The 57671-nt window shown below is 67.0% G+C and carries 49 protein-coding genes (1 of these 49 running past the window's edge); 15 read left to right on the top strand and 34 right to left on the bottom strand.

The genetic code is table 11. The features are described from left to right. Positions 1-454 precede the first annotated feature (454 nt). Positions 455-1414 carry a hypothetical protein gene (locus VIF40_RS00205; protein ID WP_331935496.1) on the bottom strand — a complete coding sequence of 320 codons (960 nt, stop codon included), beginning with the start codon at positions 1412-1414 and terminating at the stop codon, positions 455-457. A 1097-nt stretch (positions 1415-2511) separates the two neighbouring features. Here VIF40_RS00205 and VIF40_RS00210 point away from each other — a divergent pair. Both VIF40_RS00210 and VIF40_RS00215 read left to right on the top strand, forming a co-directional pair. Beyond that, positions 2512-4188: an electron transfer flavoprotein-ubiquinone oxidoreductase gene (locus VIF40_RS00210; RefSeq protein ID WP_331935497.1), complete on the top strand. Its 1677-nt coding sequence runs from the start codon at positions 2512-2514 to the stop codon at positions 4186-4188. 58 nt (positions 4189-4246) lie between these two features. Then, positions 4247-5041 carry a YdcF family protein gene (locus tag VIF40_RS00215; RefSeq protein ID WP_331935498.1) on the top strand — a complete coding sequence of 265 codons (795 nt, stop codon included), beginning with the start codon at positions 4247-4249 and terminating at the stop codon, positions 5039-5041. A gap of 67 nt (positions 5042-5108) precedes the next feature. On the opposite strand, the gene VIF40_RS00220 is transcribed toward VIF40_RS00215, so the two are convergent. Then, the gene (locus tag VIF40_RS00220; protein WP_331935499.1) at positions 5109-5969 is read right to left on the bottom strand and encodes a response regulator transcription factor; all 861 of its coding nucleotides are present in this window, start codon (positions 5967-5969) and stop codon (positions 5109-5111) included. Positions 5970-6705: 736 nt separating this feature from the next. On the opposite strand from VIF40_RS00220, the gene VIF40_RS00225 reads away from it, so the two are divergent. Next, entirely contained in the window at positions 6706-7107 is a 402-nt protein-coding gene (locus VIF40_RS00225) for a hypothetical protein (RefSeq protein ID WP_331935500.1), read from the top strand. A gap of 16 nt (positions 7108-7123) precedes the next feature. Here VIF40_RS00225 and VIF40_RS00230 read toward each other — a convergent pair whose 3' ends face one another. Both VIF40_RS00230 and VIF40_RS00235 read right to left on the bottom strand, forming a co-directional pair. Then, on the bottom strand, positions 7124-8011 hold the full coding sequence (locus VIF40_RS00230; protein WP_331935501.1) for a DUF3108 domain-containing protein: 888 nt from the start codon (positions 8009-8011) through the stop codon (positions 7124-7126). Between the two features lie 94 nt (positions 8012-8105). Next, the gene (locus VIF40_RS00235; protein WP_331935502.1) at positions 8106-8522 is read right to left on the bottom strand and encodes a hypothetical protein; all 417 of its coding nucleotides are present in this window, start codon (positions 8520-8522) and stop codon (positions 8106-8108) included. A gap of 128 nt (positions 8523-8650) precedes the next feature. Here VIF40_RS00235 and sseA point away from each other — a divergent pair, with 128 nt between their 5' ends. From sseA to glnA, 3 genes are all read left to right on the top strand, one after another. After that, entirely contained in the window at positions 8651-9517 is an 867-nt protein-coding gene (sseA, locus tag VIF40_RS00240; RefSeq protein ID WP_331935503.1) for a 3-mercaptopyruvate sulfurtransferase, read from the top strand. A gap of 163 nt (positions 9518-9680) precedes the next feature. Beyond that, the gene (locus tag VIF40_RS00245) at positions 9681-10019 is read left to right on the top strand and encodes a P-II family nitrogen regulator (protein WP_159732617.1); all 339 of its coding nucleotides are present in this window, start codon (positions 9681-9683) and stop codon (positions 10017-10019) included. A gap of 97 nt (positions 10020-10116) precedes the next feature. Further along, entirely contained in the window at positions 10117-11526 is a 1410-nt protein-coding gene (gene glnA, locus VIF40_RS00250; protein WP_331935504.1) for a type I glutamate--ammonia ligase, read from the top strand. Positions 11527-11767: 241 nt separating this feature from the next. Here the strand turns inward: glnA and prfB are convergent. The 9 genes from prfB to VIF40_RS00295 form a co-directional block, all read right to left on the bottom strand. Continuing rightward, positions 11768-12899 (bottom strand): peptide chain release factor 2 gene (gene prfB / locus VIF40_RS00255; RefSeq protein WP_331935505.1). Its coding sequence is split into 2 segments (ribosomal slippage): positions 11768-12829 and positions 12831-12899, totalling 1131 coding nucleotides; the frame shifts between segments, so codons are not numbered across the junction. 105 nt (positions 12900-13004) lie between these two features. After that, a complete protein-coding gene (locus VIF40_RS00260; protein ID WP_331935506.1) occupies positions 13005-13940 on the bottom strand; it encodes an outer membrane protein in 936 nt (311 codons plus the stop codon). A 135-nt stretch (positions 13941-14075) separates the two neighbouring features. Next, complete coding sequence (locus tag VIF40_RS00265; protein ID WP_331935507.1) at positions 14076-15704, bottom strand: rhomboid family intramembrane serine protease; 1629 nt, start codon at positions 15702-15704, stop codon at positions 14076-14078. A 90-nt stretch (positions 15705-15794) separates the two neighbouring features. Next, positions 15795-17351, bottom strand: a complete 1557-nt coding sequence (locus VIF40_RS00270) for a pyridoxal phosphate-dependent decarboxylase family protein (protein ID WP_331935508.1) — start codon at positions 17349-17351, stop codon at positions 15795-15797. Positions 17352-17509: 158 nt separating this feature from the next. Continuing rightward, positions 17510-18202, bottom strand: a complete 693-nt coding sequence (locus tag VIF40_RS00275; RefSeq protein WP_331935509.1) for a fumarylacetoacetate hydrolase family protein — start codon at positions 18200-18202, stop codon at positions 17510-17512. 10 nt (positions 18203-18212) lie between these two features. Next, positions 18213-19409, bottom strand: a complete 1197-nt coding sequence (locus tag VIF40_RS00280) for a DUF1624 domain-containing protein (protein WP_331935510.1) — start codon at positions 19407-19409, stop codon at positions 18213-18215. Positions 19410-19503: 94 nt separating this feature from the next. Further along, complete coding sequence (locus VIF40_RS00285) at positions 19504-20466, bottom strand: Hsp33 family molecular chaperone (RefSeq protein WP_331935511.1); 963 nt, start codon at positions 20464-20466, stop codon at positions 19504-19506. Beyond that, entirely contained in the window at positions 20463-21413 is a 951-nt protein-coding gene (gene argF, locus VIF40_RS00290) for an ornithine carbamoyltransferase (RefSeq protein WP_331935512.1), read from the bottom strand. The genes VIF40_RS00285 and argF overlap by 4 nt, the downstream gene beginning before the upstream one ends. Then, positions 21410-22597: an aspartate aminotransferase family protein gene (locus VIF40_RS00295; RefSeq protein WP_331935513.1), complete on the bottom strand. Its 1188-nt coding sequence runs from the start codon at positions 22595-22597 to the stop codon at positions 21410-21412. Before VIF40_RS00295 ends, argF begins: the two co-directional genes overlap by 4 nt. A gap of 580 nt (positions 22598-23177) precedes the next feature. Between VIF40_RS00295 and VIF40_RS00300 the strand changes: the two genes are divergently transcribed. Beyond that, positions 23178-23717 (top strand): GcrA family cell cycle regulator, encoded by a 540-nt coding sequence (locus VIF40_RS00300; RefSeq protein ID WP_331935514.1) that lies wholly within the window; start codon positions 23178-23180, stop codon positions 23715-23717. A 16-nt stretch (positions 23718-23733) separates the two neighbouring features. Here VIF40_RS00300 and VIF40_RS00305 read toward each other — a convergent pair whose 3' ends face one another. The 4 genes from VIF40_RS00305 to pdxH form a co-directional block, all read right to left on the bottom strand. Then, on the bottom strand, positions 23734-24267 hold the full coding sequence (locus VIF40_RS00305) for a hypothetical protein (protein ID WP_331935515.1): 534 nt from the start codon (positions 24265-24267) through the stop codon (positions 23734-23736). 27 nt (positions 24268-24294) lie between these two features. After that, positions 24295-24552, bottom strand: a complete 258-nt coding sequence (locus tag VIF40_RS00310) for a hypothetical protein (protein WP_331935516.1) — start codon at positions 24550-24552, stop codon at positions 24295-24297. Between the two features lie 81 nt (positions 24553-24633). Then, the gene (locus VIF40_RS00315) at positions 24634-25269 is read right to left on the bottom strand and encodes a TIGR02301 family protein (RefSeq protein ID WP_331935517.1); all 636 of its coding nucleotides are present in this window, start codon (positions 25267-25269) and stop codon (positions 24634-24636) included. Positions 25270-25293: 24 nt separating this feature from the next. Then, entirely contained in the window at positions 25294-25902 is a 609-nt protein-coding gene (pdxH, locus tag VIF40_RS00320) for a pyridoxamine 5'-phosphate oxidase (protein WP_331935518.1), read from the bottom strand. Positions 25903-25961: 59 nt separating this feature from the next. Between pdxH and VIF40_RS00325 the strand changes: the two genes are divergently transcribed. The 3 genes from VIF40_RS00325 to VIF40_RS00335 all read left to right on the top strand — a co-directional run bounded on the left by VIF40_RS00325 (position 25962) and on the right by VIF40_RS00335 (position 29585). Then, positions 25962-26456: an RT0821/Lpp0805 family surface protein gene (locus VIF40_RS00325; protein WP_331935519.1), complete on the top strand. Its 495-nt coding sequence runs from the start codon at positions 25962-25964 to the stop codon at positions 26454-26456. 180 nt (positions 26457-26636) lie between these two features. Continuing rightward, positions 26637-27611 carry a J domain-containing protein gene (locus VIF40_RS00330; protein WP_331935520.1) on the top strand — a complete coding sequence of 325 codons (975 nt, stop codon included), beginning with the start codon at positions 26637-26639 and terminating at the stop codon, positions 27609-27611. A gap of 123 nt (positions 27612-27734) precedes the next feature. After that, positions 27735-29585, top strand: a complete 1851-nt coding sequence (locus VIF40_RS00335; RefSeq protein WP_331935521.1) for a cation:proton antiporter — start codon at positions 27735-27737, stop codon at positions 29583-29585. A gap of 35 nt (positions 29586-29620) precedes the next feature. Here the strand turns inward: VIF40_RS00335 and VIF40_RS00340 are convergent, their stop codons facing one another. The 7 genes from VIF40_RS00340 to pdhA form a co-directional block, all read right to left on the bottom strand. Beyond that, on the bottom strand, positions 29621-31189 hold the full coding sequence (locus VIF40_RS00340) for an ATP-dependent DNA helicase RecQ (RefSeq protein ID WP_331935522.1): 1569 nt from the start codon (positions 31187-31189) through the stop codon (positions 29621-29623). A gap of 8 nt (positions 31190-31197) precedes the next feature. Then, a complete protein-coding gene (fixJ, locus tag VIF40_RS00345; RefSeq protein WP_331935523.1) occupies positions 31198-31821 on the bottom strand; it encodes a response regulator FixJ in 624 nt (207 codons plus the stop codon). Between the two features lie 219 nt (positions 31822-32040). Continuing rightward, positions 32041-32580: a hypothetical protein gene (locus VIF40_RS00350; protein WP_331935524.1), complete on the bottom strand. Its 540-nt coding sequence runs from the start codon at positions 32578-32580 to the stop codon at positions 32041-32043. Between the two features lie 530 nt (positions 32581-33110). Next, positions 33111-33455, bottom strand: coding sequence for an SPW repeat protein (locus VIF40_RS00355; RefSeq protein WP_331935525.1), 345 nt, complete (start codon positions 33453-33455; stop codon positions 33111-33113). A gap of 81 nt (positions 33456-33536) precedes the next feature. Beyond that, positions 33537-34664 (bottom strand): dihydrolipoamide acetyltransferase family protein, encoded by a 1128-nt coding sequence (locus VIF40_RS00360; protein WP_331935526.1) that lies wholly within the window; start codon positions 34662-34664, stop codon positions 33537-33539. Next, positions 34661-35641, bottom strand: a complete 981-nt coding sequence (locus tag VIF40_RS00365) for an alpha-ketoacid dehydrogenase subunit beta (RefSeq protein ID WP_331935527.1) — start codon at positions 35639-35641, stop codon at positions 34661-34663. Before VIF40_RS00365 ends, VIF40_RS00360 begins: the two co-directional genes overlap by 4 nt. Further along, positions 35634-36719: a pyruvate dehydrogenase (acetyl-transferring) E1 component subunit alpha gene (pdhA, locus tag VIF40_RS00370; RefSeq protein ID WP_331935528.1), complete on the bottom strand. Its 1086-nt coding sequence runs from the start codon at positions 36717-36719 to the stop codon at positions 35634-35636. Before pdhA ends, VIF40_RS00365 begins: the two co-directional genes overlap by 8 nt. Before the next feature lie 151 nt (positions 36720-36870). On the opposite strand from pdhA, the gene VIF40_RS00375 reads away from it, so the two are divergent. Further along, entirely contained in the window at positions 36871-37992 is a 1122-nt protein-coding gene (locus VIF40_RS00375; RefSeq protein ID WP_331935529.1) for a Glu/Leu/Phe/Val dehydrogenase, read from the top strand. On the opposite strand, the gene VIF40_RS00380 is transcribed toward VIF40_RS00375, so the two are convergent. The 8 genes from VIF40_RS00380 to putA form a co-directional block, all read right to left on the bottom strand. Further along, positions 37989-39188: an acetyl-CoA C-acyltransferase gene (locus tag VIF40_RS00380; protein ID WP_331935530.1), complete on the bottom strand. Its 1200-nt coding sequence runs from the start codon at positions 39186-39188 to the stop codon at positions 37989-37991. The two genes, VIF40_RS00375 and VIF40_RS00380, sit on opposite strands and share 4 nt — an antisense overlap. Continuing rightward, entirely contained in the window at positions 39185-40234 is a 1050-nt protein-coding gene (locus tag VIF40_RS00385; protein WP_331935531.1) for an enoyl-CoA hydratase/isomerase family protein, read from the bottom strand. The genes VIF40_RS00380 and VIF40_RS00385 overlap by 4 nt, the downstream gene beginning before the upstream one ends. Beyond that, complete coding sequence (locus VIF40_RS00390; protein ID WP_331935532.1) at positions 40231-41151, bottom strand: hydroxymethylglutaryl-CoA lyase; 921 nt, start codon at positions 41149-41151, stop codon at positions 40231-40233. Before VIF40_RS00390 ends, VIF40_RS00385 begins: the two co-directional genes overlap by 4 nt. After that, a complete protein-coding gene (locus VIF40_RS00395; RefSeq protein WP_331935533.1) occupies positions 41148-43136 on the bottom strand; it encodes an acetyl/propionyl/methylcrotonyl-CoA carboxylase subunit alpha in 1989 nt (662 codons plus the stop codon). Before VIF40_RS00395 ends, VIF40_RS00390 begins: the two co-directional genes overlap by 4 nt. Continuing rightward, on the bottom strand, positions 43126-43932 hold the full coding sequence (locus VIF40_RS00400; RefSeq protein WP_331935534.1) for an enoyl-CoA hydratase-related protein: 807 nt from the start codon (positions 43930-43932) through the stop codon (positions 43126-43128). The genes VIF40_RS00395 and VIF40_RS00400 overlap by 11 nt, the downstream gene beginning before the upstream one ends. Positions 43933-43939: 7 nt before the next feature. Beyond that, positions 43940-45547 carry a carboxyl transferase domain-containing protein gene (locus VIF40_RS00405; RefSeq protein ID WP_331935535.1) on the bottom strand — a complete coding sequence of 536 codons (1608 nt, stop codon included), beginning with the start codon at positions 45545-45547 and terminating at the stop codon, positions 43940-43942. Positions 45548-45586: 39 nt separating this feature from the next. After that, a complete protein-coding gene (locus VIF40_RS00410; RefSeq protein WP_331935536.1) occupies positions 45587-46756 on the bottom strand; it encodes an isovaleryl-CoA dehydrogenase in 1170 nt (389 codons plus the stop codon). Between the two features lie 102 nt (positions 46757-46858). Further along, entirely contained in the window at positions 46859-49933 is a 3075-nt protein-coding gene (putA, locus tag VIF40_RS00415; RefSeq protein ID WP_331935537.1) for a bifunctional proline dehydrogenase/L-glutamate gamma-semialdehyde dehydrogenase PutA, read from the bottom strand. 312 nt (positions 49934-50245) lie between these two features. Between putA and otsB the strand changes: the two genes are divergently transcribed. The 3 genes from otsB to otsA are packed head-to-tail and all read left to right on the top strand — an operon-like array spanning position 50246 to position 54191. Next, positions 50246-50995, top strand: coding sequence for a trehalose-phosphatase (otsB, locus tag VIF40_RS00420; RefSeq protein WP_331935538.1), 750 nt, complete (start codon positions 50246-50248; stop codon positions 50993-50995). Continuing rightward, complete coding sequence (locus VIF40_RS00425) at positions 50992-52806, top strand: glycoside hydrolase family 15 protein (RefSeq protein ID WP_331935539.1); 1815 nt, start codon at positions 50992-50994, stop codon at positions 52804-52806. The genes otsB and VIF40_RS00425 overlap by 4 nt, the downstream gene beginning before the upstream one ends. After that, positions 52803-54191 (top strand): alpha,alpha-trehalose-phosphate synthase (UDP-forming), encoded by a 1389-nt coding sequence (gene otsA / locus VIF40_RS00430; RefSeq protein WP_331935540.1) that lies wholly within the window; start codon positions 52803-52805, stop codon positions 54189-54191. The genes VIF40_RS00425 and otsA overlap by 4 nt, the downstream gene beginning before the upstream one ends. 200 nt (positions 54192-54391) lie before the next feature. On the opposite strand, the gene typA is transcribed toward otsA, so the two are convergent. Then, the gene (typA, locus tag VIF40_RS00435; protein ID WP_331935541.1) at positions 54392-56212 is read right to left on the bottom strand and encodes a translational GTPase TypA; all 1821 of its coding nucleotides are present in this window, start codon (positions 56210-56212) and stop codon (positions 54392-54394) included. Between the two features lie 208 nt (positions 56213-56420). Between typA and VIF40_RS00440 the strand changes: the two genes are divergently transcribed. Continuing rightward, complete coding sequence (locus VIF40_RS00440) at positions 56421-57191, top strand: Fic family protein (RefSeq protein WP_331935542.1); 771 nt, start codon at positions 56421-56423, stop codon at positions 57189-57191. Between the two features lie 8 nt (positions 57192-57199). Here VIF40_RS00440 and VIF40_RS00445 read toward each other — a convergent pair whose 3' ends face one another. After that, positions 57200-57671 carry the 3' end of a TAXI family TRAP transporter solute-binding subunit gene (locus tag VIF40_RS00445; RefSeq protein ID WP_331935543.1) on the bottom strand. It continues 899 nt past the right edge of the window, so the window shows 472 of its 1371 coding nt (coding positions 900-1371); the start codon falls outside the window, past its right edge; its stop codon occupies positions 57200-57202.

Genomic DNA, 57671 nt, shown 5'->3' on the forward strand with positions numbered 1-57671 from the left:
GCGGCTCGGGACGCTCCGGCCCCTTTCGGCCGCAGCGCGAAGAATTATGCGTGGTTTCGGAGCGTCCCGAAACGCGGCTTCGCCTTCTCGTCGACGTCCCGAGGCGCATTCGGACCCGCGAATCCTGGGTTTTCACATTCAGGACCCGATCGCTTCCAAAGGCCTGGGATCACGGAACGGCTCTCGCCCTCCCTATGGACGGGAGAGAAACGCCGGCCCGGCGACGCGCCGCCTGTCCAGAGACGGGGGTCGCCGTCCCGGATGGAGCCGGCCCCCGCCCGCGTTCCACGACCCGAGGAACGCGCCCTTTCGTCAGCGGGAGCGAGGGGGATATAGGAATATTTTCAGGGTGTGTCAAGGGCGGCCGTGGGGGGGGGGATTCGGCTTCTGGGCCGGAGCGAACGCGGCGTATATGCCAGGGCATTTTGGGATCGCGACGAGTTGGATCGGCGCACTAGTCCTCGCGTCGAGGCAGATCGCCGAGGTCCCCCGTGGTCTGGAGCTGGATTATGCCGAACGCTCCGTCTTCCCATTTCTTCCCAGCAATCGGGGTTGACGGGAGCAACCTGCTGGCTTCAAGGTTTAAGCCTGGAGTTGCCGCTATAAAGGCTACGTTACCGCTAGCCGAGACCGGCGCGCTAGGCAGAATCGAGAGCAGTTCCATGACCAGTAAAGACCAATGGCAGGTGCTATTCATGCTCGTTGGCCATTGCGTGACGGGGGCGCGACGACCGACTTGGCCAGCCATAAGCCGCACGAGATAACTCCCCAGTGTGTAGCCAGCCTTCGAGGTATAGACGTCATGTGCCTGGGCACTGCATAGACGCCAAGGGTTCATACCTGTCATAGGATCACCCCAGCGGCTGTACTCCACGTCGATCATGCCGTACTGACAGCCGTCATCGAGCATGGCGGGCGAAGCCGACGATTTGCCTGCTTTCCCTGTGACGGTCACATCACGCTCCCTTCGTATGGCTTGAGGCCCGGTGAGACCGGCATGTTTGTGGAGCAAATCAAGGTTGTCGAGTCCGCCTGGCCAGCTCTCGTAGGTGAAGCGCGGCCATCGTCGATAGAGATCAAGCTGAACGGGGTTTTTGGCACGCACGCCTGCACGGTGAAATACCTTCGCCTGCACGATGACCGCGCGGCGCTCAAGCGGGCCTCCATCAGGCTGATGATCGTGCACTAGCAGGAAGTCACCCAATTCGCAGCGAGCCGACGCGCCGAGGTAACTAACCCAAGGACGGCCGTGGCAAACAACACCCTGCAACAGTGCCGAGAGACCAATTTTCTTAAGCGCATCGCGCCAGACCGCATCGACCTGAGGTAGCGCCACCTGGATTAGATTTTTGATACAGGCAACCTCGCTTGGCGTTCCATGATGCAGGCCACCCTTATGCCAAGAATTCCACATAACTTGGTTTGCTGACGATCGTAGCCGGGGCAGCATGCTTGTTAGAACGGGCAAGGCTATAAACACCGTTGACGTGGAGGTGCGCCCGTTTATCGATTAAAGACGGTGCCGTCACCCCCTGGAGTCTCCGCCGAGCCGAGATACAGAAATTCTGAAGGTAGGCCCAGGTAAATGAACGCAACGCGTGTTGCACTTTCTAAGCTGAGAAAGGGGGCTACCGTCTTTGGCGACTTCCCGCTTTCCATTCAATGCCCCCTAATCGCGCATCGACGAAATGCGATCCGACGCGCGACCCGCCATCGGATTCACACGGTTTCCAGGCGACCGCTCCCTCCCGGCAAATACAATCCCCTCATCCTTCGAGGCTTTTTGCGGAACGCAAAAAGCCTCGAAGGATGTTCCAGGGCGCGCTTCGACGCTTCGAGACGCCCGCTTCGCGGGCTCCTCAGCGTGAGGGGCTGTTGTGGCATGCGCGCGAGGCGATCGACCGGAAGCCGCATCACAGATCGCGAGGCCCTGCCGCCGTCATGGCCGGGCTTGTCCCGGCCATCCACGCCGCGCCGCTGAGGAAACGAAGGAAAGCGTCCGCTATCGACGGACTCCTCCCACGGCGGGCGCCGCGGGAGCTTCGAGGTCGCGCCAAACGTCCATGACGCTTCAGCGTCCTGGCGTGGATGGCCGGGACGAGCCCGGCCATGACGGCGGGGGGCGTGGAGAAGGATAAGGACGCTCGCGCATTCCTTCTCCCGCTTGCGGGAGAAGGTGGCCTCGCGAAGCGAGGTCGGATGAGGGTCCGCGCGGATGAGCCGTTTCGAATTCAATTCATGAGCGGCGCGCAGCTCGGCGAGCGGCAGGGGCCCTCATCCGACCCTCGCTGACGCGAGGGCCACCTTCTCCCACAAGTGGGAGAAGGAAGTGCGCCGAAGATTCGGCACGGGCCTCTTTGGGCGAAAAACTTGGCCCGAATCCGTGGCGCGGGGGTTTCCTCTTTCGAAAAAACGTGAAATCGCTCTCATTCCAAATTCGCCGACGCGAGGGCTTTCCCCTCGCGCCTCGAACTGCGCCCGAAAGGGACCGCGCCCGGAATGGGAAAGACGATGGCTGAGACAGAAGAATTGCCCCCGCGCGAAGCGATGGATTACGACGTGGTGATCGTCGGAGCCGGCCCGGCCGGCCTTTCCGCGGCGATCCGCCTCAAGCAGATTTCGCCCGATCTCTCGGTCGTCGTCATCGAGAAGGGCTCGGAGCCCGGCGCGCATATTCTCTCCGGCGCGGTCATCGATCCGATCGGCCTCGACCGCCTGCTGCCCGATTGGCGCGACGATCCGGACCAGCCGCTCAAAACGCAGGTCCATGACGATCAATTCTATCTGCTGACGCAAAAGAGCGGCTTCCGCATTCCCAATGCGCTAATGCCCAAGCTCATGAACAATCATGGCAATTTCGTCGGCTCGCTGGGCAATGTGGTGCGTTGGCTGGCGGCGAAGGCGGAAGGGCTCGGCGTCGAGATCTATCCGGGCTTCGCCGGCGCCGAATTGCTGTTTGGCGAGAATGGCGAGATCCTCGGCGTCGCGACGGGCGATATGGGCGTCGGCCGCGACGGCCAGCCCAAGGACAGCTTTACCCGCGGCATGGAGCTGCGCGGCAAATATACGCTGATCGCCGAGGGCGCGCGCGGCTCGCTGGCCAAGCAGATCATCGCCAAATTCGGCCTCTCGCAAGGGCGCGAGCCGCAGAAATTCGGCATCGGCTTCAAGGAGCTGTGGCGCATCGACAAGGCGAAGCACAAAGCCGGGCTCGTGCAGCACAGCTTCGGCTGGCCGCTGGCGTCCGACACCGGCGGCGGCTCCTTCCTCTATCATTTCGACGAAGACTATGTGTCGATCGGCTTCGTCGTGCATCTCAACTATTCCAATCCGACGCTGTCGCCCTTCGACGAGTTCCAGCGCTTCAAGACGCATCCGCAGATCGCGCCGACGCTGGAAGGCGGCACGCGCATCTCCTATGGCGCGCGCGCGCTGACCGAGGGCGGCTGGCAGAGCGTGCCCAAGCTCACCTTCCCCGGCGGCGCGCTGCTCGGCTGCGCGGCCGGCTTCATGAACGTCCCGCGCATAAAAGGCTCGCATAACGCCGTGCTCTCCGGGATGCTCGCCGCCGAGCATGTGGCGAAGGCCCTGGAAGAGGGCCGCGCCCATGACGAGGTCGCGAGCTATGACGCGGCGTGGCGCGCGTCCGACATCGGCCGCGATCTGAAGCCCGTGCGCAATGTGAAGCCGCTGTGGTCGAAATTCGGCACCTATATCGGCGCGCCGCTCTATGGCTTCGACATGTGGACGAATGAGCTGCTCGGCTTTTCGCTCTTCGGCACGCTGAAGCATGGCAAGCCGGATCACGCCTGCCTGAAGCCGCTGAAGGATGTTCAGCGGCTCTCCTATCCCAAGCTCGCGAGCAAGCTCGTCTTCGACAAGCTCTCCTCGGTGTTCGTCTCCAACACCAATCACGAGGAGGACCAGCCGGTCCATCTGAAGCTCGCCGATCCTTCGATCCCGATCGAGAAGAATCTGCCGCTCTATGGCGAGCCGGCGCGGCTCTACTGCCCGGCCGGCGTCTATGAGGTCGTCTATGCGGAGGAGGCGACGAAGAGCGATCCGCGCTTCGTGATCAACGCGCAGAATTGCGTGCACTGCAAGACTTGCGACATCAAGGACCCGGCGCAGAATATCAATTGGGTTCCGCCGGAGGGCGGCGGCGGCCCGAATTATCCGAATATGTGAGCGTCGGTCTGGCGGTCGGCGCCGCCGGCCGCCGCCGACCCGGCCATTGCGAGCGCCAATGTTCTTTCTCGTTTCCAAAATCGTCGAATTCTTCATCAATCCGGCGCATATCGCGCTCCTGCTCGCGGCGACCGGCGTCGCAATGCTGTTCACGCGCTTTGCGAAGACGGGCCGCACGCTGGCGACGGCGGGAACGCTCGCCCTTCTCGTAATGTCGTTCTCGCCGCTCGCGATCTATCTGGCTCTGCCGTTGGAAAATCGCTTCGCGCGGCCGGCGGCCGACATGCCAGCGCCCGATGGAATCATCGTGCTCGGCGGCGCCTTCGACGAGTCGATCAGCATGGCGCGGGGCGGCGTCGCCTTCAACGATTCGGCCGAGCGATTGACGGCCGCGGTCGAATTGTCGCGCCGCTATCCGCAGGCGCGCATTCTGTTCTCGGGAGGCTCGGCGTCGCTGCGCGGCGCATCCTATTCCGAGGCGCAGGTCGCCGGACGATTTCTCGAGCAGATGGGCGTCGATCCGCAACGGATCATCCTCGAGGACAAATCGCGCAACACATATGAGAACGCCGTCTTCTCCCGCAAGCTGGCGGCGCCGCAGCCGGGCGAGCGCTGGCTGCTGGTCACATCGGCGATGCATATGCCGCGCTCGGTCGGCATTTTTCGGCGCGTGGACTTTCCGGCGATCCCCTATCCCGTCGCCTATCACACCAGGGGATCGTGGATGGATATCAGCCTTCACAAAAACGCGGCGGACATGCTGCGCGTGATCGATCTCGCGGCGCATGAATGGGTCGGCCTCCTCGCCTATCGGCTGACCGACAAGACCGACGCGCTGTTTCCGGCGCCCTGAGCACAGCCCGCGCGTCCCGCGCCGACGGCCAGCCAGGGCCGAAGGGCGGCGGCGCTCCGTCGGCGCGCTAGTCGCGCGAGGCTTTGCGCGCGCGCGCGGCGCCGGCCGACTCGGCGCGTCCGCCCGGCGTCGCCCCGGTCCAGGAGCCGTGCTTCATCTCCAGGAACAGCGCGATCGCCTGGGCGCGATTGCGCACCTCGAGCTTCTCGAACAAATTGCGCAAGTGGAATTTGATCGTGTTGATCGAGACGCCGAAATCCTTGGCGAGCTGATTATTGGTGTGGCCGGAGCCCAGCGCCGACAGCAGGCTGCGCTCGCGCAGCGTGAGATTCTCCAGCGGATCGGCGCGCATCTTGCGGATGTCGACGAAGGGAAACACCATGTCGCCGGCGGCCACCGAGGCGAGCACGTCGAGCAGACGCTCCGGCGGCGCGCGCTTGCTGACGAAGCCGGCGCCGCCCAATTGCAAGGTCTCCGCCGGCGCCGCGGGATCGTTGGTGCCGCTGTAGACGACGATCTTGGGCGCGGAGGGCTGGCGCGACAATGCGCGCAGCACCTCGCGCGCGTGCAGCGTCGGCAATTGCCAGCCGATGATGGCGATCTGAAACCGCTGCAGCTTGGCGGCGTCGAGAAACTCCTCGCCGTCGGTGACCTTCAGCACGAGATTGAATCGGCGGTCGTCGGCGAGCAGCGCGTCGAGCCCGGCGAGAATGAGCGGGCTCTTGTCGGCGATGGCGACGTCGATCGGGAATGTCGCGCCCGCCTCGCTGCGGTCGTCGCCGGAGCGCTCGGCCTTCTGCCGCAGAGCGGTCGGCGCGCCATCGGCCGCCGCCTGCGCCGACGGACGTTCGGGCGCGCGGATCGGACCAGGACGTCCGACGGCTCGCGGTCGCTCATCTCCGAGCTTCGTCGAAGACGTCGAGCCCATGGGCCACTCCAAGTGAGAACGCTGCCGTCGCAGCTGGGATGCGCTCGGGCGGCGGCGCCCCCCGAGTGGGTAGGCCCGACTATATAACCTGCGGCTTCCATTGGAAAGCCTCGGCGCGGTTTTCGCAACGCTCGAGGCGGATTCTTTCACGCCCGGCGGCGGAATGTCTCAGGCCAAAAAGAAGCGACGCATCGACCCCCGGCCGATGCGTCGCATCATATCCGTAGACCGGTTCTTGAGCGTCAGTCGCTCAGCACCCAGCGAGCGGCGAAATAAGCGGCGGCGCCGAGCGCGATGATCGCGATCATGCCGACCGGAGTCGCTGCATAGCTCGTAAGCTCGAGAATTGCTCCCATAACGCTTCCTCCTCTTTTGATATCGACCTTCGTTCAGGCCGCCAGCGCGCCACGATATCACCCATGACAGGCGAAGTCTCGCCTCTACGTGCGATACGTTTTTGGTGGATATCGTCGTCCGCTCGAATTCCGAGCGCGTCTCGAATGGCTGGCCGCGATTTGAGATGCGCCGTCGGTCGTTCACGGTCGGCGCAGTCCTGCTCGACCGGCCGAACGAAGCTACGATCCACGCTCGCAGCATGATGGACGCAATTATTGTAGCCTTTGATGCTTGTCAAGATGCCGCGTCGCCCTCGGCGCGGCGATCGGGGCTTGCGGAGACGCGCGCGGCGCGGTTAATGGAGCTGCGGCTCGAGAAGAACAACAGAAAACCGACGCCAATGGCCCGTCCCTCGCTCACCTTCGTCATCATCGCCGGTCTCGCGACGCTCATCGGCGCCGTCTGGTTCTTCGGCTATCGCCGGACGCCTGCCTGCTCGGGCGATGGGCGCTATATGGCGACGGTCCAGCAATGCCGCGCCTATGGCCTCGACGCCGGCCTCTGCGCCAGCGCGGTGGAGAAAGCGCGCGCGCTCGTCGCCCGCGTCGCGCCGCAGTCGGAGACCTCCTTCGATTGCGAGGTGCGCTTTTCCGAATGTTTCGCCGGAGCGGAGGGGCGCTTCACCCCCGCGCCCTCCTTCTGCCTCGCGCCGGGATCGGCGGAGCCCAGCGAGGTGCGCTATCTCGAATACGAGTCCGACCGGCTGAACCGCAAGAAGACGCGCGAGATCCGCGTCGACTGAACGCGCAGCGCGCGCCTTATTGATCCGCGGCCGCGCGATCCGCAGCGGCGCGATCCGCGACCGATTGATCCGCGGCTTGACGACGGCCGCCGAGGCGGAACTCGGCGGGCTCGACGACCAGCATGCCGACATTGGTGCGCAGGGCCATTCGATAGGGCACGACCGCATGGGCCACGGGCAGCGGCGCGAGCCAGACGGTGATGTCGCTGTTCTCCGCCATGAAGCGCGTCGAGACGCTGTCCGGCCGATGGCCGGCGATCGGACGATAGCGCGCCGCGCAGACCGAGACCGGCCCGGAATAGCCGCGCGTCTCGACATTGCGCATCTCGACATAGGTGAGCGTGACATCGAAGCGCGTCACGCCGTCGAAGACCGGAATGGTCCGATTGCAAGCGGAGGGCCCGACGAGCGGCTCGCTCGCGGGAACGCTCATGATCAGCGCGCTCACCGGATCGGTGATATGGGATTTGTTGCTGTCGGTCACCGGAATGCGGACGGGCAAGTCCCAGGGCGTCGGATCGACATGCACGGCGCGCACGGAATTGCCGGCGAGCGCCATGCGGACCGTGCGCGTCTCATAGGTGTTGGAGGTGGTGTTGGCGTAGCTCGCCGGCGCGAGCCCCTCATGCGCGACGACGCCGGCCGCGGTGGCGGCGCCGCGCGTGTCGTTGACCAGCGAGGCGAGGCCGGTGGTGCGCATCGAGATGTCGATGCGATAATTGCGTCCGTCGATGACGCCATCGGCCGTGGCGTGGCCGATCGACAGGCCGAGCAGGCTCAGCGAGAAATGCGCCTTGAGCGTCTCCGCCCGGCACGGCGAGGCGGCGGCGAGCAACGCCAGCGCGACGAGCTCCGGCGCCCGGCCGCGTCCGGCCCCGCCCGGAACGAATGAGAAAAACGCCATTCGAAGACCTGCGATCGATCGAATCAGTCCTGGCCACGATGGGCCAGGCGCGGGCGCTTGTCGATGCTCGCATCGCGCCGGAGGACAGGCCCTTTCAGGCCGATTCCTGCCAGCTGCCGTCAGCGTATATGCGCCATGCGCGCAGACCCGCTTTGGCGACCACGGTGCGGCCGGCCTTCGCCTCGCTCAGGAGATGCTTGAATACGAGAGGATTGCGCCAGGAAAACGGCTTTTCGGGGTCGCAGACCGCATGATATTCGTCGCTGTCGGGATCGTCCATCAGCAGCGTGCCGACCTTGTCCGGCCGCAGCTGGACGCCGAGCGAGCGCTCCTCCTTCCAGCGGCAGTGATAGTCGCGGCACACGTCGGGCCGCGTGGCGTAGACGCCGCAGCCGCTCGTCTTCGTGCAGTGCTCGCACCAGACGCCGGCCTTTTTTGTGAACTCCTCGATCTCCAGCACCTTGCAGCAGAAGGCGCAGGGACCGCAGGCCTTGCCGGGAATGTCGAGCATTTTCGTCTTTTCGGCGATTTTGGGAGCGAATCGATTCTGCTACATTGCTACAACGATCGCGACGCCGGCGCCATCGGCCCCGCAGGGGGCGCCGGGAGGGTCGCCGGAGGATCGCCAGGAGGATCTCGATGACGACAGCCGCTCCGCACAATGATCCCGAGACGCTGTTCGTCTCGACGCAATGGCTCGCCGACCATCTCCACGCGCCGGACGTCATCGTCTTCGACGCCTCCTGGCACATGCCGGCCGCCGGCCGCGACGCCCACGCCGAATATATCGACGGCCATGTTCCGGGCGCGGTCTTCTTCGACATCGACGCCGTCGCCGATCACGCGACCGATCTGCCGCATATGCTGCCGGACCCGGTCGCCTTCTCCTCGGCGGCGCGCCGGCTCGGCCTCGGGGACGGCATGCGCGCGGTCGTCTATGACAGCGTCGGGCTCTTCTCCGCGCCGCGCCTGTGGTGGACGCTGCGCGTCTTCGGCGTCACCGAGGTCTCCATTCTCGACGGCGGCCTACCTGCCTGGAAGGCGGAGGGCCGCCCGCTCGAGCAGGGCGAGACCCTGCGCGCGGCGCGCCATTTCACCGCGCGCATGAACCACGCGCTGGTCGCCGACGCCGCCGATGTGGCGCGGGCGCTCGCCGACGGCTCGGCGCAAGTCGTCGACATGCGCTCGGCCGAGCGCTTCGCCGGCGCCGTTCCCGAGCCGCGCCCGGGTCTGCGCTCCGGCCATATGCCCGGCGCGCTCAACCTGCCCTTCGGCAATCTCGTCGCCGATGGCCGCATGAAAGCGCCGGAGGCGCTGCAGCAGGCTTTCGCGACGGCGCGACTCGATCCGGAGCGGCCGGTCATCGCGAGCTGCGGCTCCGGCCTCACCGCCTCCATCCTGAGCCTCGCGTTGGCGGCGACGGGGCGCCGGCCGGCCACGGTCTATGACGGCTCCTGGTCGGAATGGGGCGCGCGCAACGACCTTCCGGCAATATCCGATTCATAAGCAAACTGGCGGTTTGCAGGGCGCCGCCGCCTTTCTATTGGGCAGCGTCGTCGATTTTCGGCATGGCGCATTTTTGTGACAAATGATAGAAGCGCGGCGGTTCTTCGGCGAGGCGGATGCGTTCGAGTTCGAGGAACCTCGGGTCGGGATGCGGGGAAGCTGAATGAAGAAAATCGAGGCGATCATCAAACCCTTCAAGCTCGATGAAGTAAAAGAAGCGCTTCAAGGCGCCGGCCTGCAGGGCATTACTGTCACCGAGGCGAAGGGTTTTGGTCGCCAGAAGGGGCATACCGAGCTGTATCGCGGCGCAGAATATGTGGTCGATTTTCTTCCCAAGGTGAAAATCGAGATCGTGCTCGCCGACGAAGCGGTGGATCGCGCGGTCGAGGCCATCCGCAAAGCCGCGCAGACCGGGCGCATCGGCGACGGCAAAATCTTCGTCTCCAACGTCGAAGGCGCGATCCGGATTCGCACCGGCGAGACCGGCGCGGACGCGATCTAGCCGGCGCCGAATTCGCTACGCCCCGCAGCCCCGCGGCTGACATTCGCGTCCCTTTATCCGGGCACGACCGTCCACATCGAACTGAAGGCTCCACGACATGACAACGGCCAAGGACGTTCTCAAGCAGATCGCCGACAATGACGTAAAATATGTGGATTTCCGCTTTACGGATCCGCGCGGCAAGTGGCAGCACGTCACCTTCGACGTGTCGATCGTCGACGAAGAGGCGCTCGACGAAGGCATTATGTTCGACGGCTCCTCCATCGCCGGCTGGAAGGCGATCAACGAGTCCGACATGACGCTGCTGCCCGATCTCTCGACGGTCACGCACGACCCCTTCTTCGCCGCTTCCACCCTGTCGATCGTCTGCGACGTCGTCGAGCCTACGACGGGCCAGCCCTATAACCGCGACCCGCGCGGCATCGCCAAAAAGGCCCAGGCCTATCTGCAGGCGACCGGCGTCGGCGACACCTCCTTCTTCGGCCCGGAAGCCGAATTCTTCGTCTTCGACGACGTGCGCTTCTCGACCGATCCCTACAACACCGGCTTCACCGTCGACTCCGTCGAGCTGCCCACCAACTCCGACACGGCGTACGAGGGCGGCAATCTCGGCCACCGCGTGCGCACCAAGGGCGGCTATTTCCCGGTTCCGCCGATCGACTCCGCTCAGGACATGCGCGGCGAGATGCTGGCGGCCATGGCGGCCATGGGCGTCAAGGTCGAGAAGCACCATCACGAGGTGGCCTCCGCCCAGCACGAGCTCGGCCTGAAGTTCGAGACGCTCGTCACCGTCGCCGACCATCTGCAGATCTACAAATACGCCATTCATCAGGTGGCGCATTCCTACGGCAAGACGGCGACCTTCATGCCGAAGCCGGTGTTCGGCGACAATGGCTCGGGCATGCATGTCCACCAGTCGATCTGGAAGGAAGGCAAGCCGGTGTTCGCCGGCGACAAATACGCCGGCCTGAGCCAGGAGTGCCTGTGGTATATCGGCGGCATCATCAAGCACGCCAAGGCGCTGAACGCTTTCACCAACCCGTCGACGAACTCCTATAAGCGCCTGGTTCCGGGCTTCGAGGCTCCGGTGCTGCTCGCCTATTCGTCGCGCAATCGCTCGGCCTCCTGCCGCATCCCCTTCGCGACCAGCCCGAAGGCCAAGCGCGTCGAGGTTCGCTTCCCCGATCCGACGGCGAATCCCTATCTCGCCTTCGCGGCCATGCTGATGGCCGGCCTCGACGGCATCGCCAACAAGATCGATCCGGGCGCGCCGTCCGACAAGGACCTCTACGATCTGCCGCCGGAGGAGTTGAAGGCGATCCCGACGGTGTGCGGCTCGCTGCGCGAGGCGCTCGACAGCCTGAAGGGCGACTACGCCTTCCTGACGGCCGGCGGCGTCTTCAACGAGGACTTCATCCTCTCCTACATCGACCTCAAGTATCAGGACGTCTATCGCTTCGAGATGGCGCCCCATCCGGTCGAGTATGACATGTATTATTCCTACTGATCGCGTCGCGATCTCGTAGAAACGAAAGGGCGGCCCGCGAGGCCGCCCTTTTTGTTTCGTCCAGCGCTCGATCGGATGCAAAGGCCGCAACCCTCGACCTCATCCCGAGGAGGCGGCGAAGCCGCCGTCTCGAAGGACGAGGGCGAGATTCAGAAGGCGGCGCGTGACGGCTCCCTCGTCCTTCGAGACGCGGCCTGCGGCCGCTCCTTGTACGAGGGACGCTTCGTCCGATCATCTTTAGCTATTCGACGTCCTCGACCTTCTCCGGGCCGCCGCCGAGCACGCGCTGGGCGAGCGAGGCCTGCATGAAATCGTCGAGCTCGCCGTCCAGCACCTCGCCCGGCGTGCCGGAGGTGTGCCCGGTGCGCAAATCCTTCACCAGCTGATAGGGCTGCAGCACATAGCTGCGAATCTGATGGCCCCAGCCGATATCGGTCTTCGACGCCTCGATGGCGTTGGCCTCCGCCTCGCGCCTCTCGAGCTCTCGCTCATAGATGCGCGCGCGCAGCATGTTCCAGGCAGTCGCTCGGTTCTTGTGCTGCGAGCGTTCCGCCTGACAGGCGACGACGATGCCGGTCGGAATATGGGTGATGCGAATGGCCGAGTCGGTCGTGTTGACGTGCTGGCCGCCCGCGCCCGACGAACGATAGGTGTCGATGCGGCAATCAGATTCGTTGATCTGAACGTCGATCTTGTCGTCGACGACCGGATAGACCCAGACCGAGGCGAAGCTCGTATGCCGCCGCGCATTGGAGTCGAAGGGCGAGATGCGCACCAGACGATGCACGCCGGATTCGGTCTTGGCCCAGCCATGGGCGTTCATGCCCTTGATCAGCAGCGTGGCCGATTTGATGCCCGCCTCGTCGCCGGCGGTCTCCTCGATCACCTCGACCTTGAACTTTTTCCGCTCGCCCCAGCGGGCGTACATGCGGAACAGCATGCGCGCCCAGTCGCAGCTCTCGGTGCCGCCGGCGCCCGAATGCACCTCGATGAAAGTGTCATTGCCGTCGGCCTCGCCAGAGAACAGCGCCTCGATCTGGCGCTCGCGCGATTCCTTCAGCAGCGCCACGAGCTGCGCTATGCCTTCCTTCTCGGTGTCGGCGTCATTCTCGGCCTCGCCGAGCTCGACGAGGGTGATGGCGTCGTCGAGATCGCGCTCGAAACGCGCGATGGAGCCGAGCTGATCCTCGAGCTGGGTGCGCTCGCGCATGATCTTCTGCGCGGCTTCGGCGTCGTTCCAGAGTTCTGGATCTTCGACTTTGGCGTTCAGCTCGGCGAGACGGCGCGTTGAAGTCTCGACGTCAAAGATGCCTCCTCAGCAGTCCCATGGACTGCTCGATCTGTTCTTTCAGCGCAAGCGGCTCGGCGCGCATGATTCTCTTCCCCTTGGGCTCAGGGCCGGCGGCCCGAGGCCGGAGGTATTAGAGCAAGACGCCCGAAAGATGAAGCCCCTCGGCCGCGCAGGCTCCGAAGCGTCGCTATTTCGCGATCGCCACCGGCGAATCGACCCAATCGAAATGATAATTCACGCCGAAGCGCGCTATGGCGCCGTCATATTTCACGCGCGTCGTCCCGACATTGAGAATGGCGATCGAGCCCGGCGCCGCGGGGTTGATCACCGCGCTCGGCGCGGTGGCGAGCGTCGCCTCGCCGAGATCGTAATAGAGCCCCTCGACCTTCAGGCTCCAGCGCGGCGCGAACATCCATTCGAAGCCGCCGCCGGCGATCCAGCCGACGCGCGTGTCGCTGTAATTGCCCCAGCTCGGCGTCACCGGATTGTCGGGATGGTCGATCGGGTCCTGCGGATGCCAATGGGCGCCATAGGTGAAGACATCGGCGACGCCGCCGCCATAGGCGAGGCCGCCGGTCCCGAAGACGAGCAGCGTGGGGGCGACGACATAGCCGAGCCGACCGCGCAAGGAGCCGAGCCAGGAGAGGCCGGCGCGCGTGCTCACGACGCCGGTCTGCAGATGCAGCAGGCCATGCGCGTCGGTCTGGCCGGCGAACCCCTGGGAGGAGCCGAAGCCGCGAATGATCGCGCCGTCGATGTCGGTCTCGACGCCGAGCAGCACATCGGGCGACCAGAGATAATTATAGCCGAGCTGCGCGCCGCCGAGAAAGCCGCTCTGCTCTATGCGGGCGAGGCCGGTGATATAGGGCGAGGAGAATCCGAAAGGCATGCCGAGCGCGCCGGAGGCCCAATCGAAGATCGAGGTTCCGACGGTCGGAACGTCATTCGATCCGCCGAAGCCCCAACCGGCGTTGAGGCCCACATAGACGCCGCCCCACAGCGGCGGCGGCGGAACAGGAACGACGACCACCGGCGCGACGACTTTCGCGAGGGCGACCTCCTCCACATGCGCCGCGCCGACGCCGGACAAAACGCAGACGATCGCCGCCGCGAGCCTCTTCATCGAAAATCCCCATGGAGGCGCGAGCCGATTCGCGCATCACGGGACTGTGCTGACCGGATGAGGCACTAACAATTTGCGGCGTTCACGGAGGCTATGCCTCTCGCGCAGCGAGGGCCGCGTCCTCGCGGCGGCGCACTACGGACAGAGCCCGGTCGAATTGCGATATTTCACGAGAAAATCCGGCAGCGCCGAAGCGCATATCGGCGCGACGACGTTTCGCGCCTCCTCCGGCCGTTCCTTGCGGATGAGCATGGCGAGCAGCAGACGGATACGCGGCTCCATATGGTTCATCCCGGGAATATTCAACGCCTGCGCATCGGCGAGCGCGTCGCGCAGCTCTTTTTCCGCCTCGGCGCGCGATCCATGGTCCGCCAACCAAGCGCCATGTGCGAGGCGCGCGCGCGGATCGCGCGGGTAGCGCGCGAGTATCGCGGCAGAGTCCGCCCTGGCCTTATCCCAATCGAGAGGAAAGTCGGGCGCGAGAAGGCGGGCCTGCGCGAGCCGCGGCGGAATGAGCGTCGCGGAGCCGAACGCGACGACGAAGAAGGCTGCGGCGAGCGCCGCCGGAAATTTGCCGAATCTGGGCCGAGGTCGGTCGATCGGCCAGAGCGGCAGCAGCGCGAGCCCGCAGAGCAGACCGCCGGCGGCGCCGCCGAAATGCGCGGCGTAATCGATATGCGCGCCGTGACTGATCGAAACCAGCGGCAGCAGGGAGGGCAGCAGAATCTGAAACGAGCCGGTCAGGAGGTTGTTGCGCTCCGGCCCCGGCGGAAAGCGATAGCTCGCGACCGCGGTCGCCGCGAACAGAGCCACGACGCCGCCCGAGGTGCCGACGCCGACGATATCCGGCGGATTGAAGAAGACGGAGGCCGTCGAGCCGGCGAGCGCGCCGACACAGAAAACGCCGGCGAACCAGGCCGCCCCGACGAGGCGCTCCAATTGCGAGCCGGCGGCGATCAGCGCGACGACATTGAGCAGCAGATGAAATAACCCGCCATGCAGCAGCGGCGCGGTGAACAATCGCCACCATTCGCCGTCGCGAACAGCGGCCAGCGACGAGCCGCCCATGACGACCAAGGTTCCGACCGCGGGCGTGATGGCGTCCGTCGCCGGAAACGGAGCGAAGCCGAGCTCGCAGGCGAAGATCGCGGCGAGGACGATCGAGAGAGCCATCGCGAAATAGGGCGCGACGCGCTCCACTTTCGGCTCGACGGGCGCGCTCTCGCGCGCGAGAGCCGCCGCTTCCGGCGTCTGCTGCTCCTTGGCCTCCTCCACTCGCGTCGCGACGAACGTCGCCAATTTGTCCGGCTCGACGTCCAACATGGAGAGCGGAAAAACGATCTCTCGACTGCGCCAACCGAAAAGTCCCCCGAGCCACGCTAAAAATCCGGCGCGCTCCAGCCGATCCGCGGCGACCGGATAGAGAGTGAGATGCAAGAGTTTCTGATTGTTGGCGACGCTCATATAGACATTTTGCACGTCGCCCCAAGAAACCGGGCCGCTCACGATCGAGGGGCTCGAGAAATCGCGATCCGTGAGAATGAAGGCGGGCTTTCGCGCCTGAATCAGCTGCCAGAGCGCGACGAGCGTGCAGAGACCGAAAAAGGCGAGAACCAGCACGCCCGCCGCGAGGCCGTGACGCTCGTCCGGGTGAAGCGTCATGAAGACGCCGCCTGCCGTGAAGAGCAGACTGCCGACGAAGATCAGCAAAAGTTTTTTGGTCGCACGCCGAATCTCGACATGCGTGGAATGTTCGGCTGTCATGGAAATACACCCGCCGCTATATAGAGATGACGTCGGCATAAGCTTAGCCGAAACAACTCGGCCCGCCTAGACGGCGAACTCGCAATTTCGTCAATCCTGCGACAGAGGCTCACCGTCCTCGCGCGGCTCCGGCAGCGGCTCCAGCGGCGGCTCGCCGCGGGCGCGTTGCGCGGCGCGCTCCAGCATTTGCATGAAGGCGTCTATGTCCTCCTCGCGCGTGCGGTGATTGAAGATCGCCGCGCGGATCGTCGGATGACCGTCGAGCAGCGTCAGCGACGGCGCCGCCTCGCCGCTCTCATGCAGCTCCATCACGATCTCGCGATTGAGCCGCCCCGCCTCGTCGTCGTCCTTCACGCCGAAGCAGACGACATTGAGCGCCACCGGCGCGCGCATCTCGAATGTGCGGGACGCCTCGATATTGCGGCGCAGCCGCTGCGCCAGAGCGCAGCTCTTCTCGATGCAGGCGCCGAGACTCTCTGTGCCGAACACTTCTATGGTGAACCAGGTCTTCAGCGCGCGAAAGCCGCGCGAGAGATCGGCGCCGAGATCGCAGGGCCAGATCTCGCCGGCCGCGAGCCCGCGCGGCGCGCGCGTCAGATAGGCGGCGTTGGCGGCGAAGGCGCGGCGATGCGCCTCCGGATCGCGCACCAGGAAGAAGCCGGCGTCATAGGGCACATGCAGCCATTTGTGGAAGTCGAAGGCGATGGAGTCGGCGCGCTCGAGGCCCTTCACCAGCGGCTTCAGCGCCGGCGAGAGAACGGCCAGCGCGCCGAAGGCGCCGTCTATGTGGAACCACAGATCTTCCTGCTTCGCTATATCGGCGAGCGCGTCGAGATCGTCGATCGCGCCGGTGTCGACCGAGCCCGCCGTGCCGACGACGAGGAACGGATGCAGCCCCGCGGCGCGATCCTCGGCGATGGCGCGGCGCAGCTCGTCGACGCGCAGCGAGCGGGCGCCGTCCGACTCGATGAGCCGCAAATGGCGCGAGCCGAGGCCGCCGAGCTCCATCGCCTGCCGCACGCAATTATGCGCCTCGCGCGAGGCATAGGCGACCAATCGCGCGTCCACCGCCTCGAGCCCGTTCTTGCGCACATTCTTCGCGCCCAGCGCATGCTCGCGCGCGACCTGCAGCGACAGGAAATTGGCGATCGACGTGCCGGTGACGAAGACGCCCGAAGCGTCCAGAGGAAAGCCGAAGGCCTGCGCCATCCAGGCGGCGATCTGCCGCTCGACGTCGAGCGCTATGTGATTGCGGCCGCCGCAATTGGAGTTGAGTCCGGCGGCGAGCATTTCCGCGATCATGCCGACAGGCGTGCCGGCGCCCTGCGCCCAGCCCATGAACAGCGGATGGATATTGCCATTGGCGAAGGGCTGGATGTAGCGCTCGAAATCCGCGAGCGCGGCCGAAAGCCCCCGCCCTTCGGCCGGCAGGGGGCGCCGGAAGCGCTCACGCGCCTCCGCCGAGGGCTCGCGCCAGACCGGCCGCTCGCGCAGCGTCGCGAGATGGTCGATCATGGCGTCGAGCGCGCGATGGCTCTCGGCGCGAAACGCCTCCCAATCCGTCGGATCGAGATCGACGGGCGAGGCGTCGGCGGGCGCCGCGACGGCCGCGCCGATCGGCTTCGGCGGCCGCTGTGAATGGTTCATTCCCGCTTCATCCCCGGGAGCTTCGTAAGTGGAACAGGACTAATCAGCTTTCGCGCTGCGAAGCAATATCGCCGCCGGGAGCGGAGCGATTCGCTCGGCGCCGGCCGCTTCCGTCTCCCCGCCAGCGGGGAGAGAGAAGGCCCGTGCGCGGAAAAAGATCACGCCACCGTCAGCGCGACCGTCCCGACGCCGTCGATCGCGCCCGTCACATGGTCGCCCGAGACGATCGGCCCGACGCCGGCCGGCGTGCCGGTGAAGATGAGATCGCCCGCCTCCAGCCGAACATATCCCGACAGGATCGCGACGATCTCGGCGACGCTCCAGATCATCTCGGCGAGATCGGCGTCCTGCCGCGTCACGCCATTGACGGCGAGGCTGATGCGGCCCTCGGCCGGATGGCCGATGCGCTCGGCGGGCGCCAGCGCCCCGAGCGGCGCCGAATTGTCGAAACCCTTCGAGAGGTCCCAGGGCCGGCCGGCCTTGCGCGCCTCGCTCTGCAGGTCACGGCGGGTGAGGTCGATCCCCGCCGCATAGCCGAGCACATGGGCGAGCGCATCCGCGCGGGCGATATCGGCGCCGCCGCGACCGATCGCCGCGACCAGCTCGATCTCATGGTGGAGATCCGCGGTGCGCGGCGGATAGGGGATGGTCGCGCCGCTGGCGACGACGGCGTCGGCGGGCTTGGAAAAAAAGCAGGGCTGCTCGCGCGAGGGGTCCTTGCCCATTTCCCGCGCATGGGCGGCGTAATTCTGCCCGACGCAGAAAATGCGCCGCACCGGAAAGCGCCGCGACTCTCCCGCTATGGAAAGCGCCGCCGGCGCCGGCGGCGGAAACAGGAAGTCTTCGCTCATCGCGTTCCCCTCACAAATAGCTCAGCCACCAATCGCGCCGACGCCGCTTGACGCCGGCGAACCAGAGGCAGGCGGGATAGATCGCCGCCATGATCAGCGCCCACATGACATAGGCGCCGGCGAGGCCGAGGCCATAATTGTCCGGCGGCGGCCCGCTGCTCTCGACTCCCTTCAGATCGACGCCCTCGGCCAGGGCGACGACGAGGGCCGCGACGAGAATGACGTAGAGATGCAGCACATAGGCGAAGAGCGGCACGCGGCCGAAGGTCGCCAGCACGCGCCCGAACGCGCCGCCCGCCCGCTCCAGCGCCGGCAGCAGCAGAAGCCCGACGCCGAGCGTCACCAGCGCATAATGCAGCGAGGGCGGATATTTGCTGACGTTCAAAAAGGACAGCGCCGTCTTGACGCTGTCGGGATAGGTCAGCCAGAGCCGCGCGTCGCCGTAGACGCCGGCGATGCGCAGCGCGGCGAAGCTCGCGAGAAAGCCGAGGCCGAGCGCGACGAGCGCGCGGGCCCGCCGCTCCGGCGCCCAGAGGAAAACGGGCGCGAGCCCATAGCCGAGCGCGATGACGCCGATCCAGGGCAGCACCGGATAAAAGACCTGTCCGCGCAGGCCGAAGGGCAGCGGACCTTTCTCGTGCAGCACGTTCCACAAGGGCGCGAAGCCGCCCAATTGCGCCGCGTGAACGCCATCGAAGAGATTGTGCAGCGCCAGTATCGCGACGCCGATCGCCAGCACGGCGCGCGCCGGCAGACGGATGAGCGCCGAAAGCGCGATCATGCCGCAGCCGATCGCCCATAGCGTGCCGAGCTCGATCGCGCCCGAGCCGACCGTCCACACCGGGCTGATGATGAAAATATCGAGCAGGATCAGCCACAGACCGCGCGTCCACAGAAAGCGCGCGCGCTCGCCCCTGTCCTCGAGCGTGAGGCCGTGCAGATAGGCCGAGACGCCGGCGAGAAAGGTGAAGGTCGGCGCGCAGAAATGAGTGACGAAGCGCGTGAGGAACAGCGCCGGATAGGTATGGTCGAGATTGGTCGGATCGAAGCGCAGCGCATCGGCGTCGAAGAAATCGCGGACATGGTCCAGCGCCATGACGATGATGACCAGCCCACGCAGACGATCGATCGAGAGAAGGCGCGCGCCGGCAGGGAGCGAGACGGCTTCGCGCTCGACATTCGCGACGATTTCCATCGTATCGGTCATGATGCTTCTCCGATCGCCGACGGGGAAAAGAGAGCGCCCGTCGCCGCGCTAGAGCGCTATCCGATCGATCGATTCCATTCGATCGGATAGCGCTCTAATCGAAATCCGCCGGATCGAACTCACGCAGCGTCCGGCAGAATTCGCAGGTCACGCCGATGCGGCCATTGTCGCCGATCATGTCGTGGCGGTCCTGCGGCGTGAAGCTGCGCAACAGATTGTCGATGCGCTCCGTCGAGCAGCGGCAGGATTCGACGATTTCACGCGTCGGATAGACGGTGACGCCGCGCTCGTGAAATAGCGAATAGAGCAGACGCTCGCCCGAGAACGCAGGATCGACGAGCTCGTGATCCTGCGTCGTGGCCGCCAGCGACAGACCCTCGACCCAAGCGTCGTCCTCGTCGTCTTCCGGCAGGGCGAGGTCGTCGGGCGCGTCGCCGGGGCGAAGATCGCGGCGCGCAGGCGTCTCCGGCAGATATTGCAGCAGCAGCCCGCCGGCCCGCCAGCTGCGTCCGGCGGGCGTCACCACCTCGCCGACGGCGAGCCGCACATAGCTCGGAATTTGCTCTGACTGGCGGAAATAGCGATGCGCCGCCTCGGCGAAGCCGTCGCCCTCCAGCGGCACGACGCCCTGATAGCGCGCGGCGTCGCTGTCCCGCTCCATGGTCAGCGCGAGATGGCCGCCGCCGAGCAGCGCGCTGGGACTCATGCCGGCGACGATGCGGCTCTCGTCATAGCGCGCGAAGCCGCGCAGCTTTCCGGGCGCGTCGAAATCGACGACGATCATATCGACCGGCCCGTCGCCGCGCGTCTGCAATTGGAAGCGCCCATGCGACTCGATGAGCGAGCCGAGCAACGCCGTCAGCGCCGCCGCCTCGCCCAGCAGCCGCGCGACCGACGGCGGATAATCATAATGGGTGAGGATGGAGGTCACCGACGGCCCGAGCCGCACCAGACGTCCGCGCAGATCGAGCGGCTCGACGGCGAAGGGAAGCAGGCTGTCGTCCTCGGCGAGGGGCGACGCCGGTCGGACGCTGGCCTCGTCCGCCCGTCTGCTCATGGCCCGCCCACTCCGAACACCCAGGCGAGCACGCCCTTTTGCGCATGAAGGCGGTTCTCGGCCTCGTCGAACACCACCGAGCGCGGTCCGTCGATGACCTCGTCGGTGACTTCCTCGCCGCGATGCGCCGGCAGGCAATGCATGAAGATCGCGTCCTTGCCCGCAGCGTCCATCAGTCGGGCGTCGACCTGGAAGGGCGAGAGCAGCGCATGGCGGCGCGCCTCCTCCTGCTCGTCGCCCATCGACACCCAGCAGTCGGAGATGACCGCGTCGGCGCCGGCGACGGCCGCGTAAGGATCGGCGGTGAGATTGAGCCGCACGCCATTGGCGCGCGCCCAGCCGACCAGTTCGTCGCCGGGCGCGAGCTCCGGCGGCGTCGCCACATTGATGGTGAAGTCGAAGGGCTTGGCCGCATGGACCCAGCTCGCCAGCACATTATTGGCGTCGCCGGTCCAGGCGACGGTGCGTCCCTTTATGGGGCCGAGATGCTCCTCGAAGGTCAGCACGTCCGCCATCACCTGGCAGGGATGCGAGAGCTTGGTGAGCCCGTTGACGACCGGCACGCTGGAATAGCGGGCGAGCTCGGTGAGATCGTCATGCGAGAGAATGCGGATGACGATGCCGTCGACGAAGCGCGACAGCACGCGGGCCGTGTCGGCGATGGTCTCGCCGCGGCCGAGCTGCATCTCCTGGCCCGTCAGCATGATGGTCTCGCCGCCGAGCTCGCGCATGGCGAGATCGAAGGAGACGCGCGTCCGCGTCGAGGGCTTGTCGAAGATCATCGCCAGCGATTTGCCGGCGAGCGGCCGGAAAGCGGTCGGCGCGCCGCGCACGCGCTTGCCCTTGATCGCGGCGGCGATATCGAGAATGCGCCGCAGCTCGGCCGGCGCGATCTCGGAAATATCGAGGAAATGACGGACGCCCGCCAGCGGCGCATGGGCGGTCATCGCGCCGCTCCCGCGCTCTCGAGCGTCACACAGGCGGCGTCGAGCCGTCGCGCCGCCTCGGCGAGCTCGCTCTCGCCCACGATGAGCGGCGGCAGCAGACGCACGACATTGTCGCTCGCCGGAATGGTGAGCAGCTTGGCCGCGCGCGCCGCGGCGGCGAATTCGGCGTTGGAGACGCGCGTCTTCAAGCCGAACATCAGCCCCTCGCCGCGCACGCTCTCGATGATCGACGAATGGCGATCCTCGAGCTCGGCGAGCTTTTGCCGAAACAAGACGCCGAGGCCGGCGACACGCTCGATGAAGCCCGGCTCCAGCACCACATCGAGCACGGCGTTGCCGACCGCTGTGGCGAGCGGATTGCCGCCATAGGTGGAGCCATGCGCGCCCACTGTCATGCCCTTGCCGGCCTCCGCCGTGGCGAGGCAGGCGCCCAGCGGAAAGCCGCCGCCTATGCCCTTGGCGAGCGCGGCAATGTCCGGCGTCACGCCCGAATGCTCGACTGCGAGGAAGCGGCCGGTGCGGCCGATCCCCGTCTGCACCTCGTCGACGATCAGCAGCAGGCCATGCTCGTCGCAGAGCGCGCGCAGGGCAGCCAGGAACCGCGGCGGGGCCGCGCGCACGCCGCCTTCGCCTTGAATCGGCTCCAGCAGCACGCCGGCCGTCTGCGGGCCGAGGAGCGCGCGGACGGCGTCGAGATCGCCGAACGGCGCCTGATCGAAACCGTCGGTCGGCGGGCCGAAGCCGTCGAGATATTTGGGATTGCCGCCGGCGGCGATCGTCGCCAGCGTGCGGCCGTGGAAGGCGCCCTCGAATGTGATGAGGCGATAACGCTCCGGCCGCCCTTCCACCGCATGGAATTTGCGCGCCGTCTTAATGGCGCATTCGACCGCCTCGGCGCCCGAATTGGTGAAGAAGACCATATCCGCGAAAGTCGCCTGAACGAGGCGGCGAGCGAGGCGCTCGGCCTCCGGAATCTGGAACAGATTGGAGACGTGCCAGGGCTTCGCCGCCGCGGCGGCCAGCGTTCCGACCAGATGCGGATGGCCATGGCCGAGCGAATTGACCGCGACGCCGGCGCCGAAGTCGAGATAGCGCTCGCCGTCGCCGGCGGTGAGCCAGGCGCCCTCGCCCCGCTCGAAAGCCAGATCGGCCCGCGCATAAGTCGGAAACAGCGCCGAAACCACTTGGCGTCCCCCTCGGAGAGACCCCGCTCGCAGGCGCCGCAGACAGCGCCGGACCCATGCAGAGAGGGTCTTGTGCAGCGAGGGTCTGAAAATCAAAGTGCCGCCCTTGCTGGGGGCGGCATCTCTCTTACGGAAACATTCTAGGTCCTCCCCTTGCGCCGGTCAAATCCGTTTCCCGCGGCCGACGGCGCCGAGACTGCGGCGAAACGACGGCGCCGGAAAGGCCGCGATCGACCCGCCGTCGAGAGGACCCGTGCGAGCCGGACCTTCGTGAAGACGTTCGCGCGCGGCCAAATGCGGCGCCATGCGCAAAAATCCATGCGGAGAAACGCCCATAGTGAGTCTTTCGCGCAACACATTCGGAGAATGAAAGAGCATTACCTTGTGGGGAACGCTGTTTCGCTTGCCAGGGACTCTTGCGCGTGATTCAACTGGTAGGGTAGCGTTCGCGTCATCGCCCACGACATCTCGTGTGGCGCCTTCAATCGAGTGTGTGCGTCTTGTCGACTCCGGCTCCGCCGGTTGCGCGAGCGTTCGCCGATTCTCTCGGATGAAGCCGGCTTAATCGAGGAGGACCTTAATGTCCTGGACCGACGAGCGCGTCGAGATGCTGCGCAAGCTCTGGAACGACGGCCTCAGCGCCAGTCAGGTGGCGGCCGAGATCGGCGCCGGCATCACGCGCAACGCCGTCATTGGTAAAATCCATCGCCTGGGCCTCGCCCAGCGCGCCAAGACGCCCATGGCTGCGCGTCCACGCGTCGCCAAGCCGCAACGTCCGCAGGCGCCGCCGCAACGCGCCCATCACGGACATGCGCCGAGCGTCATCGGCAATGTGGCGCTGGCTCTCGCGCCGCGCGCGCTGGTCATGCCCGATGCGCGACCGCAAGAAGAGGTCGTCATTCCAATGTCGGAGCGTGTCACGATAATGGAGCTCCGAGAGGCGATGTGCCGATGGCCGATCGGCGATCCGACGACGGCGGAATTCCGCTTCTGCGGCGCGCGATCGCCGGGCGGCGGCGGCAGCCCCTACTGCAACTATCACTCGCAGATCGCCTATCAGCCAGTGCAGGATCGTCGCCGCGCGCGCGATCAGCTGCGCTCCGCCGCGCGTCTCGCCTGAGACGCGCGCGCCACCATCAATCCGCGTTCCAGAAATAATGCCAGACGCCGTCCGCGCCGACGCCGATCCGCATGACCTTCGGACGACCGGCCGCATTGGACGACGCCAGATCGGAAAAGCGCACGCAGGCCCATAGCGCGCGCGCTTCTTCCTCATTCGCCGGCGGCGTCGGACGACGCGCATAGGCCGGCCATTCATAGCTCGTGAACGGCCCTCGCGCGATGCGCAGGAAAGGCTGCGTCAAAACGGCGCGCGCAATCGAGAGACTCTCGCGGCCGGCGCGGTCGAAGGAGAGCGACGTCAAAGTCTCGATCGGATCGGCGCCCGCGGGCCGCCGCGCGCCGCGCTCGAACAGCGGGCGCAATTCGTTCCAATCGATCGGAATGCGCAGCGCTTCTATGTCGCCGGTCGCGCAGGCGGCGAGAATCTTGTCGCGCAGCGCGCGCACGGGCGCGGGCAGCGTCGCGAGATCGCGCATCGGCTCGGAGATGGTCTCGACCGCAGGCTTGTCGACCGCAGGCTTGATCGGCTGCTTCACGCCGCGCGGCATGTCACGGACGCGCCGCGCGGAGCGCGCTCAATGGCGCAGGCCGCTCGAGAATTCGCCGTCGCGCAGACGCCGCGGCAGACGCTCGACGAAAGCCGCGACTTCTTCCTCGCCATAGGTGGCGACCAGCTCGTGCAGCGCTGCGGAGAGCGCCACATGGGCGAAGGAATCGCCTTCGATTCCAGCGAGCGCGGCTTCTGCGAAAGCCTCGGCGAGATAAGCGAGCGCGACCCGCCGCTGCTCGGAGCCGGCGGCGTCGTCCAATGTGGAAGGTGGGAAACCCGTCATGTGAACCACTCTAATCAACGGCGACGAAACGCGCGAGACGGGTCCTTGCCGGAGGGTTAACGCCCGTCCGCGCTTCCGACGTCAGGAGTTCCCGTAACGATACGCTATGTCATGCGCGATGCGGCCGCCCTCGTCGAGATAGCGCGTGATCGCCGCGCGGGCGTTGGGCGTGCAGGAGCGATAGGTGGTCTCATAGCCGCGAAAGCCGCGATTGAACGCGCCTGTCAGCTTGAGCCGACGCTGTCCGCTCTTGGCCTCCGCCTCGAGCAATGCGGTCATTTTGACGCGCCAATCCTCGCCATCCTCCGGGCCGCAGAGATCGCGCAGATAGGAGAGCGCGCCGAGGATTTCCGATAGGCGCAGCAATTGCGGCTCATAGGGCGGCGGCGGCCCTTCGGCGGCGGGCGGCGGCGTCGCGGGCTGCGGCGGCTGCTGCTTGCCGGCCGGCGGCGTCTTCGCGGCGTTTTTCTTTTTGGGCCGGGCCTGCGGCGCCGGCCGCTCGATCACATGCGGCGCCGAATGCTGCTGGCCCCAGCCGAACAGGTTCTGAAAAAAATCCTGCGCGCGCGCCGGCGCCGCGCCGAAAATCGCGCAAGAGAGCGCGAGACGAAATGCGAGCCTGAAGGCTCGCGGTCCAGAACGCGCCTTGGACCGCGAGCCTTCCGGCTCGCTCGCCAAAACGCTCGCAAAGACACTTCCGCCATCCGAACGTCTCATCGCTTCCGCCGCTTTCTCTTACCGTCAGGGATAGAGCCGCGCTTTCGCCCAGCCGGCGCCGTCGCGCGAAAATCGCACGCGATCATGCAGGCGGAACGGCCGATCCGCCCAGAACTCGATGGCCGTCGGAACAATACGGTAGCCGCGCCAATGCGCCGGCCGCGGCACCTCGCCGAGCCCGAAGCGCGCGGCCTGAACAGCGACCGCCTTCTCGAGCGCGAAACGGCTCTCGAGCGGCTGCGACTGGCGGCTCGCCCAGGCGCCGATGCGGCTGTCGCGCGGCCGACTGGCGAAATAGGCGTCGGCCTCGGCCTCCGAAACGAGCTCGACGGGGCCGCGCAGCCGCACCTGACGGCGCAGAGATTTCCAGTGGAAAAGCGCCGCCGCCTTCATCGTGGCCGCGAGCTCGCGGCCTTTGGCGCTCTCGGCGTTGGTATAGAAGGTGAAGCCGGATTCGCCCCAATCCTTCATCAGCACCATGCGGGAATCCGGCATGCCGGATTCGTCCACCGTGGACAGCGCCATCGCTTCGGGACCGTCGGGCTCGTGGGATTTCGCCTCTTCGAACCAGTCGCCGAACAATGCGTAGGGCTCGCCGGCCTCGCAGAAGTCACTCTGTTTTAACCCCTTCACGAGAAAATCCTCAGCTGCCGCCGAAACGAGGGCGGTGGTCATGGTGGTAAGGCAGCGCTTTGCACGATCTGCGAGACACACATAACGCCGCCGCGGCCGCTTCTCAAATCGGTCTCGCCGCCGCGCGCCTGCTCGCGGCCGCGCTCACGGCGGCGTCGCTGGCCGGCTGCTCCTTCGCCATTCCCGGCGGCGAGCCGGCGCCCGCCTGGAAAAATGTCAGTGACGATGTGACCGGCTCCATTCCGCACAGATCGACGCCGACGCTCTCGAATGCGCTGGACCAGGAGGACTGGCGGCGCGCCAGCGCGGCGCTGGGCGTCGCGCTCGATCCTCAGGGCGCCGGCGCGAGCGTCAATTGGGATAATCCCGAGAGCCATGCCCGCGGCTCCTTCACGCCGGTCGGCCAGCCCTATCCGTCCGAGGGCAAGGTGTGCCGCGCCTTTTTGGCGGAAGTCGGGACGAAGGACAGCCACGAGCAGCTTCAGGGCACGGCCTGCCGCGACAAATCCGCCGATTGGGCGCTGATCGACATCCGCCCCTGGCGCAAGGCTTAGAGCGCTTTCCGATCCGACGGGAGAAAGCCTGAGCGCCGGATCCTGCTGGATCGGATGGCGCTCCAGAAATCCGAACTTCGACGCGTCCTTGCGCGATGGCGCCTCTTCTCCCAAATAGACAGGTCAGACATGAGCGTCCGCGCCACACGAGGCGGACGCGCCGATGGGCTTTTGAGAAAAATGCGCGATCCATATGACGTCCTGGGCGTCGCCAAGACGGCGAGCGCCCCCGAGATCAAGAAGGCGTTCCGCCAACTCGCGAAAAAATATCATCCCGACCAGAACAAGAACGACCCCAAAGCCAAGGAGAAATTCTCCGAGGCCAACTCCGCCTATGAGATTCTCGGCGACGAGAAGAAGAAGGGGCAATTCGACCGCGGCGAGATCGACGCCGAGGGCAAGCCTCGCTATTCCGGCTTCGAGGGTTTCGGCGCCGGGCCCGGCGGCTACCCGCGCGGACAGCGCGGCGGGCCGGGCGGCCCGGGCGGGGCCGAGCATTTCGAGTTTCATTTCGGCGGCGACGCCCCCGGCGGCGGCGGCCGGGCGGGCTTCGACCCCTCGGACCTCTTCTCCGATCTCTTCGGCGCCGGAGCGGGAGCGCGCCGCGGCGCTCGCGCGCCCCGACGCGGCGAGGATGTCGCCCTGCAGGTGACGATCTCGCTGGCCGAGGCGGTGAAGGGCGGCGCCTCCCGCGTCTTCCTGCCCACCGGCCGCACGCTCGAGGTGAATATTCCGGTCGGCATAGAGGATGGCAAGCAGATCCGCCTGCGCGGCCAGGGCCACGCCGCCCCGCCCGGCGGCGAGCCCGGCGACGCCATCGTCACGATCAAGATCGCGCCGGACCCGCTCTTTTCCATCTCCGGCCGCGATCTGAAGCTCGACCTGCCGATCGCCTTCTATGAGGCGGTTCTGGGCGCCAAGGTGGCGTCGCCGACGCTGGGCGGCCAGGTGGAGCTCACCATTCCGGCGGGCTCCAATAGCGGTCGCGTGCTGCGGCTGCGCGGCAAGGGCCTGCCCGCCGTCGACGGCAAGCCGGCCGGCGACCTCTATGTGACGCTGCGGGTCGCGCTGCCCGAGGGCGCGGACGCCGAGCTCGAGGCCTTCGCGCAGAAATGGCGCACGGCCAAGCCCTACGATCCGCGCAAGGGGATGTGACCAACGCGCGTCTCCGTCTCCCCTCGCGAGGGGAGACGGGAGAATCGATAGAAACAGGCTTCGTAACCGGCGCGCCGCTCCCTTATGCTGAAACCCGAATCGGATCAGCGGGAAAGGATAGCGATGTCGGGGACTGCGGCGTTTCAGTGGGGCGAATATCGCGAGGCTCTGCTGTTTCTGGGGACGGCGGGAGTCGTCGCTCCCTTGTTTCATCGGCTGCGCGTCAGCCCCATTCTCGGCTTTCTGCTGGCGGGCGCGGCGCTCGGTCCCTTCGGCCTCGGCAAGCTCGCGGAGCGCCATGAATTCCTCTCCGCCATCGCGCTGAGCGATCTCGAGGGCGTCGCCAAAATCGCCGAATTCGGCCTCGTCTTCCTGCTGTTCATGATCGGCCTCGAGCTGTCGTGGGAGCGCCTGGCGCGCATGCGGCTGCTGGTTTTCGGGCTGGGCCTGTCGCAGGTCCTTCTCTGCGGCGGGGCGCTGGCGGCGGCCGGCGTGTTCTGGGCCGGGCTCGGCCCGGCGCCGGCGACGCTGCTCGGCGCCGCGCTGGCGATGTCCTCCACGGCGATCGTCATCCCCTTGCTCGCCGAGCGCCGGCGTCTCACCCGCGCCGCCGGACGCGCCGCCTTCTCGGTGCTGCTGCTGCAAGATCTGATGGTCGCGCCGCTGTTGTTCCTCATCTCCTTCCTCTCCGATCCGCAGGCGCAGAGCGAGGGGCTGAAGGCGCTGCTCGCCTTTCTGCCGGCGCTGGCGGCGATGGCCGCGCTCATCGTCGGCGGCCGGCTGCTGCTGCGGCCGCTGTTCCATCTGGTCGCCGCGGCGCAATCGATCGAGCTGTTCACGGCGGCGAGCCTTCTCGTCATCATCGGCGCCGGCGTCGCCAGCGCGGCGGCGGGATTTTCGATGGGGCTCGGCGCCTTCATCGCCGGGCTGCTGCTCGCCGAAACCGAGTTCCGCCGCGAGATCGAGGTGACGATCGAGCCCTTCAAGGGCCTGCTGCTCGGCCTGTTCTTCGTCTCGGTCGGCGCCGGGCTCGATTTCGACCGCGTGATCGAGGATTTGCCGCAGGTGCTGGTCATCGCCGTCGGCGTCATCGCGAGCAAGACGCTCATCGTCTTCCTGCTCGGCCGCGCCTTTCGGCTGCGCGGACGCATAGCGGCGGAAGTGGCGCTGCTGCTCGCGCCGGGCGGCGAATTCGCCTTTATTCTCGTCGGCGCGGCCATCGCCTCCGGCGTGCTGCCCAAGAATCTCGGCGCCGACGCCATGCTCGCCGTCACGCTCGGCCTATTCGTCCTGCCTGCGCTGGCGCGGCTCGGCGAATGGGTCAATCCGGGCCGCCGCCTGCAGGACGACGAGGCCGAATTCGGCCATCTCGCGCCGGAAGGCGAGATCGCCGCCGGCAAAGTGGTCATCGTCGGCTATGGGCGCGTCGGCGCGCTGATCGGCGATATGCTGAGCCGCCACGACATTCCCTTCGTCGCCGTCGACAATGATGTGAAGCTCGTCGCCGCGACGCGCGACAAGGGCGTCGATATCTGCTGGGGCAATTGCATGCGGCGCGAATTCCTCATGCGCCTCGGCGTCGCCCAGGCGCGCGCGCTGGTGGTGACGGTGGAAAATCCGCAGGCGGCGCAGGAGGTCGTGCGGCTCGCGCATCAGGAGCGCGCCGATCTGACCATTGTGGCGCGCGCCCGCGACTCCTGGCACGCGACGCATCTCTACGAGCTCGGCGCGAGCGACGCGATACCGGAGACGATCGAGGCGAGCCTGCAGCTCGCCGAGACCGTGCTCGTCGATGTCGGCGTGCCGATGGGCTATGTGATCGCCTCGATCCACGAGAAGCGCGACGAATATCGCAAGCTGCTGCAACCGACCGGCGAGGCGGCGCGCGAAAGGGCCGACCGCGCCTCGACGCGGCTGCTCGAGCTGAAGAGGCGCCGCGCCCGTCCGGCGCAGGAGGCGGAGGAAGAAGGGTAGCGGACCGGTCCCCGGACAGGCCCCTCCCCTGAGTCTCACGCCTCGGCGACCGCGCGCAAAAACGCCTCCGCCGCGATCACGCTCTCGCCGTCGAGCGCTCGCGTGATCGCGAGGCGCCGCAGCGCGGCGTCGCTCGCCACCGCGCGGGGGGCGAGACAGCGGCGTTTCGCGATGTCCAGCCGCAACAGCAGCAATCGGCGATAGAGCCGCTCCTCGGCGACGCTGAGCCGCTCCTCCTGCGGCCGTGCGGAAACGTCCGGCGCCATGGCCGGGCGCGGCGCGGCCTGCGGCTCGCCGACGTCCTCGTCCACGCCCTCGGCGCTCGCGCCGGCAAAGCGCGCGAGAACCGCGACGCGCCAGCCGAGCGCCAAGAGGCCGGCGCGGCGCGGCAGAGCCAGCAGGCCGCCGCGGCAATTGTCGCAGGCCCCGCAGCGGTCGCTGGCCTCGCCGAAGGCGCGCAGCAGCGCTTGAAAACGGCAGGAGGGCGTGAGGCAGAGCCGCGCCATGGCGCGTCGGCGCTCCGTCTCGCCGGCGGCGACGGGATCGTCCGGCGTCGGCGCGACGCCGAAGCGGCCGGCGAGCTCGCGCGGATCGAACAGAGCGAGAGCCTCGGCCGGCAGCCCGTCGCGGCCGGCGCGGCCGATCTCCTGATAATAGGCCTCGATCGAATCCGGCGGATCGGCGTGGACGACGAAGCGCACGTCTTTCTTGTCGACGCCCATGCCGAACGCGATGGTCGCCACCATCACGACGCCGGCGCGGGCGAAAAAAGCGTCCTGATGGGCGCCGCGCGTCGCCGCGTCGAGGCCGGCGTGATAGGCGAGCGCGTCGAAGCCGAGCCGGCGCAAAGTCGCCGCCATATCGTCGGCCTTGCGGCGAGACCTCACATAGACGACGCCGCTCTGTCCGGTCCGCCGGCGCAGGAAGCGCGTCAGCCGCCCCAGCGCATCGCCGCGGGGAACGAAAGACAGGCGCAGATTGGGCCGCGCGAAAGAGGAGACGAAAACCGCCGGCTCGCGCGTGAACAGGCTGGCGATGATGTCGGCGCGCGTGCGCGGTCCGGCCGTCGCCGTCACCGCGAGCACCGGCGCGCCGAGCCGCGCGGCGATCTCCCCCAGCCGGGCGTAGTCGGGGCGAAACGCGTGACCCCAATGCGAGACGCAATGCGCCTCGTCCACCGCGAGCAGCGCGACCCCGGCGGCGCGCAGAAGCTCGACCGTCCCGTCGCCGGCGAGACGCTCCGGCGCGAGATAGACGAGCCGCGCCCGCCGGCCCGCGATGGCGGCGACGGCTTCGGCGTATTCGTCCTCGCTCTGGCCCGAATGGAGCGCGACCGCGGCGACGCCCGAACGCTCCAGGCTGCGCAATTGATCGCGCATCAGCGAGATGAGCGGCGAGACGACGACGACCGGCGCCACACCCATCGCCGCCGGCAATTGATAGAGCAGCGACTTGCCCGCGCCGGTGGGCATGACGGCGAGCGCGTCGCGCCCGTCGAGCAGAGCGGCGACGACCGCCTCCTGTCCCGGCAGGAAGGCGTCATGCCCGAAACGCGCGCGCAGCACGCGCCTGGCCTCGTCCATATCGGCGGAGCGGCGGTGCAAGGCGCCTCTCAGAACGAGGCGGCGCGCGGGACGAGCACCGATATGCGCACCAGCTCCGAAAGGCTCTTGGCGCGCATCTTCACCATCAGCCGGGCGCGATGGGCCTCCACCGTGCGCACGCTGATGCCCAGCTCGTGAGCGATGATCTTATTGGGCCGACCCTCGAGCACGCCGACCAGCACCTCGCGCTCCCGCGAGGTGAGGCTGGCCAGGCGATCGCGCGCCGCCGACGCCTCGGAACGGCCGCCCGCGCCCTCGACGCGAAGGTCCAGAGCCTGACGCACGGAGCCGAGCAGCGCGTCGCCGTCGAAGGGCTTTTCCAGGAGATCGACGGCGCCGGCCTTCATCGCCTGCACCGCGAGCGCCACATCGGCATGGGCGGTGATGACGATGACCGGCATGTCGATCCGCCGCGCCTTGATCTCGGCGAGCAGCTCGAGGCCGGTGACGCCCGGCATGCGCACATCGGTGACGACGCAGCCGATCTCGCTCGGCTCGACGCTGGACAGGAAATCGCGCGCCGACGCATGGGCGCGCACGTCGAAATCTTCGGTCTGCAACAGAAGCCTGAGGGAATCGCGGACGGCGGCGTCATCGTCGATGACATGAACGATGGCCGGCGCGCTCGTCATGGGCGCGCTCCGCCGTTCCGAGGCCCGGAGAGACCGTCGCCCGAAAAATCGAAATCGAAAAAGCCGTTCGGTCGCATCGAGAAACGGGTCCGACCACCCGGAGGTTCTGCGCCTCGACAGGCGCTGTCGGGCCGGGATGATCCTATGCGGCGCGCCGAATGGCAATAGCCCCGGACCAGCGGGGCCCGGGGCGTTGCTCGTCTGGAGACTGGCGAGGGTTCAGCGCTCGCCCCGCAGATAGGTCGCGCGCGAGCCGAAGCGGGCGATGATCGGATCGCCGCCACAAAGGGATTCCGGCGTCTCGCCCCTCGTCGCGCGACGCTCGGAACGGCGGCCCTCGCTCTCGCGCGCAGAGGACGACTTGCCCTCACGGGCGAAGGACAGCACCACGCCCGGCTCGCGCAGAGCCCCGCCCGTGTCGGCGCGGCTCCGGCGAGCCTCGAAATAATGGCCGAGCAGCGCGGCCTCGAAGCCCATCTCGGTCTCGGCGGCCGGCTGCGGCGCGAGCGCGGCCTCGGGACGGGTGGTGAGCAGCAAGCGGAGCACGATCAGCAGATCGGCGGCGCGCGCCGTAACGCCGAGATCGAGAAAGGCGCGCAGATCGGCGACGATCATGGCGCGCACCGCGCCGAGGCCGCGATGGCCGTTGAGCAGATAGCTCTCGAGGAGCGCGTCATGCTCGAAAGAGGGGACAGTCCCCAGAACCAGCTCGTTGGAAGCCAGGCCCGCCTGGGCGGCGCATTGCGACACGGTAATCATGAGGGGCTCCTTACGCGTTACGCAAACTCGTTATCGTTCGATCGAGGAGGCGATCAGCCGACGGCGAGCGCCGCCGCGCTGTCGGGAATGGACTAAGGGATCGGCAAAGCGGTTCGGGGACCGGCAAAAACCTGAAGCTGAAAGAAACGCTTCAAATTGATCGATTGAGCACGGAGATAAAATTGATCGATCGAGGTCATATGCACCCAATCTCCCTGGTTGGCCGGATCGCGGAAGGCCGCGCTGGTCCGTCAATACTTGTCACCGGCCGAATCCAAAATTAGGACATGTACTTATGCGCCGCGCGACGGCGTCTCGCTTATGACGATAATCATTATATTTCAACTTATTATCGGTGAGCCCGGGCGACGGCCACGCGAGGCGATTCCGCAGTCTTTCGCGAAACAATAGAAAACTCTACTGATTAATTGGCAGTAGTTGCTATAAATATATTCAAATTCTATCTATTTTCCGTCGCGACACGGCGACGGCGACGCCGCCCGAGACGTGACGGTTTGCCAGCGGCCGGCTCAGCGGCGGGCGGCGGCTCCGCCCCAGATCACCCAGGCGGCATAGGCCACGAGCGCGCCGCCGACCAGCAGATGAACGAGAAGCGCCCGCGAATCCGGCCAGAAGCCGAGAAGCCAGGGTGAGACCAGCAGCCAGATTCCGATGATGAAATATTCCGGCGTCTCGCTGTCGTCGAGCTCGGCGAAAGCGGCCGCCGAGAGCAGGACGAGAATGACCGCCGTGAAGCTCGTCGCCAGCGTCGCCATCCAGCTCGTGTAATGGACGATCCAGGGCGCGAGCAGCAGGATCGCCGCGATGGCGAGGCAGCTCCAATCGGGAATGTGAGAGATGCGCCGCGTCGACATGATGCGCCCCTTCCCGCTCGCCCCCCGGCCTTTGGAACGATGAGCGGCGGATATGGCGTCGGCGGCTCCGCCTTCAAGCGCTCAATCGGGGCGGCCGAGGTCGTCGATGACGGCGCGAAGGAAGCGCGCCGCCTCGCCGCCGGTGACGACGCGATGATCGAAGGTGAGGCTCAGCGGCGCCATGCGCCGCGCGACCGGCCGGCCCTCGTCATCGGCGACGATGGCGCGGCGAATGCGGCCAGCGCCCAGAATGGCGACCGTCGGCGGCAGCACGATGGGCGCGGCGTAGCGCCCCGCGATCATGCCGAAATTGGAGAGGGTGATGGTCGCGCCGCGCAATTCCTCCGGCGGAATGCGGCGCGACTCGATATCGCCGCGCATCTTGTCCAGCCCGGCGCGCAGATCGGCCGGATCGCGCTCGGCGACATTGCGCAGCACGGGCACGAACAGCCCGCCCTCGGCCGAGTCGACGGCGATCCCGAGATCGATCTTGGCGAGCACGCGCCGCGCCAGCGCGTGGGATTCGAACCAGGCGTTGAGCCCCGGCTCGACGCGGCAGCCGGCGACGAGCGCGCGGACGAGGCGCAGCGTCGTATCCGTTCCCGGCGGCCATGCCTCTATGTCGGCGTCGTCGACGACGGTCGCCGCGGCGACCTCGGCCTGGGCCAGCGCCATATTCTGCGCCATCGCGCGACGAAAGCCACGCAGCGGCTCGGCCGGCTCGGCCTCCGACAATATGCGCGCCACGCGCTGCACATCGCTCGCGGTGATGACGCCATCGGCGCCCGAGGGCGTCACGATCATGAGATCGACATCGAGCCGCCGCGCCAGCGCGCGCACCGCCGGCGTCGCGCGCAGGCCGGAGCCGTTGCGCCCGAGCGCCGCGGCGCCCTCCTGCAGCACGCGGCCGCTCGTCTCCATGGCGCCGACGACGGTTCCCTTATCCTCTCTCGCCGCGTTCGGCGTCGCCTCGCCTTCGCCGACGAAAGCGATGAGCGGGCCGCCGATGCGGATGATCTCGCCGGCCTGCGCAAACAGCTTCTCGATGCGCCCGGCTTGCGGCGACGGAATTTCGACGACGGCCTTGGCCGTCTCGACGGAGACGAGCGGCTGATCGACGGCGACCTCCTCGCCGGGCGCGACATGCCATTGCACCAGCTCGGCCTCTTGCAGACCCTCGCCGAGATCGGGAAGCTTGAAGACGCTCATGCCGCCTCCATCGTCTTGCGCGCGGCGTCGGCGATGCGCGCGACGCCGGGCAGATATTGACCCTCGAGCCGCGCCAGCGGCGTCACGACGTCATAACCGGTCACGCGCGCGACCGGCGCTTGCAGAGAGTAGAGCCCGCGCTCGGCGATGATCGCCGCGATCTCGGCGCCGAAGCCCGCCGTGCGCGCAGCCTCCTGCACGATGACGCAGCGGCCGGTCTTCTCGACCGAGCGCAATATCGTCTCCGCATCGAGCGGCTTCAGCGTCGCGACATCGACGACCTCGCAATCGACGCCCTCTTCCGCGAGACGATCGGCCGCCGCCAGCGCCTCGTGCAGCATGCCGCCCCAGGCGACGAGCGTGACGTCGCGCCCCTCGCGCGAGACGAAGCATGTGTCGAGCGGCAGGCTCTCGCCATCGTCGATCACCTCTTGCTTGAACAGGCGATAGAGTCGCGTCGGCTCGAGGAAGACCACCGGATCGGGATCGCGAATGGCGGCGAGCAGCAGGCCATAGGCGCGCGACGGCGACGACGGGATCACGACGCGAAGTCCCGGCGTATGCGCGAGCATGGCCTCCGGGCTTTCGGAATGATGCTCGGGCGCGTGAATGCCGGCGCCGTTGGGCGCGCGCAGCACCATGGGGCAGGTGAGCCTTCCGCGCGTGCGATTGCGCAGGCGCGAGGCGTGATTGATGAGCTGATCCATCGCCGGATAGATGAAGCCGCTGAATTGAATCTCCATCACCGGCTTCAGCCCCATCGCCGCCATGCCGACGGCGACGCCGGCGATGGCCGCCTCGGCGAGCGGCGTGTCGATGACGCGCGCCGAGCCGAAACGCTGCTGCAAGCCGAGCGTCGCGCGGAACACCCCGCCATTGACGCCGATGTCCTCGCCGAGCAGCAGCACGGCGGGGTCATGCTCCAGCGCATGCGCCAGCGCGCGATTGACCGCCTCGACGAGGGTGAGCTCAGTCATGGCCGCCTCCGTTCGGCGCGAAGCGGCGCGCCTCCTCATATTGATCGCGCATCGATTGCGGCAGGCGCGCGAAGAGATGATCGAACATGGCGGAAAAATTCTGCGCCGGCGTCGCGAGATAGGCCGCGACCGCGCGCTCGACCTCCTCCGCGCAATCTTTCGCGAGGCGCTTCTCCTGCTCCTCGCTCCACAGCCCGCGCGCGAGGAGATATTTGCGCAGCCGCCCGATCGGCTCCTTTTCCGCCTCGCGCCGAACGATCTCCGCGTCGCGATAGCGCGACGCGTCATCGGCCGTCGTATGATCGCCGAGCCTGTAGCTCAACGCCTCGATCAGCGTCGGACCGCCGCCGTCGCGCGCCTTCTCGATAGCGAGGCTCGTGATGTGACGCATGGCGATGGCGTCGTTGCCGTCGACCTGACGTCCCTCGACGCCGGCCGCGACGGCCTTTTGCGCGAGCGTCGCCGTCGCCGATTCGAGCGCGCGCGGCGTCGAGATCGCCCATTGATTATTGTTGATGACGACGACGAGCGGAATGCGCCAGACGCCGGCCATGTTCAAGGCCGAATAGAAATCGCCCGTCGAGGCGCCGCCGTCGCCGAGGATCGCCACGGCGACGCGCTTCTCGTCGCGCAGCTTGAAGGCGTAGGCCGCGCCCGCCGCATGCGCGACCTGCGTGCCGACAGGAACGCAGATCGGAAAATCGCAGCGCGGAACGGCATAGTCGCTGCCGCGCTCGTCGCCGCCCCAATAGAGGAGATTTTCCACCATGGTCATGCCACGCAGCAATTGCGCGCCATGGTCGCGATAAGAGGGCGCGAGCACATCCTCGCTGCGCATGGCCGAGCCGACGCCGACGCCGATCGCCTCCTGTCCCAGCGCCGACGCGAAAGTGCCGAGCTTGCCGGTGCGCTGCAGAGCGATGGCCTTGCCGTCATAAGCGCGCGTGCGCGCCATCGCGCGATAGAGGCCGAGCACGCGCTCCGCCTCTATCGCCTCGCGCGGCGTCGATGGGTCGAGCGCGCCATCCGCAGAGAGAAAACGAAGAAAGTCGATCTGGAAGGAGACGCCAATGCTCATCGGGCCTGCCTCGAGCTTCGTCAGAGTGAGGTAAGGCGCCGCATCGCGCTTTTCATCGCCTCGGGGGATTTTTTTGGCGTCGAGGGATTTTTTTTCTACGAGACGCCGCCCACGCTTGAATGCGCGCGCCGTCGCGCCCAGTTCCTGATGCATGTCCGCGGCGTTCAAATCCGACGCTTTCCCCTTCGTCGACGAATTCGGCCCGGCGAAGATCGTCTATGTGAGCACGCCGGGCGTCGGACTCGAGGCGATCGTCGTCATCGACAATGTCGCCGCCGGCCCCGCCATAGGCGGCGTGCGCATGGCGCCCGACGTCAGCGTCGAAGAATGCTTCCGCCTCGCCCGCGCCATGACGCTGAAGAACGCCGCCTGCGGCCTGCGCCACGGCGGCGGCAAATCCGTCATCTTCGGCGATCCGTTCATGCCGCCGCAGGAGAAGGAGCAGCTCATTCGCGCCTTCGCCAAAGCGATCGAGCCCTTGACCGATTACATCCCCGGCCCGGACATGGGCACGAATGAGACATGCATGGCCTATGTGCATGACGAGATCGGCCGCGCCGTCGGACTGCCGGCCGAGATCGGCGGCATACCGCTCGACGAGATCGGCGCCACAGGCTTCGGCGTCGCCATTGCGGCCGAGGCCGCCGCGCCTTTCGCCGGATTGACGCTCGACGGCGCGCGCGTCGTCGTCGAGGGCTTCGGCGCGGTGGGCCGCCATGCGGCGCGATTTCTGGCGCGCAAAGGCGCGATCCTCGTCGGCGCCTCGGACAGCCGCGGCGCGATCTACGACGCCGCCGGCCTCGACATAGACGCGCTGGCGCAGACGCGTCGAGACGGCCGCAGCGTCGCGAGCCATGGCCGCGGAGCAGCGCTGGCGCCCGACGCGCTGCTGTCCGCCGCTTGCGACATCTTCATTCCCGCCGCGCGGCCGGACGTGCTGCGCGCCGATAATGTGGGCCGGCTGCAATGCAGGCTCGTGGTGCAAGGCGCCAATATTCCGGCGACGGCCGAGGCCGAACGAATGATGTTCGAGCGCGGCATCGTCAGCGCGCCGGATTTCATCGCCAACGCCGGCGGCGTCATCTGCGCCTCCGTGGAATACGCCGGCGGCGACGAGAAAGCCGCCTTCGCGGCGATCGAAGAGAAGATTTCCCGCAATATGCAGGAGATCATCGCGCGCGCCGTCGCCCAACGCCTGTCGCTGCGCGACGCGGCCACGGCTCTGGTGCAGGAGCGGCTGCGCAAGATGATGGCGACGCAGCGCTGGCGCTAGCTCACGATCTCGATCGCCAACGCCGTCGCCTCGCCGCCGCCGATGCAGAGCGCGGCGACGCCGCGGCGCAGCCCATATTTGCGCAGCGCCGCCAGCAGCGTCACGACGATGCGCGCGCCCGAGGCGCCGATCGGATGGCCGAGCGCGCAGGCGCCGCCATGCACATTCACCTTGTCGCGCGGTAGATCGAGCTCGCGCATCGCCGCCAGGACGACGACGGCGAAGGCCTCGTTGATCTCGAAGAGATCGACGCTCGCGAGCGGCCAGCCGACGCGCTCCGCGAGCTTGCGCATCGCCGAGATGGGCGCCGTCGGAAACAGATTGGGCGGCCCGGCATGCGTCGCATGGGCGCGAATGACCGCCAGCGGCGCCAGCCCTGCGCGCTCGGCGCGGCCACGCCGCATCAGCACCAGCGCGGCGGCGCCGTCGGAGATGGCGCTGGAATTGGCCGCCGTCACCGTGCCGCCTTCGCGAAACGCCGGCTTCAATTTGCCGATCGCATCGATCGTCGCCTTCGCCGGCAATTCGTCGCGCGCGATCGTCGCTCTCGCTTTGCGGTCCTGCGTCTCGACAGGGGTGATTTCCCAATCGAACGCGCCCTCACGCGCCGCCTGCTGCGCGCGCAGCAGCGACGCCATCGCATAATCATCCTGCATCTGACGCGTGAATTGATGGGTCGTCGCGCAATCCTCGGCGAAATCGCCCATCAGCCGGCCCTTGTCATAGGCGTCCTCGAGCCCGTCGAGAAACATGTGATCGACGAGCGTCTGATGGCCCATGCGATAGCCATCGCGCGCGCGCTCGAGCAGATAGGGCGCCTTGCTCATGCTCTCCATGCCCCCGGCGACGATGGCGTGCGCGCTGCCGGCGAGCAATTGATCATTCGCGAGCTGAATCGCCTTCATGCCGGAGCCGCACATTTTGTTGATCGTCACGCAGCCGGCCGCCTCCGGCAGGCCCGCGGCGAGCGACGCCTGCCGCGCCGGCGCCTGGCCTTGACCGGCAGAGAGCACGCAGCCCATCAGCACATCGTCGATCTGATCGGTGGGAGCGTCGGCGCGCGCGACCGCCGCGCGAATCGCGGCCGCGCCGAGCCGCGGCGCCGCGACGCTCTTCAGCTCGCCGAGCAGGCCGCCGATCGGCGTGCGAGCGGCGCCGATGATGACGACCGGATCGAAGGGTTCTGACGCATTCATGTCCAGGCCCGAAACTCGAGCTTCGGCTCCGCGCCGCCGTCGAGCAGCGCCTTCACCGAAGCGTCGTCCACCTCCGCGAGCGTCGCCGGCGACCAATGCGGCGCACGGTCCTTGTCGATGACGGCGGCGCGAATGCCCTCGTAGAGATCATGCGTCGCGAGCAGATTGCAAGCGGTGCGAAACTCCTGGCGCAGACAGGCCTGGAGATTGTCCGCCTCGGCCGCGCGACGCAGCAGCTGCAGCGTGAGCTTCAGGCTCGTCGGCGAGCGCGCGCCGATCGTCGCCGCCGCCTCGCGCGCGAAATCCGAACCGTCCGCCTCGAGCGCGGCGATGACGCGTTCGACGCTCGAATGCGCCATCACCCGGCGCAGCAAGGATTCGTGACGCGACAAAGCGCCGAAGCCCGTCGATTTCGCGAAGCGCGCGAGCAGCCCCCTCACCTCCGCCGCATCGTCGATGTCGCGCAGCAGCGCGAGCAGCTCGGCAAGCGATGCGGAGTCGACGAGAACATCGGCGAGGCCCGCGAAGATCGCGTCATGCGGCCCGACCACCGCGCCGGAGAGCGCCATATAGCGGCCGACGCCGCCATTGCGCGTGAGCAGAAACGAGCCTCCGACATCGGGAATGAAGCCGATGCCGGTCTCCGGCATGGCGAGGCGCGTGCGCTCCGTCACGATGCGAAAATTGCCATGCGCGGACAGGCCGACGCCGCCGCCCATGACGATCCCGTCCATCACGACGACATAGGGTTTCGGAAAGCCGGCGATGCGCGCGTTCAATTCATATTCTTCACGCCAGAAGGTCTCGTAGAGCGCGCGATCCCCGCCGCGCAGCTCATAGAGCGCGCGTATGTCGCCGCCGGCGCAAAAGCCGCGCGCCCCCTCCCCCGTCACGACCACGGCGACGATCTGCCGGTCGGCGCCGAAGCAATCGAGCGCGCGCGCGAAGTCGCGGATCATCTCGAGCGTGAGGCTGTTCAGCGCTTTTGGACGATCGAGCGCGATGGAGCCGACAGCGCGCGTGCGGGAAACGAGAATCTCGCTCATGCGCCAGGGACCCTCCTGCGCTGGGCGAGCAGCGCGCGCGCCGCGCGGCTCCGGCTCTCGCGTCCGAGCCGTTCGCAGATGAAAACGCCGGCGTCGATCAGCGCGGCGAGATCGACGCCGGTCTCGATTCCCGAATGCTCCAACATATAGACGACATCCTCCGTCGCGACATTGCCGCCGGCCCCCGGCGCGAAAGGACAACCGCCGAGGCCGGCGACCGAAGCGTCGACGACGCCGACGCCCATTTCGAGCGTCGCGAATATATTGGCCAGCGCCTGACCATAAGTGTCGTGAAAATGCACCGCGATCTGCGCCACCGGAACATCGCGCCCGACCGCCTCGACGAGCCTGCGGGCCTGCAAGGGCGCGCCGACGCCGATGGTATCGCCGAGCGAAATCTCGCCGCAGCCGAGCGCGGCGAGATCGCGCGCGAGATCGGCGACGGCGCGCGGCGCGACCTCTCCTTCGAACGGGCAGCCGAGCGCGCAGGACACATAGCCGCGCACATCGAGACCTGCGCCGACCGCCGCCTCGACGAGCGGGGCGTAGCGCGCGAGGCTCTCGGCGATCGAGCAGCCGATATTTTCTTTCGAAAACGTCTCCGTCGCCGCAGCGAAGACGGCGACGCCGCGCAAGCCGCCGGCGAGCGCGTCCTCGAGCCCGCGCCGATTGGGAATCAACGCGGACAAATGAACATGCGGCGGCGGCCGCAACCGCGCCAGCACGGCTTTCGTGTCGGCCATTTGCGGCACGCGCTTCGCCGAGACGAAGCTTCCCGCCTCTATGTCGCGGAGCCCCGCCGCCGCGAGCTTCTCGATCAGCGCCGCCTTGATCTCCACGGGGAGCAGGACGCTTTCGTTCTGCAAGCCGTCGCGCGGACCGACCTCGACGATGCGCACGCGCTGCGGAATGCTCATGCCGCCTCTCCCTCCGCGAAGACGATCAGCCGCTCGCCTTGCTTCACCATATCGCCGACCGCCCGACGAATCTCCGATATGCGTCCGTCGCGCGGCGCCGACAATGCGATCTCCATCTTCATCGCCTCGAGCATGACGAGCGGCGCGCCTTTCTTTACGCTCTCGCCGACGCTCGCGAAAAGCCCGGTGACGCGCGCCGGCAGCGGCGCCGCGAGCGCTGCGTCTCCTTCGCTTCGCGCATGCGGCGGCGCGAGCGGATCGACGAGCGCGAGCGCGTGGTTTCGTCCGTCGACAATGATGACGAAGCCTCCCTTGCGCGCGACGAACGAGAGCTTTCGCTCGACGCCGTCGATGCGCAAGCTCATGCGGCGCGCGCGCGTCTCGAATTCGACGTGATGCAGCGCCGTCGCCCTCTCCAAACGAAACGCGCCTTTCGGCAGAGGCGCGAGCGCGAGGCAAATGACGCGATCGCCGAGGCGTAGGCAGAGCTTTTGCCGCGCCGCGCCATTGAGGCGCCATGCGTCGCTCGCATCCCACGGCGTCCCGTCCGCGCATTCGGCGCGCAGGCTGGCGAGCCAGGCCGCAGCGCCCGCCGCGAGAATGATCGTCTCATGCGCTTCGTCCGGCGCATCGCTCCCGGCGAGGATCAAATCGAGATGACGCGGCAGAAATCGCGTATCGATCCGCTCCGCCCCATAGGATTCGCTCTCGAGAATGGCGCGCAGCAAGAGCAGATTGGTTTCGACGCCGACAATCTCGCACTCACGCAAGGCGGCGGCCAGGCGCGCGCGCGCGGCGTCGCAATCCTCGCCATGCGCGACGATCTTGGCGAGCAGAGGATCATAGAATGGCGTGACCGCATCGCCCTCGCGCACGCCGGTCTCGACGCGAAGCGACCGACTCTCCGGCGGCACGCGCCAATGGTCGAGCCGTCCGACGGAGGGCAGAAAGTCGCGCGCCGGCGCCTCCGCATAGAGCCGCGCTTCGATCGCATGTCCATGCGATGCGATCTCCTCCTGCTTCGCGGGCAATGGTTCATCGGCGGCGACGCGCAATTGCCATTCGACGAGATCGCGTCCAGCGACCATTTCCGTGATCGGATGCTCCACCTGCAGCCGCGTGTTCATCTCGAGAAAATAAAAAGTCTCGCCGGTGACGAGAAATTCGACCGTCCCCGCGCCGAGATAAGAGACCGTGCGGCCCGCGACGAGCGCCGCCTCGCGCAGCGCGCGCCGCAACGCCGCCGACAATCCCGGCGCCGGCGTCTCCTCGACGACCTTCTGATGTCGACGCTGGATCGAGCAGTCGCGCTCGGGGAAAGCGACGAGACCGCCATGCGCATCGCCGAAGATTTGCACCTCGATGTGACGCGGATCGTCGAGCGCCTTTTCGATCAGCAGCGATTCGTCGCCGAAAGCGGACGCCGCCTCGCGTCGCGCGCTGTCGATTGCGCCGCGCAATTCATTCGGCGTCGCGACGAGGCGCATGCCTTTTCCACCGCCGCCCGCCGAGGCTTTGACGAGAACGGGAAAGCCGATGCGCGTCGCCGCCTCGACGAGACTGTCCGCATCCTGCGCGCCGTGAAAGCCCGGCACGATCGGAACCCCTGCGCGCTCCATCGCGGCGCGCGCCTCCGCTTTCGATCCCATCAGGCGCATGGCCTGCGGCGTCGGCCCGATGAAGACGAGGCCGGCCTCCGCGCAGCGCTCGGCGAAGAGCGCGTTCTCCGACAGAAAGCCATAGCCCGGATGCACGGCCTCGACGCCCGCCCGCCGCGCAATGGCGATGAGCTTGTCGATCGAGAGATAGCTTTCCCGCGCCGGCGCCGCGCCCAGCGGATAGGCTTCATCGGCGAGCGCGACATGACGCGCGCGCGCGTCGACATCCGAATAGACGGCGACGACGACGACGCCCATGCGCTTCGCCGTCGCGATCACGCGGCAGGCGATCTCGCCGCGATTGGCGATGAGAATCTTACGAAACATCGTCGCCGTTCCGATCTCGTCGCCAGGACGGCGGGCGCTTCTCGAGGAAGGCGGCGAGGCCTTCCTTTCCTTCCGCGGAGGCGCGCCGCGCGGCGATGCGCTTCGCCGTCTCTCGCATGAGCGACTCGTCGATCGGATGATCGGCGAAGATCGCGGTCGAAGCCTTGGCCTCCGCCTGCGCTCCGGGCGCGCCGGCGAGCAGCGCCTCCACCATGCGCGCGACTCGGACGTCGAGCTCTTCGGCGAGCGCGATCTCGTGAACGAGGCCGAGCTCGCGCGCATGAGCGACGGAAATAACTTCCGCGGTGAGGAAATAGCGGCGCGCCTGACGCGCGCCGATCGCGCGCTGGACATAGGGGCCGATGATCGAAGGCGTGAGGCCGATCTTCACCTCGCTGAGGCAGAAGCTCGCCGTATCGGCGGCGAGAACGATATCGCAGCAGGCGACGAGCCCGACGCCGCCGCCATAGGCCGCGCCATGCACGCGCGCGATCGTCGGCTTGGGCAGAGTGTCGAGCGCGCGCATCAATTCGGCGAGCAGGAGAGCGTCGCGCTCATTGGCCTCGGGCGTCTCGGCCGCGACGCGCCTCATCCAGTCGATGTCGCCGCCGGCGCAAAAGGCCGCGCCGGCGCCGGCGAGCACGAGCAGACGCGTCTGCGCATCGCTCGCGGCGTGACGCAGCGCATCGGTGAGCTCGCTCACCATCGCCTGATCGAGCGCATTGCGTCGTTCCGGCCGCGAGAGAACGAGAGTCGCGACCCCGCGGGAATCGAGCGATGATGCGATGAATGACATGAGCGCCTCACATGCGGAACAGGCCGAAGCGCGTCGCTTCGAGAGGCGCGTTGGAGGCCGCGGCGAGCGAGAGCGCAAGCACGCGGCGCGTGTCCGCCGGATCGATGACGCCATCGTCCCAAAGACGCGCGCTCGCATAATAGGGATTGCCCTGCCGCTCATATTGCTCGCGTATTTGCGCTCGATAAGCGTCATGCTGCGCCTCGGTCCAGCTGCGCTCCTTTGCGATATAGCTCTCGCCGCGCACATGCGCGAGAACCTCCGCCGCCTGCTCCCCGCCCATGACGGAGATGCGCGCATTGGGCCAGCTCCACAGAAAGCGCGGACCATAGGCGCGGCCGCACATCGCATAATTGCCGGCGCCGAAGCTGCCGCCGACGATGACGGTGAATTTCGGCACGGCGGCGGTCGCCACCGCCGTCACCATTTTCGCGCCGTCCTTGGCGATGCCGCGCGCCTCATAGTCGCGGCCGACCATGAAGCCGGTGACGTTCTGCAAGAACAGCAGCGGAATGTCGCGCTGCGCGCAGAGCTCGATGAAATGCGCGCCTTTGAGCGCGCTCTCGCCGAACAACACCCCATTATTGGCGAGCACGCCGACGCGATAGCCGCAGATATGCGCGAAGCCGGTGACGAGCGTCTCGCCATAGCGCTGCTTGAATTCGTCGAACTCGCTGGCGTCGACGAGCCGCGCGACGAGCTCGCGCGCGTCATATTGCCGGCGCCGATCGGCCGGGACCAATCCATAAATCTCCATCGCCTCGTAGAGCGGCTCGCGCGACTCGCGACGCTGCAATGATGGACGCGGCGGCGCGCCGAGATCGGCGACGATCGCGCGCGCAATGCCGAGCGCATGCGCGTCGGTTTCCGCATAATGATCGGCGACGCCCGAACGGCGCGTATGCACGTCGGCGCCGCCGAGCTCTTCCGCCGTCACCACCTCGCCGGTCGCGGCGCGCACGAGCGGCGGTCCAGCGAGAAATATCGTGCCGGTGTCGCGCACGATGATCGACTCGTCCGACATCGCCGGCACATAGGCGCCGCCCGCGGTGCAGGAGCCCATGACGACGGCGATCTGCGCTATGCCCGCCGCGGACATGCGCGCTTGATTATAGAAGATGCGGCCGAAGTGGTCGCGATCCGGAAACACCTCGTCCTGGCGCGGCAGATTGGCGCCGCCGGAATCGACGAGATAGAGGCAGGGAAGGCAGTTGTGCGCGGCGATCTCCTGCGCGCGCAGATGCTTCTTCACGGTGAGCGGAAAATAGGCGCCGCCCTTCACCGTCGCATCATTGGCGACGATCATGCAGGCGCGGCCGTGAATGCGTCCGACGCCGGCGACCACGCCGGCGCATGGCGCCTCATCGTCGTATATTTCGAAAGCCGCGAATTGGCCGATCTCCAGGAAAGGCGACATCGGATCGACGAGCGCGTCGATGCGCTCGCGCGCCGTCATCTTGCCGCGCGCGATATGCTTCCCGCGCGCCACGGCGCCGCCGCCCTCGGTGACCCGCGCCGCCTTGGCGCGCAGATCGGCGACCAGCCCGCGCATCGCCAGCGCATTGGCCGCAAATTCGGCGGAGCTCAGATCCAATCGCGTCTCTAGAACCGGCATTGTCAATTCTCTCGTCGCGGCGAAGACCGCCGCGCGCCATCACGCAGTCTCGCTATAGAGCTCGCGGCCGATCAGCATGCGACGAATTTCGCTGGTGCCGGCGCCGATCTCATAGAGCTTGGCGTCGCGCAGCAGCCGGCCGGTGGGATAATCATTGATATAGCCATTGCCGCCGAGGCATTGGATGGCCTCCAGCGCCATGCGCGTCGCGCTCTCGGCGGCGAAGAGAATGGCGCCGGCGGCGTCCTTGCGCGTCGTGCGGCCGCGATCGCAGGCGCGCGCGACGGCATAGACATAGGCGCGCGCGGCGTTCAGCGTCGTATACATGTCGGCGAGCTTGGCCTGCATGATCTGGAACTCGCCGATCGGATGGCCGAACTGCTTGCGGTCATGCACATAGGGCACGACGATATCCATGCAGGCGCGCATGATGCCGATCGGTCCGGCGGCGAGCACGGCGCGCTCGTAATCGAGACCGCTCATCAGCACATTGACGCCGCGCTCGGGCAGGCCCAGCACATTTTCTTCCGGCACTTCGCAATCGGCAAACAGCAATTCGCATGTGTTGGAGCCGCGCATCCCGAGCTTGTCGAGCTTTTGCGCGCGCGCGAATCCCTTGAACGCCTTCTCGACGATGAACGCCGTTATGCCATGCGCGCCGGCGCCGGGGTCGGTCTTGCCGTAGACGATGACGACATCGGCGTCGGGGCCGTTGGTCACCCACATTTTGTGGCCGTTCAGCACATAGCGATCGCCCCGCTTTTCGGCGCGCATCGACATGTTCACCACATCCGAGCCGGCGTCCGGCTCGGACATGGCCAGCGCGCCGATAGCCTCGCCGGTAACGAGCTTGGGCAGATAGCGCCGCTTCTGCTCGCGCGTTCCGTTGCGACGCAGCTGATTCACGCAGAGATTGGAATGGGCGCCATAGGAGAGGCCGACGGAAGCGGAAGCGCGGCTCAGCTCCTCCATGATGACGACATGCTCGAGATAGCCGAGGCCGACGCCGCCATAATCTTCCTCGACGGTGACGCCGAGCAGGCCGAGCGCGCCCATCTCGAGCCAGAGATCGGCGGGGAACTCGTTGTCGCGATCGATCGTCGCGGCGCGCGGCGCGATCTCGCGCGCCGCGAAAGCCTCGACGTGGTCACGCAACATGTCGGCGGTTTCGCCGAGCGCGAAATCGAGCGAAGGAATCCAGTGACGCATCGGTCCCGAGCCTCCGGACGCGATAAGGGCCTATATTTGGCCGCCGCCGTCCTTTTCAAGACCGAGAGCGCGGGCGAGACCTCATTTGGCCGCGCGCTGTGGTCACTCCTTCATGGCCAGAAGATGCGCGTCGCCGCCGAAGGAGGCGGTGTTGATCGTCACCGTCTCCTCGCGCAGGAAGCGGCGCAAATAATCCGGCCCGCCGGCCTTCGGCCCCGTGCCGCTCATGCGCGATCCGCCGAAAGGCTGGCTGCCCACCACTGCGCCGATCATATTGCGATTGACATAGAGATTGCCGGCCGGCGTCATCTCGGCGAGCGCCCGTATGCGCGCCTCTATGCGCGTATGCAGACCCATTGTGAGGCCAAATCCATTCGCCGCTATTTCTTCGACGAGCCTTAAAAAATCCTTGTCGTCGCCGGCGCGCCAGCGCGCGACATGGAGGACCGGGCCGAATATCTCCTCGCGCAGATCGCCGGCGCGATCGAGCCGGATGATATGTGGCGCGACGAAGCGGCCGCGCTGCGGGGCCGCGCCGGCATAGAGCACGCGACCCTCCGCACGCCGAAGCGCGAGATATTCCTCCAGCCGCGCTTGCGCCGCGTGGTCGATCACGGGACCGACTTGGGTGGCGAGCGCGCGCGGATCGCCGACGCGCAGCTCTTGCGCGGCGCCGATCAGCATGGCCAGCGCGGTCTCGGCGATATCCTCTTGCAGGCAGAGCAGCCGCAGCGCCGAGCAGCGCTGGCCGGCGGAGCGAAAGGCCGAGACGAGGACGTCGTCGACGACCTGCTCGAGCAGCGCCGTCGAGTCGACGATCATGGCGTTGACGCCGCCGGTCTCGGCGACGAGCGGAACGATCGGCCCATCGGACGCCGCGAGCGCGCGATGAACGGATTGCGCAGCCGCGGTCGAGCCGGTGAAGACGACGCCGGCGACCTGCGGATGCGCGACGAGCGCGGCGCCGATCGCGCCATCGCCGGGAACATATTGCAGAGCCTCGCGCGGCACGCCGGCCTCGAGCAGAAGCGCGACGGCCTCCTGCGCGATGAGCGGCGTCTGCTCGGCCGGCTTGGCCACAGCAGCGTTGCCGGCGACGAGCGCCGCCGCGATCTGGCCGAGAAAAATCGCCAGCGGAAAATTCCAAGGCGAGATGCAGACGAACACGCCGCGCCCACGCCGGCGCAGGCGATTGGCCTCTCCCGTCGGGCCGGACAGCGTCTCCTCCGCGCAGAGCAGCCGCGCCTGCCCCGCATAATAGCGGCAGAGATCGGCGGCCTCGCGCAGCTCCGCCAGCGCGTCGTCGAGCGTCTTGCCGCCCTCCTCCTGCAGCAGCGCGATAAGCCGACCGCGCCGCGCCTCGACGAGATCGGCCGCGCGCTCGATAATCGTCGCGCGCGTTTCGAACGGCGTCGCCTCCCATGCCGGAAAGGCGCGCGACGCCGCCGCCATCGCGGCGCGCGCCGCATCCGCATCGGCCTCTGTCACAGAACCTACGCGAGAATCGTCGATCGGCGAGCGCAATTCGCGCGGCGCGACGCCGCTGTGTCCGGCGGACGGCGTCGCCGCCGCGATGGGCGCAGGCGCGGCGTCGCGCTCCGCGAGCAATGCGGCGATGGCTTCGCGGTCGCCGAATTCGACGCCTCTGGAATTGGCGCGGAGCGGACGATAGAGATCGGCCGGCGACGGCAGCCGCGTATGCCGCGCGCGCGAGGCCTCGCCGATGATCGCGCATGGCGGCGCGAGCAATTCGCTTTCCGGCGTCGCGACGTCGGCGGCGCGCGCGACGAAGGAGGAATTGGCGCCATTCTCGATGAGCCGTCGCACCAGATAGGCGAGCAGATCGCGATGCGGGCCGACCGGCGCATAGACGCGGCAGCGCGCGCCTGTCTCCTCGGCGAGCAGCGCCTCGAATAATTCCTCGCCCATTCCATGCAGACGCTGGAACTCGTAGGCCGAGGCGTCGCCGGCGCGCGCGACGATCGTCGCCACGGTCAGCGCATTATGCGTCGCGAATTGCGGGAAGATGCGCGGCGCCGCGAGCAGACGATCGGCGCAGGCGATGTAATTCAAATCCGTCATCGCCTTGCGCGTGAACACCGGATAATCGGCGAGCCCGCGCTCCTGCGCGCGCTTGATCTCCGTGTCCCAATAGGCGCCTTTGACGAGGCGGACCATGAAGCGCCGACCATGCGCCTCGGCGAGCGCCGCGACATGATCGATCACCGCGGCGGCGCGCTTCTGATAGGCCTGAATGGCGAGACCAAAGCCATCCCAGCCGGCGAGCGAAGGATCGGCGACGACCGCGTCGATGACATCGAGCGACAGCTCGAGGCGATCGGCCTCCTCGGCGTCGACAGTGAAGACCAGATCGTGACGCTTGGCGAGGCGTGCGAGCGCGAGCAGGCGCGGCGCGAGCTCGCGCAGCACGCGCTCGCGCGACAAAGGCTCGAAGCGCGGATGCAGCGCTGAGAGCTTGACGGAGACGCCCGGCCGCTCGGGCAGCGCGCGCGATCCGGCCTTTGCGCCTATGGCCGCGATCGATGCGGCGTAGGCCGCGAAATAGCGCTCGGCGTCCGCGCCGCTGCGCGCGCCCTCGCCCAGCATATCGAAGGAATAGCGCCAGCGGCGCGCGTCATCCGCGGAGGCGCGCGAGAGCGCTTCGTCGATGGTTTCGCCGAGCACGAAATGACCGCCCATCAGCTTCATCGCCTGCCGCGCGGCGCCGCGCAACGCCGGCATGCCGAGCCGCCGCGCCGCTTGCGCGACGAGCCCGCGCGGCGTCTCCTCCGCAGCGAAAATCTTCGTCGACAATCCGAGCGCGAAGGCCGTCGCCTGCACCAGCAGCGCATCGGAGGCGGGCGCGTGACGATCGAAGGCGCCGAGGGCGAGCTTGTCGACGATGAGCAGATCGAGCGTCGAATCGTCGGGAACGCGCAAGAGCGATTCGGCGAGCGCCATCAGCGCCAGCCCCTCGCGCGTCGACAATGAATATTCCTGCAGCAGCCGCTCGACATGTCCCATGCCCTTCGGCGCGCGCACGGCCGCGAGCAGGCGCCGCGCGAGCGGCTCGACGCGCGCGCTCCGCTCCGCATCGAAGGGCGCCGACAAGAGCTGCGCCGCGATCTCCTCGTCGGCGGGGGCGTAAGGCGCGTGAAACGGGGCCGGTCCCGGCATCGGATTCATCCTGAGCGATGGCGTCGTCCGGCCTGAACCATGGCGTCGGCCGGCTGCGCTCGAGACGACAGTGACGCGAGCGTCGCCGTTACGATGTCCGACATCGTCATTGAAAACGAGCGAGTCGTCCATAGTTGTTTCACAAGCGAAGGCGGGAACACGGGGATTTACACGGGGATCGCGGACACGAGGGGGTCGCGGACACGAGAATCGCGACCTGCGCGAGCCGGCGCGAGCGTCGGCGTTCCGACCGTCCGACACGAGCAATGCGGATCGCAGCGCAAGATGCCGCCAGAGGGAGACGCTCGAATAATGCTGCCCAATGTCGACGATATCGGCCGCTTCGCGCTGTTCCTCGATCTCGACGGCACGGTCGCGGAAATCGCCGAGCGGCCGGACGCTGTGCAGGTCGATGCGGCGACGATCACGCTTCTCGACGCTTTGCGGCGCGCCGCCGGCGACGCTCTCGCCGTCGTCTCTGGCCGCGATATAACGGTGATCGACGCGCTGCTGAGCCCGCTCACGCTGCCGGTGGCGGGCGTGCATGGATTGCAGCGCCGCGACGCCGCCGGCCGCATGCATCGCTCGGCGGAAGCCTCCGCCGATCTCGGCTCCGTCATTCGCGCGATCGAGGCGGAGGTCGGTCGCGAGCCCGGCGTCATCATCGAGCACAAGACCGGCGCCGTCGCGCTGCACTATCGGCTTCGGCCAGAGCTCGAGGCGAAATGCCGGTCCATCGCCGAACGCGCGGCGCGCGAGCGGCCCGATCTCGAGATTCTACCGGGAAAAATGGTCTTCGAGATTCGCCTGCAAGGCGGCGACAAGGGCGACGTCATCGAGGCGTTCTCGAAGGAAGCGCCGTTCCGCGGGCGCAGGCCGATTTTCGCCGGCGACGATGTGACGGATGAGGTCGCCTTCGCCGCCGTCAATGCGCTCGGCGGCCTTTCCATCAAGGTGGGGAGAAACGCCACTCTGGCGCGCTACCGGGCCGCGGATCGGCGCGAATTGCATCAATGGCTCGCCGAGCTCGCGCGCGCCTCGCAAACGGAGCGCGCGCGATGAGCGACGCGCAGCAGAACGAACGCAAGGTCAGCGGCCTCGACCTCGGCGTCGTCGGCAATTGCGCATTCGCCGCGTTGATCGATCGCGACGCGACCGTCGTCTGGTGCTGCCTGCCGCGCTTCGACGGCGATCCCGTGTTCCACAGCCTGCTCGGCTCGCCGCCGGACATGGAGGACGGCGGCTTCTTCGCGATCGACCTCGAGGATCGCGTGCATAGCGAGCAGGATTATTGCGGCAACACCGCTGTCCTCGAGACTGTCCTGCACGGCAAGCAGGGATCGGTGCGCGTCACCGATTTCGCGCCGCGCTTCTTCTGGCGCGACCGGCTCTATCATCCGAACATGCTGATCCGCCGGTTGACGCCGGTCTCCGGCACGCCGCGCATCCGCATTCGCCTGCGGCCGCGCTACGACTATGGCGCCGCCGTTCCGAGCATGACCTTCGGCTCGCATCACATTCGCTTTGTCGGCCCGCACACGATTCTGCGCCTGACCACCAATGCGCCGCTCGACTATGTGCGCGAGGAGACGCTGTTCAATCTGAGCAGCCCGGTCGATCTCGTCCTCGGCCCGGATGAGACGCTGCACGAGGGCATAGCGCATACGGCGCGCAATTTCGAGGAGCGCACGCGCGACTATTGGCGTCGCTGGGTGCATCGGCTGGACATTCCCTTCGAATGGCAGAGCGCGGTGATCCGCGCGGCGATCACGCTGAAGCTCTGCACCTATGAAGGGACCGGCGCCATTGTCGCGGCGCTGACCACGAGCATTCCCGAGGCGCCGGACACGCAGCGCAATTGGGACTATCGCTATTGCTGGGTGCGCGACGCCTATTTCGTCGTGCGCGCGCTCAATCGCATGGCGGCCATGCGCAAGATGGAGAATTATTTCGATTGGCTGATGAATGTCGTGGCCTCCGCGGCGGGCTCGCATATTCAGCCGGTCTATGGGCTCGGCCTCGAATCCGAGCTCACCGAGCGCATCATTCCCAATCTGCCCGGCTATCGCGGCATGGGGCCGGTGCGCGTCGGCAATCAGGCCTATCAGCACTTCCAGCATGACTCCTACGGCAATGTCATTCTCGGCGTCGCCCAGGCCTTTCTCGACCGGCGCCTGCTGTCGCCGCCGACGCGCATGGATTTCCTGCGGCTCGAGGATATGGGCCGGCAGGCGCTCGCCTGCTACGACAAGCCGGACGCCGGAATGTGGGAGCTGCGCTCGCGCGCGCGCGTGCATACGACATCGAGCCTCATGTGCTGGGCGGCGGCCGATCGCCTCGCCCGCATCGCCGACTACATCGGCGAGCCGGAACGCGCCCGCGACTGGCGCGTCGAGGCCGAGCGCATCAAGCAGGTGATACTCGAGAGGGCCTGGTCGCAAAAGCGCCAGGCCTTCGTCGAATCGCTCGACGGCGAGCATCTCGACGCCGGCGTGCTGCTGATGATCGAGGTCGGCTTCATCGACGCCAATGATCCGCGCATGGTCGCGACGCTGGAGCGCATCGAATCCACGCTCGGCCGCGGCGCGCATATGATGCGCTACGAGGCCGCCGATGATTTCGGCGAGCCGACCACCGCCTTCACCACCTGCTCCTTCTGGCGCATCGACGCGCTCGCCCGCATGGGCCGGCGCGAGGAGGCGCGCGAGTATTTCGAGGCGCTGCTCGCCCAGCGCAATCGACTCGGCATGATGTCCGAGGACATCGACGTCAAAACCGGGGAATCCTGGGGAAACTATCCGCAGACCTATTCCATGGTCGGCATCATCAACTGCGCGATGAGGCTGTCGCGTTCTTGGGAGAAAGCCATATGAAACGCCTCGTCGTCGTCTCCAACCGCGTCGCCGACCCCGGCTGCAGCCAAGCCGCCGGCGGCCTCGCGGTGTGCATTCTCGACGCTCTGCGCAAGCGCGGCGGCATGTGGTTCGGCTGGAACGGCGAGATCGTGGCCGACGACGCCGAGATCGACGTTTCCTGCGTCAAATTCGACGAGCTGACGCTCGCGACGATGCCGCTCAGCGAGCGCGACTATCGCGATTATTATCTCGGCTTCGCCAATGCGGCGCTGTGGCCCGTGCATCATTACAGGCTCGATCTCGCGCGCTTCGCGCAGGAGGCGATCGACGGCTATCGCCGCGTCAATGATCGCTTCGCCCAAAAGCTCGCGCCCATGCTGAATGGCAATGATCTCGTCTGGGTGCATGATTATCATTTCATCCCTCTCGGCGCCGCTCTGCGCGAGCGCGGCGTCTCCAATCGCATCGGGTTTTTTCTGCACATTCCGTTTCCGCCGCCCGACGTGCTCGTCGCCATGCCGGAGCATGAATGGCTGATGCGGGCGCTCGTCGATTATGATCTCGTCGGCTTCCAGACGAAGACCGATCAGGCGAATTTCCTGCGCTTCATGTGCGACTTCATGCAGGGCGAGATGCTGACTCCCGATCTCGTGCGCGTCGGCGGCAAGACGGTGACGGCCTCGGTGTTTCCGGTCGGCATAGACGTCGACGCATTCGCCGCCATGGCCGAGAGCCCGAGCGCCGCCAAGCGCATCCAGCGTCTGCATCGCGCCGGCGAGCCGCGCATAAATGTCATCGGAGTCGATCGGCTCGACTACACCAAGGGGCTGCCGGATCGGCTGCGCTCCTTCAAGCGTCTGCTCGAGATCTATCCGCAGAATTGCAAGGCGGTGACGCTGATGCAGATCGCGCCGCCGACGCGCGAGGATGTGCAGGCCTATGCCGACATTCGCCACGAGCTGGAGGCGCTCTCTGGCGAGATCAACGGCCAGTTCGGCGATTTCGACTGGACGCCGGTGCGCTATCTGCATCGGCGCGTCGATCGCGACACGCTCGCCGCGCTCTATCGCGGCAGCCAGGTGGGGCTGGTGACGCCGCTGCGCGACGGCATGAATCTCGTCGCCAAGGAATATGTCGTCGCGCAGGACGCCGAGAACCCCGGCGTGCTGGTGCTGTCGCGCTTCGCCGGCGCGGCGGAGGAGCTGCAAGAGGCGTTGATCGTCAATCCATATGACGCCGACGAGGTCGCCAATGCGATGCAAAAGGCGATCGTGATGCCGCTGGCCGAGCGCAAGGAGCGCCATGCGGCGCTGCTCGCGCGCGTGCGCAAGCATGATTCCTTCAATTGGATGGACGGATATTTGCGCGCGCTCAGCGCTTGCCGCATGCCGCTCGCAGCGTGAGGAGGCATGCTTCCTTCTCCCACTCGTGGGAGAAGGTGGCCCCGCGAAGCGGGGTCGGATGAGGGTCCGCGCCGCCGATGCTGTCGCTCGCGGGTCTTTCGATGGCGTTGCCGCTTCGAGGGCCCTCATCCGACCCGACTACGTCGGGCCACCTTCTCCCGCAAGCGGGAGAAGGGAGAACGCCGAGTGGTCGGACGCTATTACGCCACCGCGGCCGATTTGCCGCGCGCGCGCTTGCGCTCGTTCGGGTCGAGGTAGGTCTTGCGCAGGCGGATCGACTTCGGCGTCACCTCGACGAGCTCGTCGTCCTCGATGTAGGCCAGCGCCTTTTCCAGCGTCATCCGGATCGGCGGCGTCAGGCGCACGGCCTCGTCCTTGCCGGCGGCGCGGATATTGGTGAGCTGCTTGCCCTTCAGCACGTTGATCTCGAGGTCGTTGTCGCGCGTATGCTCGCCGACGATCATGCCGCGATAGACCTTCCAGCCCGGCTCGATCATCATCGGGCCGCGATCTTCGAGCTTCCACATGGCGTAGGCGACCGCCTCGCCCTGCTCATTGGAGATCAGCACGCCATTGCGACGGCCGACGATCTCGCCCTTGTGAGGCGAATAGGAGTGGAACAGGCGGTTCATGATCGCCGTGCCGCGCGTGTCGGTCAGCAATTCGCCCTGATAGCCGATGAGGCCGCGCGTCGGCGCATGGAACACGAGGCGCAGGCGATTGCCGCCCGACGGGCGCATCTCGATCATCTCGGCCTTGCGCTCGGACATTTTCTGCACGACGACGCCGGAATGCTCCTCGTCGACGTCGATGACGACCTCTTCGATCGGCTCCAGAATCTCGCCGTCCTCGTCCCTCTGGAACACGACCTTCGGACGCGAGACGCCGACCTCGAAACCCTCGCGGCGCATCGTCTCGATGAGAATGGAGAGCTGCAATTCGCCGCGGCCGGAGACGATGAACGATTCGCCGCCGGGCGAATCTTCGACGCGCAGAGCCACATTGCCCTCGGCCTCCTTGAACAGGCGGGCGCGGATCATGCGGCTCGTGACCTTGTCGCCCTCGGTGCCGGCGAGCGGCGAGTCGTTGACGAGGAAGGTCATGGACAGCGTCGGCGGATCGATCGGCTGCGCCTGCAGCGGCTCGTTCACCTCGAGCGCGCAGAGCGTGTCGGCGACGTTATATTTCTCGAGGCCCGCAATGGCGACGATGTCGCCGGCCTCGGCCTCGTCGATCGGCTGGCGCTCGATGCCGCGGAAGGCGAGAATCTTGGAGATACGGCCCTGCTCGACGATCTTGCCGGTGCGGTCGAGCACCTTCACCGCCTGATTGGGCTTCACGCTGCCGGCGAAGACGCGGCCGGTGACGATGCGGCCGAGGTAGGGGTTGGCCTCGAGCAGCGTGCCCAGCATGCGGAAGCCGCCCTCTTCGATCTTGGGCTCCGGCACATGCTTGACGACGAGGTCGAACAGCGGCCCCATGCCGTCCTGCGGACCGGTCGGCTCCTCCGCCATCCAGCCCTGCTTGGCCGAGCCGTAGATGATCGGGAAATCGAGCTGCTCGTCGGTGGCGTCCAGCGCGGCGAAGAGGTCGAACACCTCATTGACGACCTCGCTGATGCGGGCGTCGGGCTTGTCGACCTTGTTGATGGCGACGATCGGGCGAAGGCCGATCTTCAGCGCCTTGCCGACGACGAATTTGGTCTGCGGCATCGGGCCCTCGGCCGCGTCCACCAGCACGATGGCGCCGTCCACCATGGACAGGATGCGCTCGACCTCGCCGCCGAAATCGGCGTGGCCGGGGGTGTCGACGATATTGATGCGGGTGTCTTTCCAGGCGATGGAGGTCGCCTTGGCCATGATGGTGATGCCGCGCTCTTTTTCCAGATCGTTGCTGTCCATCACCCGTTCGATGACGCGCTGATTCTCGCGGAAGGCGCCCGACTGCTGGAGAAGACGGTCGACGAGCGTCGTCTTGCCGTGGTCGACGTGGGCGATGATAGCGATGTTGCGCAGTTTCATGGGATTAGGGCCGATCGGTTCGCGGGCGAAGCGCGGCGCGACGCCCCTTCCGGGGCGCGCGGCAGGCCGCAGCTTATTGCAGTGCGGCATCTCATACAGGAGCGCGGGCCGAATGGGAAGCGTGGCGGCAGAGCGGCGGAACCGCGCCCGACAGGGTCCGGCTTTCGTGAAACATGACGTAATTTCAATTATCTGATATGAGATTCGCATGGCGGGCGATCTCATTGACAGAATTGCGAGAAAAAAGGCCCGGCTCGACCGGCTGCGTCCTTTGCGGGCCGATGCGGTCGCCCGGCTCCAAAAGCACTATGACGTCGAGCTCACCTACACATCCAACGCGATAGAGGGCAACACGCTGACGCTTCGCGAGACGGCCGAGGTCGTCGAGCATGGGATCACGGTCGGCGGCAAATCGCTTCGTGAGCATCTCGAAGCCGTCGACCATTACGAAGCCCTGCTCTGGATGCGCGAGCTGGCGGCGCAGAGCGGTCTCGTCGGCGAGGATACGGTGTGCGAGCTGCATCGCCGGATCGTCGCGCGAAGCCAGCCGGGCATTGCCGGAATCTACAGCCGCAATCCTCGCCGTATCGCCGGCTCGGCCGTGACTTTTCCCAATCCGGCGAAGATCCCGCAATTGATGGAAGAGCTCGGCGCGTGGCTGCTGTCGGCCGCCGCCGAGCCGCTCGCGGCCTTCGAGGCGCATTTCCGGCTGACGGCGATCCATCCTTTCGCGGACGGCAATGGCCGAACGGCGCGCTTGCTGATGAATTTATTGCTCATTCGCGGCGGCTACCCGCCGGTCTCGGTGCGGCCAGAGGATCGCAAGGCCTATCTGGACGGACTCGAGCGCGCCTCGCTCGCCGACGACGCCAGTCCCTATCGGACTTTCATGGGCGAGCGGCTCGACGCGACCTTGGCCGAATATATCGGCGTGCTGGAGGAAGCGCTTCCGCCGGACGATGATCCGCGCGCCGGCTGACGCGCGGCCTATTCCGCCGCCGGAATCTTGCGCAGCCCCGGGAAGGCGGCGACCTCTCCCTTCGCCAGCTCGCCCTTCGCCAGCTCGCCTCTGGCCTCGCAGAGCGAGCGGCGGCGCTCCTGGATCGCCAGCCGCGCCTGGTCCAGCGCCAGCGAGACCACATGCAGCGCGGTCGCGTCCATATTGCGCAGGCGCAGATCCGCCACGGCGCTGACCAGCGCCTGGTCCAGCTCGCGCTCATAGTCGTCGAGCTCGGCGATGTCCTGCGTGGCGCGGGCGGCGGGCAAGATCTCGAGCAGGCGCTCGATCAGCTGCTCGGAGCGCTCATGCGTCTTCGTCCTCATGCGGCTGGCAAGCGCCGCGGCGGCCGAGCCGACGAGCGACGCCAGCATCGCGCCGAGATAGAAGAAGTCGCTGTATTTATCGAAGAATCCGTGCTCGTTGCCGTCGATGAAGTCGATCACGCCCTGATGCGCCGGC

This window comes from Methylosinus sp., assembly GCF_036560965.1.
Lineage (GTDB): Bacteria > Pseudomonadota > Alphaproteobacteria > Rhizobiales > Beijerinckiaceae > Methylosinus.

What these genes read in the sequence shown, in the direction of transcription:
- VIF40_RS00205 (WP_331935496.1), bottom strand. Translation starts at nt 1,414, where the DNA reads ATGTGGAATTCTTGGCATAAGGGTGGCCTGCATCATGGAACGCCAAGC.
- VIF40_RS00210 (WP_331935497.1), top strand. Translation starts at nt 2,512, where the DNA reads ATGGCTGAGACAGAAGAATTGCCCCCGCGCGAAGCGATGGATTACGAC.
- VIF40_RS00215 (WP_331935498.1), top strand. Translation starts at nt 4,247, where the DNA reads ATGTTCTTTCTCGTTTCCAAAATCGTCGAATTCTTCATCAATCCGGCG.
- VIF40_RS00220 (WP_331935499.1), bottom strand. Translation starts at nt 5,969, where the DNA reads ATGGGCTCGACGTCTTCGACGAAGCTCGGAGATGAGCGACCGCGAGCC.
- VIF40_RS00225 (WP_331935500.1), top strand. Translation starts at nt 6,706, where the DNA reads ATGGCCCGTCCCTCGCTCACCTTCGTCATCATCGCCGGTCTCGCGACG.
- VIF40_RS00230 (WP_331935501.1), bottom strand. Translation starts at nt 8,011, where the DNA reads ATGGCGTTTTTCTCATTCGTTCCGGGCGGGGCCGGACGCGGCCGGGCG.
- VIF40_RS00235 (WP_331935502.1), bottom strand. Translation starts at nt 8,522, where the DNA reads ATGCTCGACATTCCCGGCAAGGCCTGCGGTCCCTGCGCCTTCTGCTGC.
- sseA (WP_331935503.1), top strand. Translation starts at nt 8,651, where the DNA reads ATGACGACAGCCGCTCCGCACAATGATCCCGAGACGCTGTTCGTCTCG.
- VIF40_RS00245 (WP_159732617.1), top strand. Translation starts at nt 9,681, where the DNA reads ATGAAGAAAATCGAGGCGATCATCAAACCCTTCAAGCTCGATGAAGTA.
- glnA (WP_331935504.1), top strand. Translation starts at nt 10,117, where the DNA reads ATGACAACGGCCAAGGACGTTCTCAAGCAGATCGCCGACAATGACGTA.
- VIF40_RS00260 (WP_331935506.1), bottom strand. Translation starts at nt 13,940, where the DNA reads ATGAAGAGGCTCGCGGCGGCGATCGTCTGCGTTTTGTCCGGCGTCGGC.
- VIF40_RS00265 (WP_331935507.1), bottom strand. Translation starts at nt 15,704, where the DNA reads ATGACAGCCGAACATTCCACGCATGTCGAGATTCGGCGTGCGACCAAA.
- VIF40_RS00270 (WP_331935508.1), bottom strand. Translation starts at nt 17,351, where the DNA reads ATGAACCATTCACAGCGGCCGCCGAAGCCGATCGGCGCGGCCGTCGCG.
- VIF40_RS00275 (WP_331935509.1), bottom strand. Translation starts at nt 18,202, where the DNA reads ATGAGCGAAGACTTCCTGTTTCCGCCGCCGGCGCCGGCGGCGCTTTCC.
- VIF40_RS00280 (WP_331935510.1), bottom strand. Translation starts at nt 19,409, where the DNA reads ATGACCGATACGATGGAAATCGTCGCGAATGTCGAGCGCGAAGCCGTC.
- VIF40_RS00285 (WP_331935511.1), bottom strand. Translation starts at nt 20,466, where the DNA reads ATGAGCAGACGGGCGGACGAGGCCAGCGTCCGACCGGCGTCGCCCCTC.
- argF (WP_331935512.1), bottom strand. Translation starts at nt 21,413, where the DNA reads ATGACCGCCCATGCGCCGCTGGCGGGCGTCCGTCATTTCCTCGATATT.
- VIF40_RS00300 (WP_331935514.1), top strand. Translation starts at nt 23,178, where the DNA reads ATGTCCTGGACCGACGAGCGCGTCGAGATGCTGCGCAAGCTCTGGAAC.
- VIF40_RS00305 (WP_331935515.1), bottom strand. Translation starts at nt 24,267, where the DNA reads ATGCCGCGCGGCGTGAAGCAGCCGATCAAGCCTGCGGTCGACAAGCCT.
- VIF40_RS00310 (WP_331935516.1), bottom strand. Translation starts at nt 24,552, where the DNA reads ATGACGGGTTTCCCACCTTCCACATTGGACGACGCCGCCGGCTCCGAG.
- VIF40_RS00315 (WP_331935517.1), bottom strand. Translation starts at nt 25,269, where the DNA reads ATGAGACGTTCGGATGGCGGAAGTGTCTTTGCGAGCGTTTTGGCGAGC.
- VIF40_RS00330 (WP_331935520.1), top strand. Translation starts at nt 26,637, where the DNA reads ATGCGCGATCCATATGACGTCCTGGGCGTCGCCAAGACGGCGAGCGCC.
- VIF40_RS00335 (WP_331935521.1), top strand. Translation starts at nt 27,735, where the DNA reads ATGTCGGGGACTGCGGCGTTTCAGTGGGGCGAATATCGCGAGGCTCTG.
- fixJ (WP_331935523.1), bottom strand. Translation starts at nt 31,821, where the DNA reads ATGACGAGCGCGCCGGCCATCGTTCATGTCATCGACGATGACGCCGCC.
- VIF40_RS00350 (WP_331935524.1), bottom strand. Translation starts at nt 32,580, where the DNA reads ATGATTACCGTGTCGCAATGCGCCGCCCAGGCGGGCCTGGCTTCCAAC.
- VIF40_RS00355 (WP_331935525.1), bottom strand. Translation starts at nt 33,455, where the DNA reads ATGTCGACGCGGCGCATCTCTCACATTCCCGATTGGAGCTGCCTCGCC.
- VIF40_RS00360 (WP_331935526.1), bottom strand. Translation starts at nt 34,664, where the DNA reads ATGAGCGTCTTCAAGCTTCCCGATCTCGGCGAGGGTCTGCAAGAGGCC.
- VIF40_RS00365 (WP_331935527.1), bottom strand. Translation starts at nt 35,641, where the DNA reads ATGACTGAGCTCACCCTCGTCGAGGCGGTCAATCGCGCGCTGGCGCAT.
- pdhA (WP_331935528.1), bottom strand. Translation starts at nt 36,719, where the DNA reads ATGAGCATTGGCGTCTCCTTCCAGATCGACTTTCTTCGTTTTCTCTCT.
- VIF40_RS00375 (WP_331935529.1), top strand. Translation starts at nt 36,871, where the DNA reads ATGTCCGCGGCGTTCAAATCCGACGCTTTCCCCTTCGTCGACGAATTC.
- VIF40_RS00380 (WP_331935530.1), bottom strand. Translation starts at nt 39,188, where the DNA reads ATGAATGCGTCAGAACCCTTCGATCCGGTCGTCATCATCGGCGCCGCT.
- VIF40_RS00385 (WP_331935531.1), bottom strand. Translation starts at nt 40,234, where the DNA reads ATGAGCGAGATTCTCGTTTCCCGCACGCGCGCTGTCGGCTCCATCGCG.
- VIF40_RS00390 (WP_331935532.1), bottom strand. Translation starts at nt 41,151, where the DNA reads ATGAGCATTCCGCAGCGCGTGCGCATCGTCGAGGTCGGTCCGCGCGAC.
- VIF40_RS00395 (WP_331935533.1), bottom strand. Translation starts at nt 43,136, where the DNA reads ATGTTTCGTAAGATTCTCATCGCCAATCGCGGCGAGATCGCCTGCCGC.
- VIF40_RS00400 (WP_331935534.1), bottom strand. Translation starts at nt 43,932, where the DNA reads ATGTCATTCATCGCATCATCGCTCGATTCCCGCGGGGTCGCGACTCTC.
- VIF40_RS00405 (WP_331935535.1), bottom strand. Translation starts at nt 45,547, where the DNA reads ATGCCGGTTCTAGAGACGCGATTGGATCTGAGCTCCGCCGAATTTGCG.
- VIF40_RS00410 (WP_331935536.1), bottom strand. Translation starts at nt 46,756, where the DNA reads ATGCGTCACTGGATTCCTTCGCTCGATTTCGCGCTCGGCGAAACCGCC.
- putA (WP_331935537.1), bottom strand. Translation starts at nt 49,933, where the DNA reads ATGCCGGGACCGGCCCCGTTTCACGCGCCTTACGCCCCCGCCGACGAG.
- otsB (WP_331935538.1), top strand. Translation starts at nt 50,246, where the DNA reads ATGCTGCCCAATGTCGACGATATCGGCCGCTTCGCGCTGTTCCTCGAT.
- VIF40_RS00425 (WP_331935539.1), top strand. Translation starts at nt 50,992, where the DNA reads ATGAGCGACGCGCAGCAGAACGAACGCAAGGTCAGCGGCCTCGACCTC.
- otsA (WP_331935540.1), top strand. Translation starts at nt 52,803, where the DNA reads ATGAAACGCCTCGTCGTCGTCTCCAACCGCGTCGCCGACCCCGGCTGC.
- typA (WP_331935541.1), bottom strand. Translation starts at nt 56,212, where the DNA reads ATGAAACTGCGCAACATCGCTATCATCGCCCACGTCGACCACGGCAAG.
- VIF40_RS00440 (WP_331935542.1), top strand. Translation starts at nt 56,421, where the DNA reads ATGGCGGGCGATCTCATTGACAGAATTGCGAGAAAAAAGGCCCGGCTC.